We start from the raw sequence: 44286 nt of genomic DNA on the forward strand, positions 1-44286 counted from the left end.
TAAAAACTCTTCATCAAATAATCTTTCACCTCACCTATACGCGTATCGAGGGGTTGGCTAAAATACAAATTGTGATTGACCCCTTGCTTTGCTTCTACCTGAAAATCAATACTCCAACGATCTCCTAGTGGAAAAAAAGCAGTAGCTTCTGTCCCCACGGCATATACCGTTTTCTTTTCCACTTCTCCTACTCCTCCACTAATTCCAACATTAATCTTGTGTTTGTCATTGACATTAAATAACAATCGGCTGGAATAGTGTTTTCCGTCATCTTTATCCGTTTTGTTCTTACCATTTCCATTCGTCACTGAAAATCCATAACTCATCGGAACTTTACCTAGATCAACACTCCCTGTTACCCCAACTCCAATTTGGAAGCTCATCCAACTATTATCACTAAAGAGATAGTAGGAATTAGAATAATCAATGGATTTTACAATATCCACAGGATAAGTCTCTTCCATTCCGAATGAGGGTCTAAACTGTCCAACCGTAAATTGTAAATAGCGATTTATGGTATATTTGGCATATGCATTTTCAAGAACTTTGTGTTTAGGATCAGATTTGAAATCCGCAAGATTTACTAAAGCAACTACTTCTAAGTTTTCTGTTACCTTGGCATTCATAGAAACGCGCATTCGCTTTACTTCAAAAGAATTATTTGTTCCTTCTCCATCCCCATAGTGCAAACCATCAATATCCACACCCTTTTTAAAGTTATTTAAAAAACGAGTTTGAAAAACACCACCTACTTTAAACTGAGGATATTTTTGTGTTGGATCATTTAATACAATCTTATCTTCAAACACCTTAACCGTGTCTTGTACAATCGTTTGTTCTTGAGCTGTACTAGTAAATACAGTTAAAAAGCTTATCCCGCAAAGGAATAAGCTTTTTTTCATTTTCATTTTCATTGTTATATCATTTTCATTTTTACTTCTTTTTAAACTTGAGGAAACTCGCTCGATTGTATTCGTAATTCATACGAGCAATATTCAATACCGAAATTCCCTGCGGGCATTCAACCTCACAAGCCTCAGTATTGGAACAGTGGCCGAATCCTTCTTCATCCATTTGCATAATCATAGTTAAGGCACGTTCTTTTCGTTCTTGTTGAGATTGAGGTAATAAGGCCAATTGCGTAATTTTTGCAGAGGTAAATAAAGCTGCACTACCATTTTTACATGTAGCTACACAAGCCCCACACCCAATACAAGCGGCTGAGTCAAAAGCAGCTTCTGCCGTTTCATGTGATACAGGAATGGTATTCGCTTCAGGGGCTTGCCCTGTATTTACCGATACATATCCTCCAGCCGAAATAATGCGATCAAACGCACTTCGATCCACTTTCAAATCTTTTTTAACAGGAAAACCTGCAGCTTTGAAAGGTTCAATCAAAATTGTTTCTCCATCTTTAAACTCTCTCATATGCAACTGACAAGTCGTAGTATTTTCTAACGGCCCATGTGCATTTCCATTGATAACAACTCCACATTGCCCACAAATTCCTTCCCTACAATCATGATCAAATTCAATAGGATCTTCTTTCTTTGAAATTAATTGTTCATTTAACGTGTCCAACATTTCCAAAAAAGACATGTGTGTATTTACATTATCTATCGCATAATCTACAAGTTTTCCTTCCGATTTACGATCTTTCTGTCTCCATATTTTAAGATTCAATTTCATAGCCTCTATTATTTATAACTACGGATAGTCGGTTTTACGTATTCAAATGTTAGTTCTTCTTTATTCAAAATAGGTTCTTGATCTAGTGATCCTGGCCATTCCCATGCGGAAATAAACTGGAATTTCTCGTCATTACGAGCAGCTTCCCCTTCTTCTGTTTGGTATTCCTCTCTGAAGTGAGCCCCACAAGATTCATCACGCGTTAAAGCATCATAACACATCAACGTTCCTATTTCTAAGTAGTCCGCTACGCGTCCTGCTTTCTCTAATTCCGAATTGATTGTTGCATTGGTTCCAGGAACATGGACATTTTGATAAAATTCAGCTCTCAACTTCTTGATTTCTTCGATAGCAAATGTCAATCCTTCTTTGGTACGTGCTAAACCGCAATAATCATACAGTAATTTACCTAATTTCTTATGGTAATAATCGACCGTTTTATCCCCTTTAATTTTCAACAGGCTTTCTAACTTGTCTTTAACTTCTTGTTCTGCTTTCTCAAATTCAGGATGATCTGTGGTAATTTTACCAACTCTAATTTGATCCGCTAAATAGTTTGCAATAGTATAAGGAGCGATGAAATATCCATCCACAGACGCTTGCAATAAAGAATTTGCTCCTAATCTATTTGCTCCGTGATCCGCAAAATTCGCTTCTCCTAATGCAAATAAACCAGGAATCGTCGTCATTAATTCATAATCTACCCAAAGTCCACCCATAGAGAAGTGAGCAGCAGGTGAAATCATCATAGGCTCTTTATAGGCGTTTATTCCAGTAATTTTCTCATACATGGTAAACAGGTTCCCATATTTTTCAGCAATTTTCGCTTGGCCTTGTTCTTTAATTGCTTTAGAGAAATCGAGGTAAACGGCATTTTTCAACGGACCTACACCATAACCCGCATCAATGCGTTCTTTAGCCGCACGAGAAGAAATATCACGAGGAGCTAAGTTTCCAAACGCAGGATAACGTCTTTCTAAATAATAATCTCTTTCCTCTTCTGGAATATCATTAGCGACTCTAGTTTCATTTAAGTTTTTAGGCACCCAAATACGTCCATCATTACGTAATGATTCAGACATTAAGGTCAATTTGGATTGATAATCTCCAGATTGTGGTAATGATGTAGGGTGAATTTGCGTCCAACTTGGTGAAGCGAAATAGGCTCCTTTTTTATGTGCTCTCCAAATAGCAGAACCATTACACCCCATAGCAAGTGTTGACAAATAATAGATCTTACCAAAACCTCCTGTTGCTAAAACAACAGCGTGTGCAGCATGTCTTTCAATTTCTCCCGTTTCAAGATTTCGTACAATAACACCACGAGCTTTACCATCAATTACAACTAAATCTAACATTTCATGCGAAGAAAACAACTCTACAGTTTTCTTATTTACCTGACGCATAAGCGCTTGATATGTTCCCAAAAGCAATTGTTGCCCTGTTTGTCCACGCGCATAAAACGTTCGACTTACTTGCACTCCTCCAAAAGAGCGATTATTCAAGTATCCGCCATATTCTCTACCAAAAGGAACCCCTTGAGCCACAGCTTGGTCAATTAAGTTCACCGAACATTCGGCCAAGCGATAAACGTTCGCTTCCCTTGCTCTAAAGTCTCCTCCTTTTAATGTATCTACAAACATTCTGTAAATACTATCTCCATCATTTTTATAGTTTTTAGCCGCATTTACTCCTCCTTGTGCCGCTACAGAGTGTGCACGACGAGGGGTATCTTGAAAGCAAAACGATTTTACATTATATCCCATTTCTCCCAAAGAGGCTGCTACAGAACTACCTGCTAATCCAGTTCCAATTACAATAACATCCAGCTTTTTTCTATTTGCAGGATTAACCAAACGAGCATTCTTTTTATAGTTAAACCATTTATCTTCTAATGGTCCTTCAGGAATTTTTGCATCTAATTTCATAACAACTTGTATTAATGGGTGATATAAATATAAATAGGCATTAAAGCGAAACCAACACATAAGATAACCGCATAAGCGATCCCGAATACATTAATCCATCGTACGTATTTAGGGTGAAATAACCCTAGTGTTCGAACACCACTCGTGATACCGTGAATCAGGTGATAAGCAAGTGCAATCATCGCTATTACATAAACGACAACTAACCAAAGTTCTTGAAATGCTGTAACAACAACCGTATACAAGTCCTTATTGCCATTGGCATCTAAACCAATCTCACCAAATTTATAGACGTACCAAAAGTTTTGAAAGTGCAGTACGAGGAAAATCAAGATAATTACGCCTAATACTCCCATATTTCGGCTATACCATTTACTGGCTCTTCCTCTATTATCGCGCTTGTAACTACCTCCTGCTTTTTGATTCATTGAGGTAATAATCAGTGCATAAATAGCATGCCCTAAAATGGATAAATAAAGCACATAAGAGACGGCTTTTACCAACGGGTTCCCAGTTAAGAAATGGGAATAAGCATTAAAGCTTTGTTGTGCATGTTCAGGTTCTAGAAACAACTGTGTATTCCCTAAAAAGTGAATCAGTAAAAAGAAACACAGAAACAACCCAGTCCCTGCCATTACAATCTTTCTTGAGAGTGTATTCATCTTATTTTTGTTTTAATAATTAATCCTTTAAATCTTCCAATAACCTTACTCTTTGCTTCTTGAATGTAACTGCATAAATAGTACCAAAAATAGACACGCATTACTTTCGCTCAATTACAAACAAAACACCAAATAAACAGTATTTTATAATTTATTGTAATCAAATAATTTTATTTTGTACTAAATTTAGCAAATATTTTAAAAAATTTAAAAAAAATAGATTCATTTTACATGTATTATAAATAATACAGAACGATTATAAATTATCGCAGTATTTATTTAAATTTTAAGAATCGTCTTTTCAAAGAAATGGTTATCTTGAAAAAATGAAATTAAAAAAATATTTTCCCTAAAAATGTAACAAATATCATATTTAGTCAACTAATTGTAATATGAAACAAAATAATGTAGAACAAGAGTTTATATCTTTATTGGAAGAGAACCAAAATCTCATCCATAAAATCTGTCGCTTGTATACAGATGAAGAATCTGCACATAAAGATTTGTTTCAAGAAATTTCGATTCAACTCTGGAAGGCTTATCCTAGTTTTAGAGGAGAATCCAAGTTTACAACTTGGGCCTATAGAATTGGTTTGAACACTGCCATTTCACTTTTCCGGAAGAAAAACCGGCAAATCACCACGACGAGTTTCAATCCTATTATTCATCATTTTGAATACCAGGAATATAATGAAGAAGAAGAACAACAACTCAAATTGATGTATCAAGCGCTTCACCAATTGAATGACATTGACAAAGCTTTAGTATTCATGTATCTCGAAAACAAAACCTATGAAGAAATTGCTGATACACTTGGTATAAGTGAAGTCAATGCTCGAGTAAAAATGAATCGAATTAAAAGTAAATTAAAAAAAATATTAAATCCGTAAGGATTCACTATAGTATGGATGAACTTGACTTATTAAAAAAACATTGGAACGCCAACCATAACTTTCCAAAAGTGTCAAAGGACGAGATTAGTGGGATGATTCACAAAAAATCATCTTCTATTGTGATGTGGATATTTATCATCAGTGTTATTGAATTTCTAGGCTTAAACTTAGCTAGTTTTTTCCTCTTTAATGATGACAGTGAATTAAAAGGAAACAGCAGCCCAGTTTTTGAATTTATTGTCAATAATATTGATTATGTCAGCGGTTTAATCTCGTTGATATTCATTGTGGCCTTTTACATCAAATACCGCAAAATTTGCGTAGCAGATAATACCAAAAATTTAATGAAGCAGATTCTTCAAACGAAGAAAATGGTAAATTACTATATAGCAATCAATATTTCGATCATTTCCATTTTATCTCTTTTTGCGGCTATTACCATTTTAACTGCAGATAACGACCCTACACATGGATGGTCTTACTACATCTTTATTATTGGGATATTCTTGTTTTTATTTTTAATCTTTTTCGGAATTATCTGGTTGTACTACCGCGTTGTATACGGGATTTTAATTAAACGTTTGATGAAAAATTACCAAGAACTTGAAAAAATAGAGGATTAATGTTGTACCTTGGATACTCATTTTACTTTTCATTATTCAAGTTATGACTATCACGCAATTACTATATGCCTTAGCTGTTGCAGAACACAAAAATTTTACGCTTGCAGCAGAAAAATCGTTTGTAACTCAACCTACATTGAGCATGCAAATTCAAAAATTAGAGGACGAACTAGGTGTTCAAATTTTTGATCGCACAACCAAACCTATTCAATTAACAGCAATTGGAGCTGTTATCATTGAGCAAGCACATAAAATAGTCAATGAATCGAATCGAATCAAAGATATTATTGATCAAGAAAAAGGATTCATCGGAGGGGAATTTAAGTTGGGAATTATTCCTACCGTTACTCCTACTTTACTCCCCATGTTTATCAAATCCTTTGTAGGTAAATACCCTAAAGTACATTTGATTATTGAAGAATATACCACAGAGGAAATTATCACTCGACTACGCGGAGGTTATCTCGATGCTGCTATTGTAGCAACGCCTTTGGAATTAGAAGATATTCGTGAAAAAGTACTCTATTATGAACCTTTTGTTGGCTATATTCCACAAAGTTTCCAACAGGAATTCGAGGGTAAACTCACTACAGATCAACTGGATTTAAAAAAGCTCTTACTGCTTCAAGATGGCCATTGTTTTAGAGATGGCATCATCAATATTTGCAAAAACAAAAGTGCTGATACAGATCGTCCTTTTTCACTAGAAAGTGGAAGCTTCGAAACGTTAATCCAGCTATCTAAAGAAGGACTAGGCTATACGCTTTTACCGTATTTACACACCTTGCAGCTCAATACAGAAGATCAACGTAATTTGATGCAGTTTGCTACTCCTCAACCCGCTAGAGAAATTAGTTTAATTCATACAACAAATGATTTAAAGCTTCAAATTATCCAAGCCTTACACGAGACTATATTAGGAATTATCCGCGGGGCAATAGCTTTTCAAGATGTAAAAATTATTAGCCCAAAAAAGAAATAAGTAGATCGATATGAAAATGTAAAATCGTTATTTCGTACTCACAAAACGTAAAGAACAAATCTCACGATTTCACAACAAAACTCACCCTAAAATAAAAAAGGGAGTAAGAAAAAATTCTTACTCCCTTTTATTTTATTCAGGAAAAGATTACTCTTCCCCTTCTCCTTTTACTACTAGACGGAATCCTTCTCCGTGGATATTTAAAATCTCAACTGCTTCGTCTAATTTTAAATACTTTCTCAATTTTGCAATATAAACGTCCATACTACGAGAAGTAAAATAGTTATCATCTCTCCATATTTTCGTTAAAGCAACTTCTCTTGGCATCAAGTCGTTTTCATAAATTGCCAATAATTTAAGCAATTCATTTTCTTTTGGGGATAACTTGATTGGCTCTTGATCTTGGAAAGTCAAAAATCTCAATTTAGAGTTCAAGTGGAATTTACCAATTTGGAACTCAAATTTTGTGTTATCTGTTTTAACTTCAGATGTTTTTCTGTGAATAATCGCTTTGATTTTCATCAATAACACCTCTGAATCAAAAGGTTTATTTAAATAATCATCTGCTCCTACTTTATACCCTCTTAATACATCCTCTTTCATTGATTTTGCAGTTAAGAAAATAATAGGCACTTCCTTATTTTTATCGCGAATTTCTTTTGCTAAAGTAAACCCGTCTTTATAAGGCATCATGACGTCAAGAATACAAAGGTCAAAAGTATCGCGTTTAAACTTTTCGAATCCTTCCATTCCGTTTTTAGCTAACGTAACTTCAAAGTCGTTAATCGCTAAATAATCTTTCAAGATCGCTCCAAAGTTTGGATCGTCCTCTACTAATAAAATCTTTTTGTTGTTTGTTGTTTCCATATATATTGATTAATTTATTAATGGCATTTTAATAATGAACGTACTTCCTTTTCCTTTCTCACTTTCAACATATACCTGTGCGTTGTGATCTTCTACAATCTGTTGAACGTAAGCCAGCCCTAATCCATGTCCTTTCACATCGTGTAAGTCTCCTGTATGTTCACGATAGAATTTGTCAAAAATTCTCTTTTGTGCATTTTTACTCATCCCTACTCCTTGATCCACTACTTTTATCAAAATAAAATCTTTGATATTTTCTGTATATACATCAATAATAGGTCTTTCTTTAGAATATTTAATCGCATTGTCTAGCATGTTAACCATGACACTAGTCAAATGAAAATCGTTTCCTAAAATATCCGATCTTCTTGCATCCAGATGTAGGTTGATTTCTCCTCCTCTATCTTGGATAATCAAACCGACGTGATCCACAGCAGATTCAATTACTTCATGGATATCAACTGCTTCTTTATCTGACTCAAATTCTTTCTTTTCGAGTTTTGAAATTCGAAGCACATTTTCCACTTGTGCATGCATGCGTTTATTTTCGTCCCGAATCATATTGAGGTACCGCTCAACCATCTCGGGGTTTCCTATAACTTTTGGATTTTTAATCGCATCCAAAGCTAGGTTAATCGTTGCAATAGGCGTCTTAAACTCATGCGTCATATTGTTAATGAAATCTGTTTTCATTTCTGAAATCTGCTTCTGTTTAATCAACTGATTGATCGCATTCAAATAAGCTGCAATAATCACAATGGTAAACAAGATAGACAAAAATGTAATCCCAAGTAAAGAAGAAAATAAATATTTACTTTTTTCTGGGAACGTAACATACAAATGATACTTACTTTTTCCATCATTATTCTTTAAAATTGGTACACCATATGTAGATCCTTCACTGTATTCGAAATCATCTGACTTAATTTTGGTGGCCAATCCTTTATTGTATACTCCAAATTCATATTTGGCATTTACTCCATATTGATGCAATTCATTCTCGAGTAATTGATCTAGCTTTTCTTTTGAGATTCGCTCATCTACTCGTTTTAGGGCAACAATATCTTTGAAGTATATTTCAAATTGCGCTTTATCTAACACATCGAGGTTTCCTGATTTCTCAATTACCTCATCTGGATAGTTTTGGTGTAAATTATCTCCTCCTCGATCAAAGGAACTTCCCTTGTGGATTTCGGTTTTTCGCCTAGCAACAAAACTTTTAATATTGGTACTATCGGCTCTTTTATCAAAGAACGAGCTTCGCAAATTAAAATCTTCAAGAACCAATGTGTTTGAGTAAAATATCGACTCATTTGTTCTTGGATTGCGCTCATAAAAAACGATCTCTTTTAATTCACTTTGTTTTGGCGGTTCGCCAATACTATCCTTCAAGTCATTGTACATTTTGTAGAACTCCATGGCTTCATTTTGTTCCATCGCATTTGCTACATTTCCAATAACCTGTTGAACATGGTACTTGAATTGTTCCTCATTGTTATTATACGAACTAACAATCCAATATAATTGTACGATGATGATTCCAATCAATGAAAAACTCATTATACCGACAAGTACTCTAAATCGTAATTTATTCATCGCAATTCAAAATTATGATTAATAATGTATATTCCCTAGTAGTTAACATAAAATTAACCGATTAAATTAAATGATTTTTTAAATTAATATCACGTATTATCGCAATAATATCACTTTCAATTGTTTTTTTGTTATTATTTTCAATTATATACTGACTTCTTTCTACCTTTTCTTCGTCTTTCATTTGATTATCTATAATTTTCAATACTTGGTCTTTTGAAACCCCATCGCGTGCCATAACTCTTTCAATTCTAATCTCTTCAGGCGCAACAACGAGAATAACTAAATCACAACTTGTTTCCAAACCGCTCTCAAACAATATGGCGCTTTCCTTAATGACAAAAGGGCTGTCTTTATGCTCGTCCAGCCAATCTTCAAAATCTTTTTTAACGCGGGGATGCACAACCTGATTCAGTTGTTCTAACAGCGTTTTATTATCAAAAACCAATTGTTTGATTTTGGCGCGATCTAATAATCCATTTTCATTAATAACGGAGGTTGTAAATATTTGTTGTACGGCCTCCACGACATCTGGGCGTTCCATTAGTAGTCGTGCACGTTCGTCCGCAATATAAATGGGAACACCGTGTTTTTGAAACAATTTAGCAACGGTTGTTTTTCCACTGCCAATTCCACCTGTTAAACCTACAATAAGACTCATCTTCTTTTGTTGTTATTTAAAAAACATTTCAGGCATTCCTTCTTCGGGTTTACGCCTTAAGATATACAAGATATAGTTTGATTTAACAAAACCCGTACCATATCCATAAAATTGTACAAAAACAGCACAAATTGACAAAATAGACACCTTAAAACTCTTTTCTTTCATCAAAGATATCACAAAAACAAAGAAAAAATACAACAAATAAATAGAAAAAAGCGAATAAAATCCTGCTAATAGGAACAAAAGACTTACCACAAGCCCTCCCATAAACAGGCTTGGAAACCAATACGTCATTTTGGCATATTCTGGATATCGTTGATTGAGAATTGGCCTTGCTTTTCCAAATTTATTAACTTGTACAAAAAACTTTTGCCAATCAATTCGTCTCTTGTGATATACATAAGCTTCAGGGAAAAGTTCCGATTGGAATCCCAAATTCCAAAGTCGAATCGTAAGATCAGGATCTTCACCTGGGTGAATTTTACCAAATCCCTCAGACGCCAAAAAGGCTTTTTTAGAGATTCCCATATTAAAACTACGGGGTTGAAACTTACTGAGTCGTTCAGATCCTCCGCGTATTCCCCCAGTAGTCAAAAATGAAGTCATTGCAAAATTAATTGCCTTTTGCACCTCTGTAAAACTAGACAACGCGCGGTCAGGTCCTCCAAAACAATCTACATATTTTTCCTGTAAATACTGATCCACTACATGTAAATATGCTGTTGGTATGATACAATCCGAATCTAAGATAATGTAATAGTCTCCTTTTGCTTTTCGCATACCGTAATTTCTAGAATCGCCAGGCCCCGAATTATTTTTATAATAATAGGATATATCGAGTTGATCTTGGTATTTTTCCACGATAGCTCTTGAATCAACAGCTGATCCATCTTCTACAATTACCACCTCAAAGTTACCTTGAAAAGTTTGCTTAGTTAAACTAGCCAACAATTCATCTGTTTCATCAGGTCGATTGTAAACAGGAATAATAAACGAGTAATACATTAACTTCTTAAATAACTACAAAAATATCGCTTCCTAAATTGGAATACAAAATTTACTCCCTATATTTATATATATATTTATAATTTTTACGTTATAAACTGTAATATTTCAAAATAAAAACTGTTACAGCCTGCTGTAATTGATTTAAATAGTTGAACTTTTTATTATATGAATGCAATTAATATACTCTGGGTTGATGATGAAATTGATCTATTAAAACCACATATTCTCTTTTTAGAAAAAAAAAATTACGCTGTTACAACTGCCACCAATGGAGCTGATGCGATAGAACTCGTCAATCAACATCATTTTGACATTGTCTTCCTTGATGAAAACATGCCAGGTTTAACAGGGTTAGAAACCTTAAACGAAATCAAAAGTATCAAAAATAGCCTTCCCGTTGTGATGATTACAAAGAGCGAGGAAGAATATATCATGGAAGAAGCGATTGGTGCTAAAATTGCCGATTATCTCATCAAGCCAGTCAATCCCAATCAGATTCTTTTATGTTTAAAAAAGAACCTTGATGATTCTCGAATTGTCTCTGAAAAATCATCCTTAAGTTATCAAAAGGAATTTCGCAATATTGCGATGGATTTGATGGCAATTAACACCTATGAAGACTGGATTTCCCTTTATCGCAAGCTCTTGTTTTGGGAAAGTAAACTCGAAGATATTGAGGATCAAAATCTAATCAACATCTTAGAAGGTCAAAAAAGTGAAGCCAATAGTTTATTTGGTAAATTTATTGAGAAAAAATATGAAACATGGATCAACTCGACTTCAGATCGTCCTACTTTTTCGCATGAGATTTTTAAGAAATGGGTGGTTCCTGAGCTGAAAAAAGAGAATAATAAAGTTTTATTTCTCGTTATAGATAACATGAGATACGATCAATGGCGCTCTTTTGAGCCAATAGTATCGAATTATTATAAGATCGAAACGGAACATACTTTTTTCTCTATTTTACCTACAACAACGCAATACGCTAGAAATGCTATTTTTTCAGGATTAACGCCATTACAAATGGAGCAAATGCATCCAAATTGGTGGAAAAACGATACGGATGACGGGGGGAAAAACTTACATGAGAATGACTTTTTACAAGCGCAACTACAACGCTTGCGCCTGACTATTCCCAATGAGTATTTCAAAATTGTGGGTCAGAGAGATGGACGTAAATTGGTAGATAATTTCAATGCCATTAAACACAATCAACTGATTACGATTGTGTATAATTTTGTTGATATGCTTTCACATGCGAAAACAGAAATGGAAGTCATTAAAGAATTAGCCTCTAATGACAAAGCTTATCGTTCACTGACGACTAGTTGGTTTAAAAACTCGAGCTTACTCGATGTCATTCAGCAAGCCCAACAAGCAGGATTTAAACTTATTATCACCACAGATCATGGAACGATCAATTGCAATACTCCTTCTAAGGTTATAGGAGATAAGAATACCAGCTTAAACCTTCGCTATAAAACCGGAAAAAGCTTAACTTTCGAGAAGAAAGATGTCTATATGGTGAAAGATCCAAAAAAGATTCAGCTGCCCGCTATAAATCTAAGTAGTTCCTTTATTTTTGCAAAGAATGATTGTTTCTTGGCCTATCAAAATAATTACAACCATTATGTATCTTATTTTAGAAATACCTATCAACATGGAGGTATATCGCTAGAAGAAATGATTGTTCCTTTTATCATATTAAATCCTAAATAAATGGAATTCAATTATCAGCTTGAAGAAATTGACAGCATTGCGGCTCAAGTATTGCCTTTATTAACACATAAAATTGTATTATTTCAGGCTCCTATGGGAGCTGGAAAAACTACCTTTATCAAGGCTTTAGCCAAACAATTAGGTATCACAGAAATGACGAGTAGTCCAACTTTCTCTATTGTCAATGCTTATAAAATTCCCGATTCCAATGCTTCTTTGTATCACTTCGACTTGTATCGCTTAGAGGAAGAAGAAGAGGCGTATGACTTTGGATTTGAGGAATATCTATATAGTGGAGATTGGTGTTTTATTGAATGGCCAGACAAAACGCCCAATTTAATTCCAGACAACCACAGCACAATAGAAATCGCTATCTTAGATACGCTGAAAAGAAAATTAACGCTTACGAATGCTTAACTAAAATCCTATGTCCAAAATGTATCCTTTTTCTAAAAAAACCTTGATGCCTCAAGAGGAATGTTTGCTTGTAGAGCCACGCAAAGGAGAATTGTTCATTGGTGTGCCTAAAGAAAACTTCACGGTTGAAAAGAGAATTTGCATCACCCCTGAGGCTGTGCAAACCCTACATGCCTACGGACATCGCGTATTGATTGAAAAAGGAGCTGGAGAGGCTTCTAGTTACAGTGATTTAGAATATAGTAAAGCAGGAGCTGAAATTACAACAGATCCTAAAAAAGTATTTGGTTGTCCTATTGTTGTGAAAGTGGTTCCTCCTACCTTGGAGGAAATTAAACTCATGACCCCACATAGTGTATTGTGGTCAACCATCCAATTAAAAACATTAGATCCGACTTACTTTAAAGCTTTAGCGAAGAAAAAAATCTCTGCGATTGGCTTTGAATTCATTCAAGATAAACACGGTTCTTTTCCTGCCACTAGTATTTTAAGTGAAATTGCGGGAATAGCATCTATCCAAATTGCCTCTGAATTAATGACTACTACCAATAATGGAAAGGGGTTATTAATGGGAAATATCACAGGAGTAGTTCCAACAGAAGTTGTAATTTTAGGCGCGGGAATTGTAGCGGAATATGCCGCTAAAACGGCAATTAGTATGGGAGCTAACGTTCGTCTTTTTGACAATTCCATTCAAAAATTAAGACGTTTACAAAATAACCTTCCCTTCCCTGTTTCTACCTCAACCATTCAAGATAAAATTCTTTTGAAAGCGCTAATGCGATGTGATGTTGTTATTGGCGCTATTCGCGGTAAAAATCGATCACCGATTGTCGTTACGCAAACCATGGTGGAAAGCATGAAAAAAGACGCCGTAATCATTGATGTGGCAATTGACAATGGAGGATGTTTTGAAACGTCTGAATTGACTACACATGAACATCCAGTCAAACGAAAATTCGAAGTCATTCATTATGGCGTTCCCAATATTACTTCGCGATACTGTAAAACTGCTTCTATGGCTATTAGCAATGTCATTACTCCATTTTTATTAGAATTTGCGGACAATGGCAGTCTAGAAGGTACCGTATTTACAGATAATGTCTTAAAATCTGGCATCTATACCTATAAGGGATTAATCACAAATAAGGTAGTTGCTGATTGGTTCAATTTAGATTACAAAGACATTCGACTTTTTGCGTTCTAATTTTTTGCTAATTATTTAGTTTTACAACGCTATATTGCTACTTTTGTACAAATTTTAAAGAAATGAGTTTTATACAAAGACTTGCGTACTATTTGTTTGGCCTATTGATTGGCTGCATGTTTTTATTTTACTTTTTTGGAGAAAAGAAAACTGAGTTTTGCTATTTACCCAATTGTAGAGTATTGAAAGACCTGAGAAGCAAGCCTGTTCAATATAGTTCAGACGCAGAATTTAAATTAAAAGAAGGTTGGGTTGTAGAAGAGGATATTCGAAAATCACTACAATATGGCAAAGTAGATTTTGATCAAAGTAATGTTGATTTTGAAAAGGGTAAACTTTATGTCATCAGTGGACGTAATGCCAACAATGATCCTATTACAATTAAGATTGTCAATTACACGGATAAAATCACACTTTTAGATATAACAAAGCCCTAATTTTTTAGGGCTTTTGTCTTTTTATACCGGATCTATTTATGTTCGGTTGAGTGAAGTTGCTTGCTTAAACGCTGTTGGAGTCATACCCATCATCTTTTTAAATTGCGTACTCAAATGAGCTACACTACTGTAATTTAATTGAAAAGCTATTTCTTTCAGCGTTAATTCATCATCGATTAATAATTCCTTTACTTTTTCAATCTTTAGATGGATGAAGTATTGTTCAATCGTCGTCGATTCAATTTGAGAAAAAAGCTGGGTCAAATACAGGTAGTCTTTATTTAATTGTACTGCCAAATATGTAGATAAAGGAGTTTCTAATATCAATTGATCCGATTGTAATAAATCAGTCAACAAAGATTTAACTTGAGTAACCAACTGGCGTTCTTTGTCATTGAGTAACTCAAATCCAATCTCTTCTAGTTTTTGGCTTAGCTGTTGTACTTCTGTCTCTGTCAATTGCTCTTGTAATTCTACTTCACCTAAATGAATAGCAACAGCTGTCTGGTTCATTTCTTGTAAAATCTGCTCTACGGCTAATATACAACGATGACAAACCATATTTTTCACATATAATTTCATCTGTTGTTTACGCTTTTACTAGTTTATGATTCACCTGTTGTTCCCTGCCACTGGTACATCCTTTTCTCCTTTTTTTACTCTTAATCGACTCAAAACAATAATCTTGATGCTCGTTATACGTAAAGTTTATTCGTTTTGTCTTATTTACGATATGGATATATATATTCATTTTATGGTTCATTTTACTCTCAAAGATAGAAAAAAGGAGTTGAACCTGAGCATTTCTCTTCAGGTCCCATCAAAATGAACATAAAAAAAGCTATCTGAAAAGATAGCTTTTTTAATTTATACGGATAACAAATGTAGTGAATCGCTTAATTCTGGCTTTTCTTGCACGAAGCTGCTCACCCATTTTCCTAATTGTTCAACATCATAAGGCACTAAATGATTTAATGCTTTTTGTAACTCTTTATAAAACAATTTCGAGTCAAAACTAACACTCTCTAAGATCGTCGTTGCATAGTTCAACATTATTCTTGTTTTCATAACTCTATATTTTAAATCTTACTCTGTATAAACATACTTATTTTTTTATTCAAATCAAGTTTACATCCTATATTTTAATATTTTTTTAATACTTCATGTTTTTAGGCTAAACACCTCTATTAAACGTAAAAAAACAAGACTTATTATACGAAGTATAAAAATAAGTCCTATTTATTAGGAATACTAAAATTCTGCCTCCTTATACTAGTGTAATCTTAAAATAGTCATACCTAAATTCAAAATAAGTTGTACTTTAATCCCTAAACATTTCAATTTAGTATTACCTATTCAAACCTTTGACAATGAAGTTAAAATCAAATTTTTCACGTGGCGCTGTGCTTATTTTAACGATTATATTCTTAATTACTGCCGTTACTTTTGAAATTTTCGAGCTGAGTTCTTTACCTGCACAATTTTTTGGTACCTTGTTGGGTGTAGTCATTACTGCTATTATTACCGTTTTACTGTTACAAGGGCAAACGAAAAGCGAGGAATTAAGAGAGCGAAACCTTAGGGTCTTTGAAAAGAAACAGGAAGTTTTCTTTCATTTCTTAACGCAATTAAATACTATTCTACAAAAAGAAAAGCTGACGTTGCATTTGAGTCATGATAAAACCTTAGAACGAGAAGTAAATAGTTTACAAGATTTACTTTTTGAATTTGGTTTTTTACAGATGCACACCGCTACAGATACTTTTGATCAAATCTTACTATGTGTTGGAAATTTAATGGAAGAAAGCAAAAAAATAAAGCTACTTGAGGATAAAACTGAAAAGGATTTTGAAGGGTATTATAAAGTCTTAGCTACAGATTTCTTTGCTATTGTTTCCCTTTTAAAATTAGAATTGTACAACGCAGCCCCAACGGATATCAATAAAAAACAGCTGGATCGCATCATCAAGCTTTCGTTTTAAACATAACAGCTCAATATAACAATCCTACCAGAACCGCTCCTTGTTTAGAGTGGCTCTGGTAGGATTTTTTTTACAAGAGATGACTAACTCTACAAAAAGCTTCATTCTCGCCTTTTAATTTCCTAAAGCAGCCTGAATGCGATTGGTCGCTTCTTCTAAGCTAATTCCATTGTAGAGATCGCGAACAAGATCATTATTTTCCTTTTGATGCAGGTAAATAAACGGGCGACCTTTTTCATTATCTACTTCTACATTAACCCCAACCTCCATACATGTTGTAAATGAATAGGGAGCAATATGATTATTGAGCCATCCAAAATAGGTCGTTTTAAATGCTTTATTTTCAAAGTTTTCGTAGTATTCTTTGAAGCTTTTTTCGCTGAGTGAAACCCAAACGCCATAATCTAAATCTTGGCATGCCTCTGTCACAGTTTGAATCAAGACAACCCGAATAAAATAGTACGTATGTTCTGGATTAATAATGGCACAAAAATCGCTGGTTACTTCCGCATCTTCTTTTTCTTCTTCTGTCAATTGCGCATAACTCAAAGGCGTTGGATAAACTAATGCAGGCCAATCTTCATGTTCTTGTCCACAATGTTCACACGTATACTTCATTTTTTTATTTACAATATTACGTTTTTTTAGAATGCTGTGGTTGTTTTTGATGAATGACTTAGCCTAAACAGCAGTATAAATCTCGTTTTATATTCAAGTTACGATTGATCACTTTCTGATTCCCAAAAAAATGGATACGCTAAAAAGAGTATCCATTTTCAATGAACTAAAAAATTATTGTGCCCAAATTAATTTGGAATTCATGAGATCCCCTCCTATTCTTGCTGATGCAGCGTCTTTATTGACCTTATTGACGAGATTAAGGTCGGTTGGATACGTAATTCGTTCAGGTAAATCAATCAACCCATTCGCAGCATTGAAGGTATATGTTGTTTGCTGTTGAGGTCCTGGGGCAATTAATTCGTGCATTTGTCCAGGTAATAACAGTGTTTTAGGGTATTTTGTTCTTCTGTATTCGGCCCAAGCTTCGTAGGGTTGTAAAAATAAAGCAATGTATTTTTGGGTGAGTATGGTTTCTACATTCACCACAGTCATTTTTTTAAGATAATCTGCAATATCAACTTCTGAGACCTCCCATTTTTCCATAGAGGCTCGAATTCCCTTAGTGTAATTTTCTTGAGGATTCACCCCTAATTCCGCCAGAATAAAGGCAACTTCAGCATATTCCATTACTATTTCAGTATTATCCGCTTTGTATATCGTTCCACTGAATTGAGAAGCGTACCCTGCTTGACTTCCTGTATACGCATCAGTCAATCCGATGGGCATTCCGATATAAAACTCAGGGGTACGTGTGACATAGTTATTTTTTTCAATACAAGGTTCCGCTGCTTTACTACTATCATAATAAAAAGCAAGCATAACCTCTGAAGTTTTCCCTTTGTCATCAGTCACTTGTTGACTCGTTGGTGCAACCATTTTAAACAATCGTGGATCGATGATTTCCGCAAAGGGATTAACCTGCATTGTTTTCGTTTCTCCTTTAAGCAATTCAACAAACGTGTTGGTTGGAGAAAAATCATTTCTTTTGCCGACAAAAGCATCTAAGTAGAAAGAAGCCGGTTTTACAGGGTCGTTTTGGAATTTTTGCCCGACATTATCCAGATTAGACACCATTAGTTCCGCAGTATTGGCTATTAATTCGGCTATATGCGTTTGAGCTATAGGGAGTACATTTTTGACGCGATTAGCAATTCTCAAGCGCAATGAATTGGCGAATTTCTTTAATTTTAAAGGAGAGCCAAATAAGAAATCTCCATCGCTAAAGACATTCGCAGCCTCCATGTTGATGGATGCTGCAGCTTCTTTTAATTCATTCATTAAATCCGTATAAATCTTCTCTTGAGGAGCGAATTTAGGCGTTGTTATTTCATGCTCTGTTCCTAAGGTCATCGCTTGAAAATCGGGATCTTTAGTTGCGTAAGAATAATACGGAACATCTCCATACATATCGACCAATTGCAATTGTGCATAAGCGATCATGATACGTGCTGCTGCCAATTGGTTTGCTGGGTCCCCATAAGCAAGTACTTTTTCTTTCTGACTGGGATCTGTGACGATATCAATAATTTGCTTGTATCCTTTTACTGCTAAAAAAAGATCGGTATATAAACTATTATTCACTTCATTTCTAAACTGATAGCGATCTTCGGCTGTATAATTTCGCTGGGCTGAATATTGAATCCAAGGCAAGGCCATACGTCCAGAAGGCATTCCTCTTCTAGTACGAGTCATCAATTCCTTATTGGTATTATTAAATAGCCCACTTGTTGTTACTTCAGTAGGTTGATTGGGGCTATTATTGATTGCCTCCAAATCCTTATCACAGCTAGTGCAAAGGATAAGGCTAAGCATTCCGATAAAAAGGTAGCTATATATTTTCATCTGATTAATTACAATTTAAATTTTACATTCATCCCATAGGTTCGTGTAGAGGGCAAAGATGCTCCTTCAATGGCTTGCACATTATCACTAGCATAGGATGCCATTTCAGGATCCATTCCCTTCCAAGCAAGGTTCCAAGTAAATAAATTGCGTGCATACAGCCCAATCGTAATTCCTTTAAACGGGCCTAACCATTTGGTTGGTAAATCATATCCTAATGTAATTTCTCTCAATTTGATATAATCTGCATCAAATACATTTTGTGCATCTACCGTGGTATTATGCGCTTTAGCCCAATCGATAGCACTGACGACTTGATCATTTTTCGTTCCATCTGCTTTGACTCCATCCAAAATTAATCCCGTTTCTCGAATATTATTTGCTGTTGTTTCTTCTAACATACCGGAATACATCCCATATAAATGTGTGGTAGAAAAATATTTTCCTCCATTTTGGATATCAATTAGCAACCCGAGATTGAGGTTTTTATAGCGGAAACTATTGCGGATTCCCATGTTGTAGTTGGGCAAATAAGAGCCTAATGCTTTAACTTCTGAGGCGAGGTACAAACCATCTTCCCCTATTTTTTTATGCCCTTGATCATCATATACATAGTCTGTTCCGTAGATTTGTCCATAAGCCTCCCCTATTTTTCCTTGTAGAGTAACGCGGAACGGAGCTCTAGCGATTTCCACCGATTCCACCCCTTCTGCTAATCGGATGAGGGTATTTTTATTCTTGGCGAAGTTCCAGGTTATTTGCCACGAAAAATCGTCCAATTGAATAGGCGTTAGGTTCACCGTAGCTTCAATTCCTTTATTTCTCATATCTCCCGCATTCATCCAACGATAGGCGAATCCAGTTGCGGCATCGTATTGTACACGGGTAATGAGGTCTTTGGTTTCAATCTCGTAGTAAGACAATTCAAATCCGATGCGATTATTGAGAAATGCAGCTTCTAACCCTATTTCTTTAGTGGTCATTCTTTCGGGTTTTAGATTTGGATTATTCGCGGTATTATCTAGTGCGTAGGTTGGTTGATCCAAGAAAGGACCATTAATTCTGTAGTAGTCTTTGGTGCGATAGGCTTCTGTATCATTACCCACTTGTGCCCAACCGAGACGAATTTTACCCAAATTCAACCAATCGATTTCTGGAAGTAGATTTGAAAAAATAAACGTTCCGGTCAAGGAAGGATAGGTGACGGATTTTTTCACGGTAGAAAACCAATCTCTACGCACCGTTCCTTCGATAAAGAGGTATTCTTGGTAACTCAAACTTACGGATCCAAATATGGAATTTGTTCGCGTATGCGTCCAATCATTAGACGATCGAGCTGTTGCTTTACTATTACTCAAGTTATAAAGATTGGGAAGATTGAGTCCTCCTACCGTTGATCCATAGAGGAAATCATTTCGTTTTTCACTTCGATTCACCCCGATAAAAGCGTTTATTCCGAAGGTTTCGAATTGATTATCATAGTGTAGTCTTCCTTCGTAATTGTATTCCGAAATATTGCGTTTGGCCTGAGAATAAGAGGAAGTTGCTTGAGAACCTACCGCTACTTGGTCATCAATAGTCCAGCTGTATTGATCTCCATAAACCGTTCCGACAGCATAGAGTTGATCCGAAAAATTATACGTTAATTTAGCATTTCCATACCATCGTGTACGCACATCTTGAGCTGTATTTTCATGAATTACCCAGTACGGATTATCCGAATAGGCTGGCATCCCATTATCCCAAGACGTTCGATTCCAAGAACGTTGATTGCCATTGGCTAATTTATAGTCCTTCAGTTTTTCGAAGTCGATTTGACGTTGTCCCCATTGAAAGAATCGCTCCACTACTGAATTATCCCCATAGCCGACTACTGGACGATTAAACCCTTTCGTATACACATAATTAATATTCGTTTCAGCTTTCAGGTTTTCACTTATTTTAGTCCCCGCATTCACTGTAAAATTATTGCGTTGAAGCTTAGAGGTTGGAATAATACCTTCTGTCACTTTGTTGTTAAAAGCCATTCGGATATTACTCTCTTTGAATGATTTAGCAATCGATACCGATTGGTTGTAGGTAACTCCTGTATTAAAGAAGGATTTCACATCGTGTTTCGATTTTTCCCAGGGAATTTCCTTCATATAATCTTGTCCAAATTCGGGATCAAAAGCATTCCAGGGCAGGTAGGGTGTTCCATCGAATTTAGGTCCCCAACTTTCGTCCAATATATACTCTGGAATATTATAGACTTTACCATTAATCTCCTGTCTTTTAAATGTTTCTGTAGAACCGCCTCCATATTTTGTTTGCAGTTTGGGCATGATATTGATGGATTCAAAGGCTAGTCCTGAATTCAATTCAATTTCTGTGCGTCCATTTTTAGCGGACTTCGTCGTGTAAATGATAACGCCATTTCCTCCTCTATTGCCGTAAAGTGCAGAAGCTGGTCCACCTTTTAAGACGGTGATGGATTCTATATCATCGGGATTAATATCCGCTGAACCATCCCCATAATCGCGTCCACTTGCACCGCGTTGCATATCAATATCTGCGAGATTAGTGTTATCTAGGGGAATTCCATCCACAACAATAAGCGGTTGGTTATTTCCTACCACTGATTTGATACCGCGCAAGACAATACGTGTGGAACCTCCCATACTCGAAGGGGCTGTGACTTGCAAACCAGAAACATTCCCTGAAAGCGCGTTGACCGCATTGGATTGTCCTGCACCAGAAATCTGTTCTCCTTTCACTTCTTGAGAAGAATACCCCAATTTTTTCTTGTCCCTTTTGATTCCTAAAGCCGTTACAACAACAGCTTCTAGCATATTTTCCTCTGCTGTCATTTCAACATTAAAAACACTTGCGTTGGTTACCTTGTACTTTACTTCTTTCATCCCGATGAACGAAAAGACAAGTACATCCTCTTGTTTTACTTTTAGCATGTATTTTCCGTCTAAATCCGTTTGAACTCCTTGTTGAGTTCCTTGAATTAAAACCGTTACACCTGGTAAGGGCATTCCGCCTTCTGTTACCATTCCCGAAAATTCTTTCTCTTGTGCTTGTGCAAACTGAATAAATATGCAACACATACAGAGAAAGTAATACCTTAATTTTGAATTCATTGTGTCTTTTGATTAGTTTCTGAACCAAAATTAGCTCCATCCTTTTTATAAAAAATTAAGAAAACAAAGGGGGTACAGCCAGTTCTCCCAAACCAAATACACGATTAAAACCATAACTTGAAAAAATTATATTATTCAATGTTTTTAGAACTTCCTAACACCAAAACAGAGTAAAAAACACCATTACTTTATACTAATTTTAAGATTTAATTTTTCAGGATTTAGCAGAATTTGAACCACATGCATTGATTTTATTTCTTTTCTTTATATAGTTAAACGTTTCACATTTACAGCAAAAGAGAAAAATAAATTATAGAACTTTACGTATCAAAATCAAATTACTATGCAATCGCTTCAAGATCTTTATCGTTTTTCACAGACTTTATCCTATAGTGAACAGGTGATGCCTACCTTATTTATTGGTCATGGTTCACCTATGAATGCTATAACGGATACTGTATTTTCACAAAATTGGCATAGTTTAGGTCAATCTTTACCTACACCTAAGGCCATTCTCGTTATTTCTGCTCATTGGTTAACGCAAGGAAGTGCGATTACCGCCATGGACTTCCCAGAGACTATACACGATTTTAGTGGATTTCCGCAACCTTTATTTGATGTATCTTATCCTGCTCCAGGCGATCCTTCTTTAGCCGTTGAAACTCAGCAATTGGTTCAGCCTTTTGATCTTCATTTAAATCATGATTGGGGTTTAGATCACGGTACTTGGTCTATTACGAAACACATGTTTCCACAGGCGAATATCCCCGTATTACAGCTGAGTATTGATTATTATAAGCCGTTGGACTACCACTATCAATTGGCCCTCCAATTACGTGAATTGCGCAAAAAGGGCGTTTTACTGATCGGTAGTGGTAATATGATTCACAATTTACGTCTGTTATCTTGGGATCAAATGGAAAACAATTACGGGTTCGATTGGGCTATTGACATCAATGCTGTGCTTCAACAAGCGATTGCTGACCATGATTTTAAGCGTTTACTTGACTATGAAAAGTTACATCCACACATTACGCTTGCTATCCCTACATTGGAGCATTATATCCCTATGCTGTACAATTTAGGTTTAAAAGACAAGAAGGATGAATTAATGTTCTTCAATGATGCCTATGTAGGGGGCTCATTAAGTATGACTTCTTTTATGTACTATCAATAAAAAAATAAGAGCGCTCGATAAATCGAGCGCTCTTGTGGGCTTAGTGCTGCTTATTTTAAATCCTACAGCAGGATCATCGAAAAAAAATTGCTTTGTTGTTTGTTATGTGTTTGTCCTACATTTCTATAATAATGAACTCACTACGTCTGTTTAACTGATGTTCTTCCACTGTACATGGTACGCCATTACTACATTTATTTAGTAATTGACTTTCACCATATCCACGACCTGTTAAACGGCTTGGATCAATTCCTTGTCCAATCATCCACTTGATTGTAGATTTCACACGACGATCCGATAAACTCATGTTGTAATCGTCATTTCCTCTACTATCCGTATGTGAACGAACATCGATTTTCAATGTTGGGTATTCTTTCATGACCTCTACTACTTTCATCAACTCAATCGAAGCATCTCTGCGGATATTTGATTTGTCAAAGTCAAAGTAAATCGGTTGAAGTTTCAATTTCTTGAATAAATCGTCGTTTATACCTAGTGGTTTTTCTGTTTTCTCTAATCCGATATTCACTGTTTTAACCCCTGGTTCGCGATTTACGTTAAAAGCAACTTCCACCGTATTGTATAATTTTTTCTCTGCTTTGATGCGGTACTTATGTCCACAGTCTAATAAAGAAGTAACGTAATATCCTTTGCTATTCGTATAAATGGTATCTGATTTTTGATACATTGCATCAGAAATTACCACAAGGGCATCGACTAATACTTCATTAGTATCTTTATCATATACGGTACCTTCAATCGTTTGCTTACATGGTTTCTCTGCAAGGAAATAAATATCATCTGATCCTTTACCATCTGCGCGATTTGAACTAACAAACCCTTTGTTTTGTTTTGGGTCTAAATAGAATCCAAAATCATCAAGGCTACTGTTAATCGGCGTTCCCATGTTTACCACAGGTCCAAAAGTACCATTCGGATATAATTTAGCTGCAAATATATCCATTCCTCCTAAACCTGGATGTCCATCAGAGGAGAAATATAATTGAAAATCCGAAGATATGAAAGGAAAACTTTCTCTTCCTTCAGTATTTATTGTTTTTCCAAGATTTTCCACAGGTCCGTACCCTCCATTTTCATATAAAGCTACGCGGAATAAATCCGATTGTCCTAGTGTTTCCTTTCTATCTGAGACAAAATACAACCATTTATCATCAGGAGTTAAAGCAGGATGGGCTGTATTGAAATTGTCCGAATTAAACGGTAATTCCTCTACTAGTCCCCACTTCCCATCCGCTTGCTTTACTGCCTTGTATAATTTTAATAAAGAGGTTTTATCTCTATTTTGTTTGCTTTTTCCACTGGCTTTGGAATTGTTACGCGTGAAATACATTGTATTGCCATCTTGTGTAAAGACAGCTGTTGCGTCATTCACTTTAGACTCAATCTCTGGTGCAAAAAGCACAGGTTCTCCAAAACCATTTTGATCAATCGTAGCGCTATATAAACTAGTATAACTTTCGTTGGTCCACGAGTGAATTTTACTTCCACTTTCGTGCTCTGTTGCACGTGCTGAAGTAAATACAAATTGATCCCCAAGAAGGGTTCCTCCGTAATCAGAGTATTCCGTATTGATGTTTAACAATTTAATATCGTAACGATCTGAAAAGTTTTCGATATGCTCTAAGTAATCGCGGTTTTTATTGTACAACGCTGATCTAGAATCCTCTTGCTCTAAGGCAGCAAAACGATCCATCATTTGTTGTGATTTGGTATAATCTTGTGCTGCTTTTAGCGTTTGTGCATAGCGATAGTAATATTCAGAAGATAAAGCGGCTACATCTTTGTCTTCGTAATTTCCATCAAATAGCTCCGTATACCATTTATTTGCTTCTACTAACTTTCCATTGAAATAGTAAGCATCCGCTAAGTTTTGTAAAATTGAAGTATTAACGAATCCTTTATCAGCGATACGCTCATATACTTTAATTGCGTCGATATACGCCAAGCGATCAAAACTCTTATCTGCTTGTTTTTCTTTTTTTATCTGGCTGTATCCTGAGAAGCTAAAGCTCAAAGCTGCACTCAGAATTGCCAGTTGTATTATCTGTTTTACCATACTTGTAACAATTAGAAGAACCTTGGCGCAGTAATACGCTTATAGCTGTTAAACAAAGTGAATCGCATGAATATCTCGTGAGAGCCTGAGTTATAGTTGGCTAATTTTGTTGTTTCCGCATCGTAACTATATCCAACAAAGATATTTTCTGACACTTGGAAACCAACTAAACCACTTATAGAAGCATCCCAACGATAAGCAATTCCCGCTGTAAATTTATCAACAAACATAAAGTTTGCAGATAGATCCACTTGCAATGGAGATCCTTGCTCCATTTTTGCCATAGCTGCAGGTTTGAATTTGATATTGTTATTTAAATCAAACACATACCCCCCTGTTAAATACACGTGCATTTTTTGACGCAGTGTTTTCGTGTCATTGTCGTTATAACGTGAACGCGTTAACATATTTGGTATAGATAATCCTACATATGCTTTATCTGAGTATAAGAATAATCCCGCTCCAACATTGGGTGTAAACTTATTCTTGATATCATTTTCTGCTACTGGATCTGTCGGATTGTAAATATGCAATTTGCTGTAGTTTACATCTAATAAATTTGCCGATCCTTTTAATCCGAAGGCTAATTTAGTGTGGTAATTCAAATCAATCGCATAGGATAAATCAACAGATAGCGTATTATCATCCATTACCCCCAAGTGATCATTTACAAAGTTCACTCCTAATCCCAATCCTGAATCTCCTAAAGGTGTATTTACCGATAGGGTTGCTGTTTTAGGAGCTCCTTCTAATCCTACCCATTGGGTGCGATATAAACCGAAGATGTTTAACCCTTCTCTACTCCCTGCATATGCCGGGTTTATATTGGAATGGTTATACATGTATTGCGTATACTGTGGATCTTGTTGCGCATAGGTTTGCGTCATGCTGAGCAAACCTATACCTCCAAGAACAATCGTCTGTATTGTGTTTCTTAATTTCATCTAGTTTTGATTTAATTAGACTCCAAATGTAAATTTGCAGCTTTCTTAATCATGCGACTACCATTTTGGTCTTTGTACTCATACGTTACAACGTAGTAGTAGGTACCGCTTGGTAATTTCTTGCTCTTATCTATGGTTACGCGTCCTTCAGAATATCCTTTGAATACATTTGAACTTCCATCTCCATTAGGGTCATAGCCTTTGGTTTCATATACTTTTACCCCCCAACGGTTGAAAATCTCTACGGTGTTGTTTGGATATTTATTGATATTATCAATGATAAAGTAATCGTTTTTACCATCTCCATCTGGTGTTACCAAGTTATAAATTACGATATCACCATCTAAAATCCAGTCTTTTTTCACTGTAGCTAACGTAAAGAATCCATATCCTTTTACCGCTGCTACCGTCGTGATTTCTTTCGTTGACATATCCGCAACTCCACCTTCATCTACCCATAGTTGTTGTTTCGCATCCCAACGCACAATGTGCAATTCGTTTTCTGGATCTGCAATAATAGAAGCTGGCGTTGTACGCTCATCCCAACTTAACGTTAATAGGATGTCACTTTTGGTATCACTTCCTCTATCGATTAACCAGTACTCATTCGTATCCAATTCTTTGATTACACCCGCTGTTGCCGCGCGTGCAGTAAAGAATTGTTTGTCTTCTGTACGGTATTCTCCAAGGAAAACATCTTTGATATCTTTAGGCGCAGTAATACGCGCATAACGATACATCTGTTTATCTCCTTTTGGATATTGGAAAGGTTCATTTCCGATCTTTTCTACTAAACCTTCTGCGTGTGATGCATCATCTACATTCGTTGCTTTAGATCCAGGGTGGAAACTCAACATCCCCTTTGATATTTTTGCTTCTGGATCAATTGTAGGATCTACTTTGATGATTCCATCAAGAAAGTCCATTGTTCCATGAACGTCGATGTTGTTTTGCAAATCAAACGCTACTTCTTTGGTATCGTTATTCAACTGTACATTGTAAAACTTAGAAGGAGATTTACCACTTAGCAACTGTGATCCATGCTCATCTTCATAACGGGTAAAAACAGCCGTACTTGTACTGTTATTCTTTCTCTCTTCATCAAAAGAATAATATCCATTATTGTTGAAATCGCGGTAAAAATAAGCCGTTCCTCCGTTCACTACAGAAGCTCCCTCTTGGTTATCAAAGCTGTAGATCGTGGAAATAATTCCATCTCTACCTACAACCATCTCTCCTTGATTAACAAAAGAAGCTTGATTCTCTTGTGCTACTGCCGCTACACTAACACCTAAAATGCTTAGGAAAAGTACTCGGTTGCTATATATTTTTTTCATACTCTTTCGTTTAGATTATTGAATAGCAGAATTTAACAACATTGGATTTGTTACAGCAGGACAATCTTTTACTTTTATTTCAAATACATTAGACGTTGCTGTACAAGTATTGTTACTTACTTTTAAACGCAATTTTGTACCGTTTAATTGAGTATCCGCATGTTTCACTTCAATTGTATTATTCGTAACCACAACTTTATTCGTGAAAGTAGCATTAGTTAACGTTTGCCATGTTGTTCCTGTTGTTGAATACTCCCAAGTATAGCTCAATCCTGTACCTGTTGTCTGCACGGTAGTTGTAACATCAAAATTCGAACAAATTTCCATATCTGTTACTTCTCCGTTGATCACTGGTAAAGCATTAATTGTAATCGTAAATGGTTTCTTTGGTCCAACACATCCGTCTTTTCCTTCTGCTACATAGTAGTTATGTACCCCAACTGTTGTAGGATTTGGTTCTCCTTCCAGTTTAGTCGTTCCATTAGCAGCAAAATATACCAAAGCATATTGATTGGTCACTCCTATTTGAGATAAAGCATTTTCTAAAACGATTGGTTCTCCAAAACACACCGTAGTATTCTTTGCTGTTGGTTCAGTTACCACCTTGTCTACACTAATTTCTAATCTAGCATAACAACCATCTCCCATACCAGGTGTCATCACATAGTACATTCTTTTTGTACCATCAGCATTCACAGGGAAATTTCCAGTAATTAATCCATCATTTGAACTATATGTTGTGGGTTGTGTACTAAAGAACTTCGCTCCCGTTGGATATTTTGCTACAACTTCGTTTCTTGAAAAACCATTTGCAGGTATATCACAAAAAACTCTGAATTGCATTACATTATTTTCAACTGGTGGGTTACAATTTTGTAAGAAATCAACACTCAAAGAAATCGTTGACATAAAATCATCATATACAGGTCCCGCACACGCACCACTTCCGTAATCTCTCACTAAATCTGATCCTACTTCAGTTGTAGACGTAGCACCTACTCCAGAAATTTTACCGTTGATACGCACTTCTAAACCACAAACATTAGTAGATAGTAAAACACAGTTATCCGATACTTTGAAGTAATATTTTAGCTTCGCTAATAGTGTTTTCTTATCTGCTCTTTGATCTAAAGGCAAAGTACCAATATTCCATACAATTTTTCCTCCTGCAGTAACATTGGGATCATTTGTACCACCTGTTGGAGGAAACCAAATTACGCTTCCACCTACTGGAAATCCAGTTTGTACCTCTGCGCCTGCAAAATGTAAATTGGACGGTACAGGAATTTCTATTTTTGAAGTGTTTACCGCTTCTGTTCCTTTATTATATACGTCTAATTCAAAACCAAATCGTTGTCCGGGAGAAATTTGTCCGTTATTGCTTGGAGTTACTCCATCAACAGCTATGGCTTTATTTTCTCCAATAATTTCAGGGACGTAAGCATCTACTGCAAAAACAATATTATAAATAACATAGGTATCTTGTGTACTTCCATAGCGGAAAGTTGTATTGGTTGCATTATTACCTATATATTTATTGTTGCTATTATCTAAATCAAATTTGGCAATATCAAACCCTGTATTATTAATTAAAGAAGGGTTTCTAGCTGTATTTCCTACTGCGATTGAAGAGTTAAAAAAGTTACCTGTTGTATTACCTCCATGAGACAAACGATCATAGTTATTACCTCTCTTAATTTCGAAATAATCTCCAGCAATCGTACGATCTCCTTCACCAGCCATCATTCCTAACGTAACATTTACGTTTCCATATTGTGATGCTTTAAATCCTGAAATAGGCAATTCATACTTGTAATTTCCACCTGCTACATACGCATGTCCATCAAATACCGTAATATCTCTCCATTTCATTGTAGCATTTTTATAGATGATAACCATTCCCCATCCTCCATAAAAACCTGTTCCTCCACCATTTCCTTCAATAATTGCTAAATCAGCAACTGTGTAGGTTGCAGCTCCATTTTGACGTACATACTCAGTAACATCTGCATAAGCCGAATACATATTACCGTCCTGATTACTTGGATAATAGATATCCGAAGCACTAGCAACTACATCAATATACGACTTATCCTTTACTTTTAACTTTACTTTTCTCTTGTCTAATAACTTACTCTCTTGTACTTCCGCTTCTCCAGAAAAATCCATGATCATATAGTTATTATTATTTGTATAACTACTACTATTACCATTAGTAGCAGAATTACTAAATAACGTTTTAATTGTCAAGGTAGCCGAACCTGATCGTATCACTAAAGGTTGTTGTAGTTGTGCTGATTTAATGGAAGAAGAAGGATTTGTTATCCAAGCTGATAATGTTCTCCAATTTCCATTTTCCCATAAAAACACACCGCTCGGAGTAAAATCGATAATTGTAGTTGTCCCTTTAAAATCAATTTGATATCTCGTATAAAAATTTCGAGTGGATCCTTCTCTTACCTTAGATAAATTAATTCCATAATTGCTGAAATTACCTCCTGTAACTTTTATGTCTCCATCATAAACCTCTCTCATTACTGTATTATTAACAGTAAATGTCTGAGCGCTACTTCCTCCATCATGTGCTCTACCTGACCAATATAAACCTGCATACAGAATCTCCGTACATTCTCCGCCTGGCAATACTAAATCTGCAGAAGATGAGTTAATGGTATTTCCATCTCCATCAACATCTACGTAACGCATTAGATTACTACTATTATCTTTTTCTACAGCATAATCTACTAAAGTCATACTCGTATTCCCCAACATCAAGAAATCTCCTTGTACCTTATAATTTTTCACATTGGTATAAGGAATCGGCGCTTTTGCTGATTGACGTGGTTTAAAGTCTACTTTAATTTGAGCGAATGTTGAAGTTTCTGACAATAACACCAGACATAAAGTTAAAACAGTCAAAAGAGAAGCCTTAACGCTCTTCATAAAATTTTTCATAGTTTTTCTTTTAGCTTGGTTGTTCCATGGTATAAAACAAAACTTCCACAGTTGTATTTCCATTCAATTGATTCAATAGATTTGAAAATCTATTTTGAATAACTGTTTGGTTTAATACTTCATACGATTGAATGTAAATGTATTTTAAATTTGGCAATAAGTCTATTAATCCTGTTGGGATCACTAGCTCCTCTTGTCCATCCCAATCAATACTCAACGCAGTTACTTCATTCAATTGATTACTGAATTGTCCTGTTAATTTAGCAAAATCACGAGATTGGGTTACCTTCATCACTGATACTTGAACCGTATTTCCTTTAAAAAGTTCAGCCTCATTTTGAGTTGTTACATAAATCGTTGTAGACGCACCTCGAATCAAATGATTTAGCTGTTCTGCTTGTGTATTACTCAAATTACTCAATTTCGCTTGATATCCAATGATATTCTGCGCCTGTGCTTTGATTCCAAAGCACAGAGCAAAAATTAAAGTTATATATAAAATATTTTTCTTCATTATTTGGTTATTCTTTAACAGAGAAAACAATATTAATAAAGCTTCCTACATTTACATTCGCACTTCCATCTACAGTATAAGTCATTACTCCTTGAGCATCAATGCTTACAATTGTAAATACTCCTGGAGTAGCGTATGTTACGTGGAAACCTAGCTCCGTGGCTGGTAACACAGGTAAAGCTGTTGCTCCTGGGCTGCTCATTACGGGTGTTCCAAATTGTTTCTGATAAATAGTGTACAAATTAATAGTACCTGTACGAGTTCCATTATTAAAAGTCACCCCTTCTTGTGTCGCTTGATTCGCTGCAGTTGGTACCATTACTGATGGCATATAGAAGAATTTTGGCATTACTGCTTTTAATGCTTTCAATACTCCATCTGCATCCGTTACCACTACTTTATCATTTGCTCCTCCTTTGAATGCTGCCGTGTTGATTTTTTTTACTTGAACACCTCCGTCAGCTTTTATTACAACATGCTCGTCATAAAAAGCATTGGATTGCCCATTTGGAAAATAGCGATTACCTAAAGTAATAACTTGTTGTTCGGCTGCTGAAATCCATAACCCTTTGTCTGCATTAGCATTAATCTCTGATTTATCACTATTGTGGAATAGTTGTAATTTCGATTCTTGATTATCAATTTTTTTATTATTTGCAATCAAATTAATAGACGATGTGGTATTACCAAACATATTAATTCCCGTATGATTAGTATCATACGTAAACTGATGACTTTGCGTATTTTTCTTAAATGTCATATTAATCAATGAACCAAAATCAACAGTTCTCGTTGAAGCTGAAGGATTAGCTGCTAACGTTCCATCATGCGTATAGATATTTTCATGCGCTTTAGGAGTTTCCCAAGAAGTAGCAAGATCCTCTCCTTTTTTTACCGTTGTCAATACTTGCCCTTCAGTACCTGGAGCAATTTGCCCTGGTGTTAAGGATCCACCGATTTGAGCTAAATCAAGATTTCCTTGTTCTACACCTACCGTATATTCTGTATTATTTCCAGTTGTACCAGCTCCTGTAGTAACTACAGATACTTTGTTGTCTTTCCCTACAACAGTAGTTGTTTTTTGCTCTCCTTGAATCGCATCTTTCGATACATTCACTTGATATACTGTCGTATTTGCACTGGCAGGATCTACAGTAGAGGTCACTGTTGTGTTTACCCCATCTACAACCGTAGAAATCTTTTGTCCAGCTTGAATAACAGGACCTAAATCTAATTGACCTGTTTGTCCATTTACTGTTGTATTCAAGACTGTATTATTCGTAATGGTATTGCTAACATTAGCAATAATGTCTGTTGTTGCTTCTACACCATTTACAGTAGAAATAAGGGTATTCCCATTTGTATTTTCTACTTTACCAATTGTATGTGTCGTTGCTGGTGCAATCGTTGATTGATCCACCCAAGTTGTAAACTTCCCAGTCGCATCTGTAACCATTACTTGATTCGCTGTACCTGGTGTAATAGCTAAGCTTACCTCTTTTAACGTTGAATTCGCTCCATTTGTTTCTCCTCCAACTGTAATACCTGTTCCTGTAATTCCTTTTGAACTTGTAAGATTAGTTTCTGTTAAGCTTACTGCTTTCCATTTCCCTTCTGTTGCATCAAAAGTCAATACTTGATTTGCTGTTGGATTTACATCCGATACAGCAACTCCTTGAATAGCACCTACTATTGTAGCATTGGTTGGTCCTGTTACATCACCTCCTAAGTTAATTGCAGTAATATCTCCTTGTTGAGCAAAACGAACCCAACGATTCGTATCCCAATAGTAGTATCCAGGTGTTACATCGTCAGCTCCTTTAGCTGTCGTTGCTTGGTTATAAACCATTAACGATTGCTCTGGTGTATTAATCGGTGTTGTACCGTTTACTGTGCTTACTAAGTCAACACGCGGAATCAACAATCCTCTTTTAGAGGATTGTATATCTACTGCTGCTGATTTTGCAGGTTTATCTGTACCGAAACCTTGTTGTGCATGAGCTTGTTGCGTACCTAATGCCAATACTAAACCAAGTCCTGCAATTCCAATGTATCTTTTTTTCATCTTTGTTTTTCTTTTTTATTAGTTACGACCCACAACGATCCATTTCGCTCCGTTCGATTTGATAATCCATCCTTGATAAGGCATCGCTCCATACGCTAAAACGTCATTTCCGGCTTTGATATTTAAATATCCGTTGTGTGCTTCTGTTGTATTCGCAATTTTCACACTAATTGTTTGTCCTTCCGTTCCGTTAACTTCTGGTAAGTTTAACGTTGTATCTGTAGCGCCTAACATTACCTCAATTACGATTTCGCTCATTGATGGGTGGTAGTTATTTACTACAGAAGTATTTCCACCAATCGTTACGTTACCTTCTTGGTTGATTACTACATTTCCAGCAGCTGTATCAATCGTTGCCAATTGACCATCTGCTTGTACAACAACTGTTTTGTTCTTTTGAGCTGCATCTGCTGTAGTTAATCCTGTGATTGCTAATGATCCTTTTGCGCTGTCAATTGCTAAAACAGTAGGTGTATCAATAGTTCCTCCTAAAGCGATATCATTTCCAGTTTTAGTTAAACCGTTTGAAGCCGTTACTGTATTTCCTAAATCAGTTGGTGTTACCCATTCTGTTACAAAAACACCGTTTTCTTCTTTCGTTACTAAAACTTGACCTGCTGCTGTACCACCTGTAATATCAATCGTAGTTCCATCTAATAAAGCTTTCTCTCCACCAACTACACTAATTGATCCTGTTGGAGATGTTAACGCTTTCCCGTTTAACAACTCACCTGTAATTTGTTGATAACTAACTGATCCATTATCACCTGCTACTGGAACAGATCCTTTAGGAGCATTTGCAGTTCCTGTATTTGCAGTCATTTTTTCTGCTGTAACAGCACCATCTGTAAGTTCTGTTGTACCAATGCTTCCTTCTTTGATACTTAAATGAGTTGGAACTAATACTGCATCCTCTAATTGAGAAGCTTTATTTGTACCAATAACAATTTTTCCATCTGTTGTCAAATCTTGACCAATAGCTGAAGAAACGTTTTGATACGTTACTCCACCTTGTCCGTCAGCTACAGGTACTTGCCCTTCTGTTGCATTGTTTCCATTCGCTGTATCTTTCGATGTCATTTTATCTGCTGTTACTGCTCCTGCATCAATTTTACTATTTGTAACTGCTCCATCAGCAATACCTAATGTTACATCTTTTAATAAAGCATCTGCAACTTCTAACGTAGTCCCTACAGTTGTACCTGCAGTTACTGTAATTCCATTTCCTGTTAGTTTTTTAGCAACAATCCCCTCACCTTCAATTGCTTTACCAATCAAGTTTTCTGGAGAAGTTTCTCTTAACACTCCATTTGAATCTGCAACAACTACATTATTTCCTGTTAATCCAGCTTTATCTAATTCTACTAATCCTTCAACTGCTAACGTATTAGTAGCATCCGTAGTAATTTTAGTTGCACCTGTTAAAGCTCCACCTAATGTAATATCATTCGCTGCATCTTTTGTCAAACCGTTTGATGCGGTTACTGTATTTCCTAAGTTTCCTGGGGCAACCCATTTTGTAACTTTATTTCCATCAGCATCTGTTCCTGTTACCATTACCATATCATTGTCTGCACCAGGAGTAATATCAATTTTCACCTCTTTTAAAAGTGCTGTAGCTCCATTCCCATCAATTGTAATAGAAGATGAAGTCAACGCTTTTCCGTTTACTCCTTCTGTAATAACATCTTCTAATAATGCTTTTGGCGTCACTACTTTTAAGATTCCATCCGCTCCCATGATCACAATATTTTGTGTAGTTGCGTCAAATTCTTTTCCTGTAGTACCGTCTAATTTTTCTAAACCTGTAATAGCTAAAGTATTTCCTTTTTCTCCAGGTGTTGTTTCAATTGTTGTTGCTTTACCTAAAGCTCCACCTAATCCAACGTGTACTTTATCACCAACGATTTCAGCAGTAATACCATTTTCACCTACTACAGATCCTTGAATAAAATCTTCCGGTTTTACCCATTCTGTTGTATGAACAGTTTCTCCATTAATTACTTCTATTTTCGTAACTAATACTTGTCCTGCTTCAGCTCCTCCTTTTACACTTACTTCGTAATTTGTATCGTGTCCATCTGTTGACGGGGTAACCGTAACATTTGTTCCTGCTGAAACTGTTACTGCATTTCCTGAATTAGATGATACGAAACGCACCCATCTACCTAATCCTTGTTCTTTTGCATTTGCTACATTTGCAGCTTCCCAGTAATAGAAACCAGGCGTTACATCATTCGCTGTAGCTTTATTGTATACGAACAAAGCGTTTTCAGGTTTCGCAACTGGTCCAGCTTCTGTTGTTTTAGTTAAGTCTAATCTTGGGATTAATAAACCTCTTTTGTTAGACACGATATCGACAGCTGCTGAACGATCTGGTGTATTTGTTCCAAATCCTTGTTGAGCTACAACATTTGATGTTGTTAACACTGTAAAAGCTACTGCTGCTGATAGTATAATTTTTTTCATGATTAATTTCTGATTAAGTAAGGTGATTAAAATTTGTTAACGATTTGCCATTGTGTACCATCTGATACAAAGTCCCAACCAGAGTATGGTAAGCCTGTTTCTAGCTTTTTACCGTTTAACCCTGCTACGTTTCCTTCAACAACAACATAACCGTCTTCGTTCGTGTCTAGTTTTTTAATGGTGTATTTTTTTCCTTTATTATTTGCATCTGCTACTGGTAATGTGATCACGATACCTTCTGTTGGTGCTGCATCAGCATTTACTAATACTACTGCATCTTCTGCTACTAAAGCAGTTGCTGCAGCTACCGTTTTAACCGCATTCGCAACATCAACTTTCCAAATTGTTTCATTTGGTTTCGCTGCATCTACACGGCTAGAAACGGTTGTATTGGTACCATTTTCTAACACTACTGTTTTTTGTTCTGCTTGTACTACTGTTTGTAAATCTTGGTACGTTACATTTCCATCTTGGTCTGCAATTCCAACACGTGGAGCATCAGATGTACTTGTTCCTGCATCTAGTTTACCTGCTGTTACCGCTTTATCAGCAATACCTAAAGTCACATCTTTTAATAAAGAGCTTGCCACTTCTGTATTCAAGTTATTTCCAGCATTTTCACCTGCTGTAACTGTAATACCCACCCCTTTTAGCTTTTTAGCCTCTAGATCACCTTGTGTGATAACATCTTCAATCATGTTTTTCGCAGAGGTTTGTTTTAAAACACCTGCTGCATCTGCAATCACTAAGTTATTTGCTGTTGGATTCGTTGTTACAGTATCCAATCCTGCAATAGCCAATGTATTTGTTGTACTTGTTGTGATTACTGTAGATGCATCTAAATTTCCTCCTAATCTAAATTCACTATTTCCATCTGCGTCATTTACTACTGAAATACCGTTCTTAGCCGTTACTGTAGTAGCAACCACGTCTTTTGGATCTTGCCATTCTGTTACTTTACGAGACTCTACAATATCAGAACCATCAGGATTTTGTCCAACTACGACATTTTTCGTAACCGTAACTAAGACTTGTCCATCCGTTGAACCTCCTTTAAGATCTAATTTTGCATCTTTTAATAAAGCATCTGCTCCACCATCTACATAAATAGAAGCGGATGTTAATGATCCTTTAGTTCCTTCAACCGTTGTAATTTTTTCTAACAACTTCTCAATCGCTCCTTGTACATTCGTTACGTTTAAGTTTGTTGTTGAATCATCATAAGAAATTGCATTTGCATTCGCATCAATTTCTCCAATTACATCTCCGTTTGAGTTTTTGAACTCGTATACATTAGTTGTTGTATTTAAAGCAACTGATACTTCTTTTGGATCGATTGTTACTCCTGTTGCTCCTACTTTAGGTTGACCGTTTGCATCAATTTGATCTTCATTGTAATAGGTATATGTTCCATTTGTATTTTGTACAAATACCGTTACCGTTTCATTCGCTTTTACTACTTCGTCTAACGTTTTATATGTGATGGTTCCATCTGCATCTGCTACACCTACACGTCCGTCTAATCCTTTACCACCGTCTAATTTTTCAGCAGTAACTCCTTTATCAGCAATTTGGATATTTGCATCAGCTAATAATTTAGCTACACCTGATGTTCTTTCAATAAATTCAAGTCCTCCAGATACAATTAAATCTCCTTTTGTTCCTTCAACCGTTGTGATTTTTTCTAACAACTTCTCAATCGCTCCTTGTACATTCGTCACGTTTAAGTTTGTTGTTGAATCATCGTAAGAAATTGCATTCGCATTCGCATCGATTTCTCCGATTACATCTCCGTTTGAATTTTTGAACTCGTATACATTAGTAGTTGTATTTAAAGCTACTGATACTTCTTTTGGATCGATTGTTACTCCTGTTGCACCCGCTTTTGGTTGACCGTTTGCATCAATTTCACTTTCGTTGTAGTACGTATACGTTCCATTTGCATTTTCTACGAATACCGTTACCGTTTCGTTTGCTTTTACTACTTCGTCTAACGTTTTGTATGTGATGGTTCCATCAGCTCCTGCTACACCTACACGTCCATCAGCGCCTTGGCCTCCGTTTAATTTATCAGCAGTTACAGCTTTGTCTCCGATTTTATCTTCAGTTACTGCACCGTCAGCAATTTTATCTGTTGAAACTCCACCATCAGCGATTTGGATACCCGCATCTGCTAATAATTTCGCTGTTCCATCCGTTGTTCCTGTGAACTCTAAGCCTCCTGCTACTGTCAAGTCTCCTTTGGTTGTAGCAATTGTATTGGCTAACTCATCTAAAGCATCTTTTACATTCGTTGATGTTAATCCTGATGTTGAATTATCATACAAGATGTTATCTGAGTTGATATCTATCGTTGCGATTGTATTTCCCTCTGAATCTTTAAAAATGTATTTTCCTTCTGATTTAGATAAATCTTCTACAATTACTAAAGCAGGATCGATTGTTACTCCTGTTGCACCCGCTTTTGGTTGACCGTTTGCATCAATTTCATTTTCGTTGTAGTACGTATACGTTCCGTTTGCATTCTTTACTAATACCGTTACCGTTTCGTTTGCTTTTACTACTTCGTCTAATGTTTTATACGTGATTGTTCCATCAGCTCCTGCTACACCTACACGTCCGTCAGCGCCTTGGCCTCCGTTTAATTTGTCAGCTGTAACAGCTTTGTCTCCAATCTTATCTTCAGTTACTGCACCATCAGCGATTTTATCTGTTGAAACTCCACCATCAGCGATTTGGATACCCGCATCTGCTAATAATTTTGCTGTTCCATCCGTTGTTCCTGTGAACTCTAATCCTCCTGCTACTGCTAAATCTCCTTTGGTTCCTTCAACCGTTGTGATTTTTTCTAACAACTTCTCAATCGCTCCTTGTACATTCGTTACGTTTAAGTTTGTTGTTGAATCATCGTAAGAAATTGCATTCGCATTCGCATCTATTTCTCCAATTACATCTCCGTTTGAGTTTTTGAACTCGTATACATTAGTAGTAGTATTTAAAGCTACTGATACTTCTTTTGGATCGATTGTTACTCCTGTTGCTCCCGCTTTTGGTTGACCGTTTGCATCAATTTCATTTTCGTTGTAATACGTATACGTTCCATTTGCATTCTCTACGAATACCGTTACCGTTTCGTTTGCTTTTACTAATTCGTCTAACGTTTTGTATGTGATGGTTCCATCAGCCCCTGCTACACCTACACGTCCATCAGCACCTTGGCCTCCGTTTAATTTGTCAGCTGTAACGGCTTTGTCTCCAATCTTATCTTCAGTAACTCCACCATCAGCAATTTGGATACCCGCATCTGCTAATAATTTCGCTGTTCCATCCGTTGTTCCAGTGAACTCTAATCCTCCTGCTACTGATAAATCTCCTTTGGTTGTAGCAATTGTATTCGCTAACTCATCTAAAGCGTCTTTTACATTCGTTGATGTTAATCCTGACGTTGTATTGTCGTAACGAATGTTATCTGAATTGATATCAATTGTTGCGATTGTATTTCCTTCTGAATCTTTGAAAATGTAAGTTCCATCTGATTTAGATAAATCTTCAACGATAACTAAAGCTGGATCAATGGTTACACCTGTCGCACCTGCTTTAGGTTGACCGTTTGCATCAATTTCTTTTTCGTTATAGTAAGTATAGGTTCCGTTTGGATTTTTTACTAATACGGTTACCGTTTCATTTTCTGTAACAATTGTTTTGAATTTACTATTGTCTACATTCACCCAAGTGTTTGTAGCAGCATCCCATTCTTGGAAAATTACATCTCCTGTCGTTTGATCATAAACAATTTTAGTGAATCCACCTGTTGTTTCTGTCAAATGTGTGATGTAATCGTTGATTGTTGGATACGTACGTCCATCAACTGTGATAGGTCCGTTCGTTACAATTTCCTCAAAGTTGTTGACTACGCCACCTACTACATCAATTGCATAAATACCCGCTGGTAAATTCGCTGGAGTTACCGTTGTTGGAACCACACCGTTATTTGCAATTAGGTATTCTTCTGATACGTAATATTGGTTTCCGTCAACCGTAATGATTGTTGTTTTACTTTCATTCGCTTGAACGATAGTTTCAAATTTGCTGTTGTCTACATTAACCCATGAATTTGTAGAAGCATCCCATTCTTGGAAAATTACATCTCCTGTTGTTTGATCATAAACAATTTTAGTAAAACCACCTGTTGTTTGTGTCAAATGCGTGATGTAATCATTGATTGTTGGGAATGTGCGTCCGTCAACTGTGATAGGTCCGTTCGTTACGATTTCCTCAAAGTTGTTGACTACCCCACCTACTACATCAATTGCATAAATACCCGCTGGTAAATTCGCTGGAGTTACCGTTGTTGGAACCACACCGTTATTTGCAATTAGGTATTCTTCTGATACGTAATATTGGTTTCCGTCAACCGTAATGATTGTTGTTTTACTTTCATTCGCTTGAACGATGGTTTCAAATTTGCTGTTGTCTACATTAACCCATGAATTTGTAGAAGCATCCCATTCTTGGAAAATTACATCTCCTGTTGTTTGATCATAAACAATTTTAGTGAACCCACCTGTTGTTTGTGTCAAATGCGTGATGTAATCATTGATTGTAGGATAAGTACGTCCGTCAACCGTGATAGGCCCGTTCGTTACGATTTCCTCAAAGTTGTTTACTACGCCACCTACTACATCAATTGCATAAATACCTGCTGGTAAATTAGCTGGATTAACAGTAGTTGGAACAACACCATCATTAGCAACTAAATAAGCTTCTGATACGTAGTATTGATTACCATCAACGGTAATGATTTGCGTTTGGCTCTCATTGTCCGTAATGATTTTCTTAAATTTACTATTGATTACATTCACCCATTGTTGTGTTGCTTCATCCCATTGTTGGAAACTAGCATTTCTACTTTGGCTATCGTACACGATTTTAGTAAATCCACCTGTACTTTCCGTTAAATAGGTAATGTAATCGTTAATTGTAGGATAAGTACGTCCATCAACTGTAATAGGTCCGTGATTTACAAACTCTTGAAAATTATTCACCACTCCTCCTACTACATCAATTGCGAATACCCCTTCTGGCGTACTTCCTGCAGTCCATGTGTCGATTGTTGCTTGTGTAGGTACTCCATTTGCTTGCAAATAGGCTTCTGCAATATAGTATTGTTGTTTTTTTGCTGTATTAGATACAATAACGGTTTTACTTTCGTTATCCGTTACGATTTTTTTGAATTTAGCATTGCTAACATTCACCCAACTGTTTGTCGCTTCATTCCATTCTTGGAAAATAGCATCACCAGTCGTTGGATCGTATACAATTTTTGTAAATCCACCCTTACTTTCAGTCAAGTAGGTGATATAATCATTAATGGTAGGGAATGTGCGTCCATCTACAGTAATAGGACCATGATTCACTACTTCTTCAAAATTGTTAACAACACCTCCTACTACATCAATCGCATACACGCCTGCTGGTACAGTACCTGCAGTCCATGTGTCGATTGTTGCTTGTGTAGGAGCGTCGTTAACTTGTAAATACGATTCTGAAATATAATACTGTTGTTTTTTTGATGTATTAGAAACAATAACAGTCTTACTTTCATTCGCCGCAACGATATCGCCAAAATTGATTTCAACCTTGTCTCCATCGGCATTGATATAATATAATTTATCCCCTTCATAAATTACATTACCTTCCGTATTTCTAACAATATTTTTGATAAGGTTTGTCACCTTATCGCCTTCCATATTTAGGATATTTTCAAAGTTATTTACAACAATAGCTGGAATATCGCTCTCTGTTGTTAAACGTTGCCATGTATCAATATACCAATAGTAATAACCTGGAGTAACATCACTCACGGTATTAATATTGAATACTAACAAGCTATTTACGTTTCCATTCACGATCGTTTTAGTATCTTTAGTGCTAGATAAAGACACATTAGGAATCAAAATCCCTCGATCACCTTTTTTAGCATGAACTGTTAATTCAGCTGACTTATTTGGTGTTGATGTTCCAATACCCACCTGTGCGTTTGCTGATATTGCTCCCATAACAAGTGCAATTGGTATTAGTCTTTTTTTCATAACTTAATATTTTGTGTCGTATTATTCTTTATATTTCTTTTTGGCAATTAAAACTAGACGTTGTTAACAGAGGTCCTCGATTCAATTTGTCCATTTTATTCCTTCTTGTATTCCTGTCAATTCGTTCCTTTTTGTTCCATTTGAACACAAATTTGAACGATGCGATGAAACGCTTTTCACGCTATCATTTTTCTTTAACAAAAATCTCAATTATATATATAATACATGTTTCACATTATTAGCAAGGACTACATTCCAACAATCTGAATCAATATTAAAAACCTAAAAATCAAGTAATTAATAAAAAGAAAAGAGTCAGTAGGTTTCATTTTCTACACGTACGAAAAAAAAGTACAAAAACATGATATAAATCATATAAGTAAAAAGTCCATTCCGCTTTTTGTTGTTAAAAAAAGTAAAAGACGAGTGGTAGTCTTGCTGAAGCATTGAAAAACACAGAAAAAAAAGGAGAGTAAAATGTCCTTATTTCACAACTACTAGTTGCGCTCTTTATCCCTTTTATTTTGTTTCTTTTCAAGAAAAATAAACGACAAAAAAATCCTTTTTTCTCTACAAAAGGAATAAACAACCATTTTTATCAAAAAACGACCTTCATACTTTAGCGTTAATCCATTTTTATTTATTTCAACACCTAAGAAACCTTTGACCAAACAATAATCAATCAGCACGCCTTATTTTGCGTTTTTTGTAGTTTTGATTCCTAAAGGATGGTTAAATTTATTTACAATCTAATTCCTAAGAATAAAAAACAAGTTGCTTCTTTGTGTGAAACGAATCTTGTGGAAAGCGATTTATTTTAGTTGTTGTAGAAAATAATCAACGTAATTTTTCCTACATTAAAAAGAGTAATTAAGAATTGAATACTATATAGCGTACTGAAGGGAAATTGTTTTTCATCTTATAAGGAGAAGAAGAGTTCAGGTAAATCACAAAAGCATTAGAGATCTAGGATAACACTTTAGGAGTAGTTTTGTTCGAGTATGTTTGGAGTATTCTAGGAGGATACTAGGTAAAAAGGCCTTTTTGTCGGCACTATCTCTTAAAGTGTGTAAGTTCAAAAATAAAGCTTGGGTTAGGTTTTGAATTAAAGTCTAACCCTTTCTTGATATAGGATTAAGAATTGATCAAGTATAATTCCCCAGCTTTTTACTGGCATTGACCATCTTTTAGTTGCTTCTCTTACAGCCAAATATACGGATTTCATCACAGCTTCGTCTGTAGGAAAGGATAATTTATTCTTGGTATACTTCCTTATTTTACCGTTTAAATTCTCAATTAAATTGGTGGTATAGATGATTTTTCTAATCTCTATAGGGAATTCAAAGAATACTGTAAGATCTTCCCAATTGTTTCTCCAACTTTGTATTGCATAGGAATATTTATGTTCCCATTTAACAGCAAAGTCATTAAAAGCAGCTTGCGCAGCTTGTTTATTTGGAGCATTATAAATATGTTTCATATCAGCAGTAAAAGGTCTTTTATCTTTCCAAACAACGTATTTACAAGCATTTCGTATTTGATGTACAACGCATATCTGCGTTTTAGATTCAGGAAAAACAGTGCGAATAGTATCAGTAAAACCGTTTAAATTGTCAGTTGCTGTAATTAAAATATCCTCAGTTCCACGGGCTTTTATATCCGTTAAAACACCCATCCAAAAGGAAGATGACTCATTTTTACCTAACCACAAACCTAAAACTTCTTTACGCCCATCACGTTTTAATCCTACTGCGATATAAATAGTTTTATTAATCACTTTTGAATCTTCTCGAACTTTAAATACAATTCCATCCATCCAAACAATTAAATAAACTGGTTCTAATGGGCGATTTTGCCAAGCGATAATATCTGCAGTAACAGCATCGGTTATACGAGATATTGTGGATTTAGAGACATCGAAATTATATACTTCTCGTATTTGTTCTTCGATATCAGAAACAGACATCCCTTTGGCGTAAAGGGAAACAATAACGTTTTCCAAGCCCTCCACCATGCTTTTTCGTTTGGGGATAATCATAGGGTTAAAACTAGCATCACGATCCCTAGGAACCTTTATTTCTTCTTCTCCGTAACTCGTTTTTATCTTTTTGGTAGAGTAACCATTACGCGTATTTTCTTCCTTTCGTAAATCATGCTTATCGTAATCTAGATGAGCATCTAACTCGCCTTCTAACATTTTTTCAATTCCTCGCTTTTGTAAGTCTTTTAGGAAGTTTTGAAGTTCATCTCCAGTTTTAAACTGTTTGAAAAACTCATCCGGAAATAGGTCTTTTGTTTCCATAACTATTTAAATATTAAATATATAAAAAAATTCTGCGCGGTTTTAACCCAAGCAGAATTTTATACTTACACAGTTTTTGGTACAGTGTC

At 35.8% G+C, this 44286-nt stretch carries 31 protein-coding genes (1 of these 31 cut by a window edge); 9 read left to right on the forward strand and 22 right to left on the reverse strand.

Features of this window, described 5'->3' with window-relative positions; translation table 11 throughout:
• The 4 genes in view from AWV75_RS13640 to AWV75_RS13655 are tightly spaced (at most 31 nt apart) and all read right to left on the reverse strand, a layout consistent with a single transcriptional unit that may run on beyond the window.
• A protein-coding gene (locus tag AWV75_RS13640) for a porin (protein ID WP_231738152.1) crosses the window boundary here: on the reverse strand, positions 1-902 show its 5' portion. Its footprint begins 271 nt before the window's first position; the window shows 902 of its 1173 coding nt (coding positions 1-902); the start codon lies at positions 900-902; the stop codon falls past the left edge of the window.
• Between the two features lie 31 nt (positions 903-933).
• On the reverse strand, positions 934-1689 hold the full coding sequence (locus tag AWV75_RS13645) for a succinate dehydrogenase/fumarate reductase iron-sulfur subunit (protein WP_060874903.1): 756 nt from the start codon (positions 1687-1689) through the stop codon (positions 934-936).
• An 8-nt stretch (positions 1690-1697) separates the two neighbouring features.
• Positions 1698-3617 carry a fumarate reductase/succinate dehydrogenase flavoprotein subunit gene (locus tag AWV75_RS13650; protein ID WP_060874904.1) on the reverse strand — a complete coding sequence of 640 codons (1920 nt, stop codon included), beginning with the start codon at positions 3615-3617 and terminating at the stop codon, positions 1698-1700.
• Positions 3618-3628: 11 nt separating this feature from the next.
• Positions 3629-4279, reverse strand: coding sequence for a succinate dehydrogenase cytochrome b subunit (locus AWV75_RS13655; protein WP_060874905.1), 651 nt, complete (start codon positions 4277-4279; stop codon positions 3629-3631).
• Positions 4280-4671: 392 nt separating this feature from the next.
• Here AWV75_RS13655 and AWV75_RS13660 point away from each other — a divergent pair, with 392 nt between their 5' ends.
• The 3 genes from AWV75_RS13660 to AWV75_RS13670 are packed head-to-tail and all read left to right on the forward strand — an operon-like array spanning position 4672 to position 6777.
• Entirely contained in the window at positions 4672-5169 is a 498-nt protein-coding gene (locus AWV75_RS13660) for an RNA polymerase sigma factor (RefSeq protein ID WP_060874906.1), read from the forward strand.
• 14 nt (positions 5170-5183) lie between these two features.
• Positions 5184-5795, forward strand: coding sequence for a hypothetical protein (locus AWV75_RS13665; protein WP_060874907.1), 612 nt, complete (start codon positions 5184-5186; stop codon positions 5793-5795).
• Positions 5796-5838: 43 nt separating this feature from the next.
• Positions 5839-6777, forward strand: a complete 939-nt coding sequence (locus AWV75_RS13670; protein WP_060874908.1) for a LysR family transcriptional regulator — start codon at positions 5839-5841, stop codon at positions 6775-6777.
• Positions 6778-6924: 147 nt separating this feature from the next.
• Here AWV75_RS13670 and AWV75_RS13675 read toward each other — a convergent pair whose 3' ends face one another.
• The 4 genes from AWV75_RS13675 to AWV75_RS13690 all read right to left on the reverse strand — a co-directional run bounded on the left by AWV75_RS13675 (position 6925) and on the right by AWV75_RS13690 (position 10909).
• Entirely contained in the window at positions 6925-7644 is a 720-nt protein-coding gene (locus AWV75_RS13675; RefSeq protein WP_002986137.1) for a response regulator transcription factor, read from the reverse strand.
• Between the two features lie 9 nt (positions 7645-7653).
• Positions 7654-9240 carry a sensor histidine kinase gene (locus tag AWV75_RS13680; protein ID WP_060874909.1) on the reverse strand — a complete coding sequence of 529 codons (1587 nt, stop codon included), beginning with the start codon at positions 9238-9240 and terminating at the stop codon, positions 7654-7656.
• Positions 9241-9301: 61 nt separating this feature from the next.
• The gene (gene coaE, locus AWV75_RS13685) at positions 9302-9901 is read right to left on the reverse strand and encodes a dephospho-CoA kinase (protein ID WP_060874910.1); all 600 of its coding nucleotides are present in this window, start codon (positions 9899-9901) and stop codon (positions 9302-9304) included.
• A gap of 12 nt (positions 9902-9913) precedes the next feature.
• A complete protein-coding gene (locus AWV75_RS13690; RefSeq protein ID WP_060874911.1) occupies positions 9914-10909 on the reverse strand; it encodes a glycosyltransferase in 996 nt (331 codons plus the stop codon).
• Between the two features lie 168 nt (positions 10910-11077).
• Between AWV75_RS13690 and AWV75_RS13695 the strand changes: the two genes are divergently transcribed.
• The 4 genes from AWV75_RS13695 to AWV75_RS13710 all read left to right on the forward strand — a co-directional run bounded on the left by AWV75_RS13695 (position 11078) and on the right by AWV75_RS13710 (position 14692).
• Positions 11078-12631, forward strand: a complete 1554-nt coding sequence (locus AWV75_RS13695; protein ID WP_060874912.1) for a PglZ domain-containing protein — start codon at positions 11078-11080, stop codon at positions 12629-12631.
• The gene (gene tsaE, locus AWV75_RS13700) at positions 12632-13048 is read left to right on the forward strand and encodes a tRNA (adenosine(37)-N6)-threonylcarbamoyltransferase complex ATPase subunit type 1 TsaE (protein WP_060874913.1); all 417 of its coding nucleotides are present in this window, start codon (positions 12632-12634) and stop codon (positions 13046-13048) included. It begins immediately after the preceding gene.
• 10 nt (positions 13049-13058) lie between these two features.
• Positions 13059-14255 (forward strand): alanine dehydrogenase, encoded by a 1197-nt coding sequence (locus AWV75_RS13705; protein WP_060874914.1) that lies wholly within the window; start codon positions 13059-13061, stop codon positions 14253-14255.
• Positions 14256-14317: 62 nt separating this feature from the next.
• Positions 14318-14692 (forward strand): DUF4258 domain-containing protein, encoded by a 375-nt coding sequence (locus tag AWV75_RS13710; protein ID WP_060874915.1) that lies wholly within the window; start codon positions 14318-14320, stop codon positions 14690-14692.
• Between the two features lie 36 nt (positions 14693-14728).
• Here AWV75_RS13710 and AWV75_RS13715 read toward each other — a convergent pair whose 3' ends face one another.
• Together AWV75_RS13715 and AWV75_RS13720 are read right to left on the reverse strand one after the other, a co-directional pair.
• On the reverse strand, positions 14729-15274 hold the full coding sequence (locus tag AWV75_RS13715) for an AraC family transcriptional regulator (RefSeq protein WP_060874916.1): 546 nt from the start codon (positions 15272-15274) through the stop codon (positions 14729-14731).
• Positions 15275-15559: 285 nt separating this feature from the next.
• Positions 15560-15760 carry a hypothetical protein gene (locus tag AWV75_RS13720; RefSeq protein ID WP_002986158.1) on the reverse strand — a complete coding sequence of 67 codons (201 nt, stop codon included), beginning with the start codon at positions 15758-15760 and terminating at the stop codon, positions 15560-15562.
• Positions 15761-16062: 302 nt separating this feature from the next.
• Between AWV75_RS13720 and AWV75_RS13725 the strand changes: the two genes are divergently transcribed.
• Complete coding sequence (locus AWV75_RS13725) at positions 16063-16674, forward strand: hypothetical protein (protein WP_060874917.1); 612 nt, start codon at positions 16063-16065, stop codon at positions 16672-16674.
• Between the two features lie 114 nt (positions 16675-16788).
• Here the strand turns inward: AWV75_RS13725 and AWV75_RS13730 are convergent, their stop codons facing one another.
• The 3 genes from AWV75_RS13730 to AWV75_RS13740 all read right to left on the reverse strand — a co-directional run bounded on the left by AWV75_RS13730 (position 16789) and on the right by AWV75_RS13740 (position 22232).
• Entirely contained in the window at positions 16789-17292 is a 504-nt protein-coding gene (locus tag AWV75_RS13730) for a DUF2199 domain-containing protein (protein WP_060874918.1), read from the reverse strand.
• Between the two features lie 174 nt (positions 17293-17466).
• Positions 17467-19137 carry a SusD/RagB family nutrient-binding outer membrane lipoprotein gene (locus AWV75_RS13735; protein WP_060874919.1) on the reverse strand — a complete coding sequence of 557 codons (1671 nt, stop codon included), beginning with the start codon at positions 19135-19137 and terminating at the stop codon, positions 17467-17469.
• Between the two features lie 8 nt (positions 19138-19145).
• Entirely contained in the window at positions 19146-22232 is a 3087-nt protein-coding gene (locus tag AWV75_RS13740) for a SusC/RagA family TonB-linked outer membrane protein (RefSeq protein WP_231738154.1), read from the reverse strand.
• Positions 22233-22608: 376 nt separating this feature from the next.
• Between AWV75_RS13740 and ygiD the strand changes: the two genes are divergently transcribed.
• Entirely contained in the window at positions 22609-23442 is an 834-nt protein-coding gene (ygiD, locus tag AWV75_RS13745; RefSeq protein WP_060874921.1) for a 4,5-DOPA dioxygenase extradiol, read from the forward strand.
• A gap of 115 nt (positions 23443-23557) precedes the next feature.
• On the opposite strand, the gene AWV75_RS13750 is transcribed toward ygiD, so the two are convergent.
• The 9 genes from AWV75_RS13750 to AWV75_RS13790 form a co-directional block, all read right to left on the reverse strand.
• Complete coding sequence (locus AWV75_RS13750) at positions 23558-25519, reverse strand: OmpA family protein (protein WP_060874922.1); 1962 nt, start codon at positions 25517-25519, stop codon at positions 23558-23560.
• Positions 25520-25530: 11 nt separating this feature from the next.
• Positions 25531-26463 carry a PorP/SprF family type IX secretion system membrane protein gene (locus tag AWV75_RS13755; protein ID WP_060874923.1) on the reverse strand — a complete coding sequence of 311 codons (933 nt, stop codon included), beginning with the start codon at positions 26461-26463 and terminating at the stop codon, positions 25531-25533.
• Between the two features lie 11 nt (positions 26464-26474).
• A complete protein-coding gene (locus tag AWV75_RS13760; RefSeq protein ID WP_060874924.1) occupies positions 26475-27800 on the reverse strand; it encodes a gliding motility-associated C-terminal domain-containing protein in 1326 nt (441 codons plus the stop codon).
• A gap of 15 nt (positions 27801-27815) precedes the next feature.
• On the reverse strand, positions 27816-30755 hold the full coding sequence (locus tag AWV75_RS13765; protein ID WP_060874925.1) for a hypothetical protein: 2940 nt from the start codon (positions 30753-30755) through the stop codon (positions 27816-27818).
• A gap of 10 nt (positions 30756-30765) precedes the next feature.
• Entirely contained in the window at positions 30766-31269 is a 504-nt protein-coding gene (locus AWV75_RS13770) for a hypothetical protein (RefSeq protein ID WP_060874926.1), read from the reverse strand.
• A 7-nt stretch (positions 31270-31276) separates the two neighbouring features.
• On the reverse strand, positions 31277-33334 hold the full coding sequence (locus tag AWV75_RS13775) for a hypothetical protein (RefSeq protein ID WP_060874927.1): 2058 nt from the start codon (positions 33332-33334) through the stop codon (positions 31277-31279).
• An 18-nt stretch (positions 33335-33352) separates the two neighbouring features.
• On the reverse strand, positions 33353-35803 hold the full coding sequence (locus AWV75_RS13780) for a hypothetical protein (RefSeq protein WP_060874928.1): 2451 nt from the start codon (positions 35801-35803) through the stop codon (positions 33353-33355).
• Between the two features lie 26 nt (positions 35804-35829).
• Positions 35830-41895: a beta strand repeat-containing protein gene (locus AWV75_RS13785; protein WP_156424204.1), complete on the reverse strand. Its 6066-nt coding sequence runs from the start codon at positions 41893-41895 to the stop codon at positions 35830-35832.
• A gap of 1105 nt (positions 41896-43000) precedes the next feature.
• The gene (locus AWV75_RS13790) at positions 43001-44197 is read right to left on the reverse strand and encodes an IS256 family transposase (protein ID WP_060874578.1); all 1197 of its coding nucleotides are present in this window, start codon (positions 44195-44197) and stop codon (positions 43001-43003) included.
• Positions 44198-44286: the final 89 nt, after the last annotated feature.

This window comes from Myroides odoratus, from assembly GCF_001549985.1.
Lineage (GTDB): Bacteria > Bacteroidota > Bacteroidia > Flavobacteriales > Flavobacteriaceae > Flavobacterium > Flavobacterium odoratum_A.

Bases quoted from the DNA above. Each gene is read 5' to 3' on its own strand.
- AWV75_RS13645 (WP_060874903.1), bottom strand. From the start codon at position 1,689: ATGAAATTGAATCTTAAAATATGGAGACAGAAAGATCGTAAATCGGAA.
- AWV75_RS13650 (WP_060874904.1), bottom strand. From the start codon at position 3,617: ATGAAATTAGATGCAAAAATTCCTGAAGGACCATTAGAAGATAAATGG.
- AWV75_RS13655 (WP_060874905.1), bottom strand. From the start codon at position 4,279: ATGAATACACTCTCAAGAAAGATTGTAATGGCAGGGACTGGGTTGTTT.
- AWV75_RS13660 (WP_060874906.1), top strand. From the start codon at position 4,672: ATGAAACAAAATAATGTAGAACAAGAGTTTATATCTTTATTGGAAGAG.
- AWV75_RS13665 (WP_060874907.1), top strand. From the start codon at position 5,184: ATGGATGAACTTGACTTATTAAAAAAACATTGGAACGCCAACCATAAC.
- AWV75_RS13670 (WP_060874908.1), top strand. From the start codon at position 5,839: ATGACTATCACGCAATTACTATATGCCTTAGCTGTTGCAGAACACAAA.
- AWV75_RS13675 (WP_002986137.1), bottom strand. From the start codon at position 7,644: ATGGAAACAACAAACAACAAAAAGATTTTATTAGTAGAGGACGATCCA.
- AWV75_RS13680 (WP_060874909.1), bottom strand. From the start codon at position 9,240: ATGAATAAATTACGATTTAGAGTACTTGTCGGTATAATGAGTTTTTCA.
- coaE (WP_060874910.1), bottom strand. From the start codon at position 9,901: ATGAGTCTTATTGTAGGTTTAACAGGTGGAATTGGCAGTGGAAAAACA.
- AWV75_RS13690 (WP_060874911.1), bottom strand. From the start codon at position 10,909: ATGTATTACTCGTTTATTATTCCTGTTTACAATCGACCTGATGAAACA.
- AWV75_RS13695 (WP_060874912.1), top strand. From the start codon at position 11,078: ATGAATGCAATTAATATACTCTGGGTTGATGATGAAATTGATCTATTA.
- tsaE (WP_060874913.1), top strand. From the start codon at position 12,632: ATGGAATTCAATTATCAGCTTGAAGAAATTGACAGCATTGCGGCTCAA.
- AWV75_RS13705 (WP_060874914.1), top strand. From the start codon at position 13,059: ATGTCCAAAATGTATCCTTTTTCTAAAAAAACCTTGATGCCTCAAGAG.
- AWV75_RS13710 (WP_060874915.1), top strand. From the start codon at position 14,318: ATGAGTTTTATACAAAGACTTGCGTACTATTTGTTTGGCCTATTGATT.
- AWV75_RS13715 (WP_060874916.1), bottom strand. From the start codon at position 15,274: ATGAAATTATATGTGAAAAATATGGTTTGTCATCGTTGTATATTAGCC.
- AWV75_RS13720 (WP_002986158.1), bottom strand. From the start codon at position 15,760: ATGAAAACAAGAATAATGTTGAACTATGCAACGACGATCTTAGAGAGT.
- AWV75_RS13725 (WP_060874917.1), top strand. From the start codon at position 16,063: ATGAAGTTAAAATCAAATTTTTCACGTGGCGCTGTGCTTATTTTAACG.
- AWV75_RS13730 (WP_060874918.1), bottom strand. From the start codon at position 17,292: ATGAAGTATACGTGTGAACATTGTGGACAAGAACATGAAGATTGGCCT.
- AWV75_RS13735 (WP_060874919.1), bottom strand. From the start codon at position 19,137: ATGAAAATATATAGCTACCTTTTTATCGGAATGCTTAGCCTTATCCTT.
- AWV75_RS13740 (WP_231738154.1), bottom strand. From the start codon at position 22,232: ATGTGTTGCATATTTATTCAGTTTGCACAAGCACAAGAGAAAGAATTT.
- ygiD (WP_060874921.1), top strand. From the start codon at position 22,609: ATGCAATCGCTTCAAGATCTTTATCGTTTTTCACAGACTTTATCCTAT.
- AWV75_RS13750 (WP_060874922.1), bottom strand. From the start codon at position 25,519: ATGGTAAAACAGATAATACAACTGGCAATTCTGAGTGCAGCTTTGAGC.
- AWV75_RS13755 (WP_060874923.1), bottom strand. From the start codon at position 26,463: ATGAAATTAAGAAACACAATACAGACGATTGTTCTTGGAGGTATAGGT.
- AWV75_RS13760 (WP_060874924.1), bottom strand. From the start codon at position 27,800: ATGAAAAAAATATATAGCAACCGAGTACTTTTCCTAAGCATTTTAGGT.
- AWV75_RS13765 (WP_060874925.1), bottom strand. From the start codon at position 30,755: ATGAAAAATTTTATGAAGAGCGTTAAGGCTTCTCTTTTGACTGTTTTA.
- AWV75_RS13770 (WP_060874926.1), bottom strand. From the start codon at position 31,269: ATGAAGAAAAATATTTTATATATAACTTTAATTTTTGCTCTGTGCTTT.
- AWV75_RS13775 (WP_060874927.1), bottom strand. From the start codon at position 33,334: ATGAAAAAAAGATACATTGGAATTGCAGGACTTGGTTTAGTATTGGCA.
- AWV75_RS13780 (WP_060874928.1), bottom strand. From the start codon at position 35,803: ATGAAAAAAATTATACTATCAGCAGCAGTAGCTTTTACAGTGTTAACA.
- AWV75_RS13785 (WP_156424204.1), bottom strand. From the start codon at position 41,895: ATGAAAAAAAGACTAATACCAATTGCACTTGTTATGGGAGCAATATCA.
- AWV75_RS13790 (WP_060874578.1), bottom strand. From the start codon at position 44,197: ATGGAAACAAAAGACCTATTTCCGGATGAGTTTTTCAAACAGTTTAAA.